52 protein-coding genes and 1 pseudogene (2 of these 53 only partly in view) are annotated in these 57,192 nt (G+C 65.2%); 29 read left to right on the forward strand and 24 right to left on the reverse strand.

Translation table 11 applies throughout. The features are described from left to right. Positions 1-2,534, reverse strand: the 5' portion of a protein-coding gene (locus OIE68_RS39180; RefSeq protein ID WP_327095937.1) for an FAD-binding and (Fe-S)-binding domain-containing protein. 316 nt of this gene lie to the left of the window's left edge; the window shows 2,534 of its 2,850 coding nt (coding positions 1-2,534); it begins with the start codon at positions 2,532-2,534; its stop codon lies off the left edge, out of view. Between the two features lie 127 nt (positions 2,535-2,661). On the opposite strand from OIE68_RS39180, the gene OIE68_RS39185 reads away from it, so the two are divergent. From OIE68_RS39185 to OIE68_RS39225, 9 genes are read left to right on the forward strand one after another with little or no spacing between them, the layout of a single operon-like run. After that, positions 2,662-4,461: a thiamine pyrophosphate-requiring protein gene (locus OIE68_RS39185; RefSeq protein WP_327095938.1), complete on the forward strand. Its 1,800-nt coding sequence runs from the start codon at positions 2,662-2,664 to the stop codon at positions 4,459-4,461. Further along, entirely contained in the window at positions 4,458-5,024 is a 567-nt protein-coding gene (locus OIE68_RS39190) for a hemerythrin domain-containing protein (protein ID WP_327095939.1), read from the forward strand. Before OIE68_RS39185 ends, OIE68_RS39190 begins: the two co-directional genes overlap by 4 nt. Then, positions 5,021-5,491 (forward strand): Na+/H+ antiporter subunit E, encoded by a 471-nt coding sequence (locus tag OIE68_RS39195; RefSeq protein ID WP_327095940.1) that lies wholly within the window; start codon positions 5,021-5,023, stop codon positions 5,489-5,491. Before OIE68_RS39190 ends, OIE68_RS39195 begins: the two co-directional genes overlap by 4 nt. A gap of 5 nt (positions 5,492-5,496) precedes the next feature. Then, positions 5,497-5,760 (forward strand): monovalent cation/H+ antiporter complex subunit F, encoded by a 264-nt coding sequence (locus OIE68_RS39200; RefSeq protein WP_327095941.1) that lies wholly within the window; start codon positions 5,497-5,499, stop codon positions 5,758-5,760. Beyond that, positions 5,753-6,049, forward strand: coding sequence for a monovalent cation/H(+) antiporter subunit G (locus tag OIE68_RS39205; protein ID WP_327095942.1), 297 nt, complete (start codon positions 5,753-5,755; stop codon positions 6,047-6,049). Before OIE68_RS39200 ends, OIE68_RS39205 begins: the two co-directional genes overlap by 8 nt. Next, positions 6,046-6,288, forward strand: coding sequence for a Na(+)/H(+) antiporter subunit B (locus OIE68_RS39210; protein ID WP_327095943.1), 243 nt, complete (start codon positions 6,046-6,048; stop codon positions 6,286-6,288). The genes OIE68_RS39205 and OIE68_RS39210 overlap by 4 nt, the downstream gene beginning before the upstream one ends. Next, positions 6,285-7,025 (forward strand): MnhB domain-containing protein, encoded by a 741-nt coding sequence (locus OIE68_RS39215; RefSeq protein WP_327095944.1) that lies wholly within the window; start codon positions 6,285-6,287, stop codon positions 7,023-7,025. Before OIE68_RS39210 ends, OIE68_RS39215 begins: the two co-directional genes overlap by 4 nt. Then, positions 7,022-7,369: a cation:proton antiporter subunit C gene (locus OIE68_RS39220; protein ID WP_327095945.1), complete on the forward strand. Its 348-nt coding sequence runs from the start codon at positions 7,022-7,024 to the stop codon at positions 7,367-7,369. Before OIE68_RS39215 ends, OIE68_RS39220 begins: the two co-directional genes overlap by 4 nt. Beyond that, a complete protein-coding gene (locus tag OIE68_RS39225) occupies positions 7,369-9,195 on the forward strand; it encodes a complex I subunit 5 family protein (protein WP_327095946.1) in 1,827 nt (608 codons plus the stop codon). Before OIE68_RS39220 ends, OIE68_RS39225 begins: the two co-directional genes overlap by 1 nt. 94 nt (positions 9,196-9,289) lie before the next feature. On the opposite strand, the gene OIE68_RS39230 is transcribed toward OIE68_RS39225, so the two are convergent. Beyond that, positions 9,290-14,128 (reverse strand): cation-translocating P-type ATPase, encoded by a 4,839-nt coding sequence (locus tag OIE68_RS39230; protein ID WP_327095947.1) that lies wholly within the window; start codon positions 14,126-14,128, stop codon positions 9,290-9,292. A gap of 268 nt (positions 14,129-14,396) precedes the next feature. On the opposite strand from OIE68_RS39230, the gene OIE68_RS39235 reads away from it, so the two are divergent. From OIE68_RS39235 to OIE68_RS39250, 4 genes are all read left to right on the forward strand, one after another. Beyond that, positions 14,397-16,232, forward strand: coding sequence for a hypothetical protein (locus OIE68_RS39235; protein WP_327095948.1), 1,836 nt, complete (start codon positions 14,397-14,399; stop codon positions 16,230-16,232). A gap of 55 nt (positions 16,233-16,287) precedes the next feature. Further along, positions 16,288-16,563, forward strand: coding sequence for a DUF2277 domain-containing protein (locus OIE68_RS39240; protein WP_063043074.1), 276 nt, complete (start codon positions 16,288-16,290; stop codon positions 16,561-16,563). Between the two features lie 72 nt (positions 16,564-16,635). Then, a complete protein-coding gene (locus tag OIE68_RS39245; RefSeq protein ID WP_040687344.1) occupies positions 16,636-17,241 on the forward strand; it encodes a ClpP family protease in 606 nt (201 codons plus the stop codon). Continuing rightward, a complete protein-coding gene (locus tag OIE68_RS39250; RefSeq protein ID WP_062987811.1) occupies positions 17,238-17,831 on the forward strand; it encodes a ClpP family protease in 594 nt (197 codons plus the stop codon). Before OIE68_RS39245 ends, OIE68_RS39250 begins: the two co-directional genes overlap by 4 nt. A 75-nt stretch (positions 17,832-17,906) precedes the next feature. Here OIE68_RS39250 and OIE68_RS39255 read toward each other — a convergent pair whose 3' ends face one another. Together OIE68_RS39255 and OIE68_RS39260 are read right to left on the reverse strand one after the other, a co-directional pair. After that, positions 17,907-18,269, reverse strand: coding sequence for a helix-turn-helix transcriptional regulator (locus tag OIE68_RS39255; RefSeq protein WP_327095949.1), 363 nt, complete (start codon positions 18,267-18,269; stop codon positions 17,907-17,909). A 113-nt stretch (positions 18,270-18,382) separates the two neighbouring features. Next, positions 18,383-18,625, reverse strand: a complete 243-nt coding sequence (locus OIE68_RS39260; RefSeq protein ID WP_327095950.1) for a hypothetical protein — start codon at positions 18,623-18,625, stop codon at positions 18,383-18,385. A gap of 451 nt (positions 18,626-19,076) precedes the next feature. On the opposite strand from OIE68_RS39260, the gene OIE68_RS39265 reads away from it, so the two are divergent. Beyond that, on the forward strand, positions 19,077-19,925 hold the full coding sequence (locus tag OIE68_RS39265) for a 3-hydroxyacyl-CoA dehydrogenase (protein WP_327095951.1): 849 nt from the start codon (positions 19,077-19,079) through the stop codon (positions 19,923-19,925). Positions 19,926-20,064: 139 nt separating this feature from the next. Here the strand turns inward: OIE68_RS39265 and OIE68_RS39270 are convergent, their stop codons facing one another. From OIE68_RS39270 to OIE68_RS39300, 7 genes are all read right to left on the reverse strand, one after another. Next, entirely contained in the window at positions 20,065-21,246 is a 1,182-nt protein-coding gene (locus tag OIE68_RS39270) for an AI-2E family transporter (protein WP_419150627.1), read from the reverse strand. After that, positions 21,212-22,588, reverse strand: a complete 1,377-nt coding sequence (locus OIE68_RS39275) for a phosphatase PAP2 family protein (RefSeq protein ID WP_327095953.1) — start codon at positions 22,586-22,588, stop codon at positions 21,212-21,214. Before OIE68_RS39275 ends, OIE68_RS39270 begins: the two co-directional genes overlap by 35 nt. 127 nt (positions 22,589-22,715) lie before the next feature. After that, a complete protein-coding gene (locus OIE68_RS39280) occupies positions 22,716-23,585 on the reverse strand; it encodes a universal stress protein (protein WP_327095954.1) in 870 nt (289 codons plus the stop codon). A 30-nt stretch (positions 23,586-23,615) separates the two neighbouring features. Then, complete coding sequence (locus tag OIE68_RS39285) at positions 23,616-24,569, reverse strand: universal stress protein (protein WP_327095955.1); 954 nt, start codon at positions 24,567-24,569, stop codon at positions 23,616-23,618. A gap of 125 nt (positions 24,570-24,694) precedes the next feature. Next, positions 24,695-26,428 (reverse strand): GAF domain-containing protein, encoded by a 1,734-nt coding sequence (locus tag OIE68_RS39290; protein WP_327095956.1) that lies wholly within the window; start codon positions 26,426-26,428, stop codon positions 24,695-24,697. 46 nt (positions 26,429-26,474) lie between these two features. Continuing rightward, positions 26,475-27,122: a response regulator transcription factor gene (locus OIE68_RS39295; protein ID WP_327095957.1), complete on the reverse strand. Its 648-nt coding sequence runs from the start codon at positions 27,120-27,122 to the stop codon at positions 26,475-26,477. A 121-nt stretch (positions 27,123-27,243) separates the two neighbouring features. Further along, a complete protein-coding gene (locus OIE68_RS39300; protein ID WP_327095958.1) occupies positions 27,244-28,242 on the reverse strand; it encodes an Acg family FMN-binding oxidoreductase in 999 nt (332 codons plus the stop codon). A gap of 208 nt (positions 28,243-28,450) precedes the next feature. Here OIE68_RS39300 and OIE68_RS39305 point away from each other — a divergent pair, with 208 nt between their 5' ends. Then, positions 28,451-29,188, forward strand: coding sequence for a sigma 54 modulation/S30EA ribosomal C-terminal domain-containing protein (locus tag OIE68_RS39305; protein ID WP_327095959.1), 738 nt, complete (start codon positions 28,451-28,453; stop codon positions 29,186-29,188). Between the two features lie 304 nt (positions 29,189-29,492). Here the strand turns inward: OIE68_RS39305 and OIE68_RS39310 are convergent, their stop codons facing one another. Beyond that, entirely contained in the window at positions 29,493-30,320 is an 828-nt protein-coding gene (locus OIE68_RS39310) for a DUF1460 domain-containing protein (RefSeq protein ID WP_327095960.1), read from the reverse strand. A gap of 696 nt (positions 30,321-31,016) precedes the next feature. Here OIE68_RS39310 and OIE68_RS39315 point away from each other — a divergent pair. Continuing rightward, entirely contained in the window at positions 31,017-31,646 is a 630-nt protein-coding gene (locus tag OIE68_RS39315) for a hypothetical protein (RefSeq protein WP_327095961.1), read from the forward strand. A gap of 239 nt (positions 31,647-31,885) precedes the next feature. Here the strand turns inward: OIE68_RS39315 and OIE68_RS39320 are convergent, their stop codons facing one another. The 4 genes from OIE68_RS39320 to OIE68_RS39335 are packed head-to-tail and all read right to left on the reverse strand — an operon-like array spanning position 31,886 to position 36,000. Then, the gene (locus OIE68_RS39320; RefSeq protein WP_327095962.1) at positions 31,886-32,977 is read right to left on the reverse strand and encodes an ABC transporter ATP-binding protein; all 1,092 of its coding nucleotides are present in this window, start codon (positions 32,975-32,977) and stop codon (positions 31,886-31,888) included. A 16-nt stretch (positions 32,978-32,993) separates the two neighbouring features. Further along, positions 32,994-33,848 (reverse strand): carbohydrate ABC transporter permease, encoded by an 855-nt coding sequence (locus OIE68_RS39325; protein ID WP_327095963.1) that lies wholly within the window; start codon positions 33,846-33,848, stop codon positions 32,994-32,996. Beyond that, the gene (locus OIE68_RS39330; RefSeq protein ID WP_327095964.1) at positions 33,845-34,690 is read right to left on the reverse strand and encodes a sugar ABC transporter permease; all 846 of its coding nucleotides are present in this window, start codon (positions 34,688-34,690) and stop codon (positions 33,845-33,847) included. The genes OIE68_RS39325 and OIE68_RS39330 overlap by 4 nt, the downstream gene beginning before the upstream one ends. Before the next feature lie 2 nt (positions 34,691-34,692). Further along, positions 34,693-36,000 carry an ABC transporter substrate-binding protein gene (locus OIE68_RS39335; RefSeq protein WP_327095965.1) on the reverse strand — a complete coding sequence of 436 codons (1,308 nt, stop codon included), beginning with the start codon at positions 35,998-36,000 and terminating at the stop codon, positions 34,693-34,695. Positions 36,001-36,289: 289 nt separating this feature from the next. On the opposite strand from OIE68_RS39335, the gene OIE68_RS39340 reads away from it, so the two are divergent. The 4 genes from OIE68_RS39340 to OIE68_RS39355 all read left to right on the forward strand — a co-directional run bounded on the left by OIE68_RS39340 (position 36,290) and on the right by OIE68_RS39355 (position 39,968). Next, on the forward strand, positions 36,290-36,511 hold the full coding sequence (locus tag OIE68_RS39340; protein WP_327095966.1) for a hypothetical protein: 222 nt from the start codon (positions 36,290-36,292) through the stop codon (positions 36,509-36,511). Further along, positions 36,511-37,797: a hypothetical protein gene (locus tag OIE68_RS39345; RefSeq protein WP_327095967.1), complete on the forward strand. Its 1,287-nt coding sequence runs from the start codon at positions 36,511-36,513 to the stop codon at positions 37,795-37,797. The genes OIE68_RS39340 and OIE68_RS39345 overlap by 1 nt, the downstream gene beginning before the upstream one ends. Before the next feature lie 195 nt (positions 37,798-37,992). Continuing rightward, entirely contained in the window at positions 37,993-38,871 is an 879-nt protein-coding gene (locus OIE68_RS39350) for an alpha/beta hydrolase (protein ID WP_327095968.1), read from the forward strand. 53 nt (positions 38,872-38,924) lie between these two features. Next, entirely contained in the window at positions 38,925-39,968 is a 1,044-nt protein-coding gene (locus OIE68_RS39355; protein ID WP_327095969.1) for a GlxA family transcriptional regulator, read from the forward strand. Here the strand turns inward: OIE68_RS39355 and OIE68_RS39360 are convergent. Further along, positions 39,922-41,199: a lipase family protein gene (locus tag OIE68_RS39360; protein ID WP_327101979.1), complete on the reverse strand. Its 1,278-nt coding sequence runs from the start codon at positions 41,197-41,199 to the stop codon at positions 39,922-39,924. The genes OIE68_RS39355 and OIE68_RS39360 overlap by 47 nt on opposite strands. A 338-nt stretch (positions 41,200-41,537) precedes the next feature. On the opposite strand from OIE68_RS39360, the gene OIE68_RS39365 reads away from it, so the two are divergent. Further along, on the forward strand, positions 41,538-43,094 hold the full coding sequence (locus tag OIE68_RS39365) for an amino acid permease (protein ID WP_327095970.1): 1,557 nt from the start codon (positions 41,538-41,540) through the stop codon (positions 43,092-43,094). Between the two features lie 508 nt (positions 43,095-43,602). After that, positions 43,603-46,044: a hypothetical protein gene (locus tag OIE68_RS39370; protein WP_327095971.1), complete on the forward strand. Its 2,442-nt coding sequence runs from the start codon at positions 43,603-43,605 to the stop codon at positions 46,042-46,044. 9 nt (positions 46,045-46,053) lie between these two features. Here the strand turns inward: OIE68_RS39370 and OIE68_RS39375 are convergent, their stop codons facing one another. Next, positions 46,054-47,064: an alpha/beta hydrolase gene (locus tag OIE68_RS39375; protein WP_419150841.1), complete on the reverse strand. Its 1,011-nt coding sequence runs from the start codon at positions 47,062-47,064 to the stop codon at positions 46,054-46,056. Between the two features lie 219 nt (positions 47,065-47,283). Here OIE68_RS39375 and OIE68_RS39380 point away from each other — a divergent pair, with 219 nt between their 5' ends. The 6 genes and pseudogenes from OIE68_RS39380 to OIE68_RS39400 all read left to right on the forward strand — a co-directional run bounded on the left by OIE68_RS39380 (position 47,284) and on the right by OIE68_RS39400 (position 53,593). After that, positions 47,284-48,705 carry a condensation domain-containing protein gene (locus tag OIE68_RS39380; RefSeq protein ID WP_327095973.1) on the forward strand — a complete coding sequence of 474 codons (1,422 nt, stop codon included), beginning with the start codon at positions 47,284-47,286 and terminating at the stop codon, positions 48,703-48,705. Beyond that, a pseudogene (locus tag OIE68_RS47265) lies at positions 48,702-49,412 on the forward strand (glycosyltransferase family 39 protein); the annotation flags it as partial. The gene OIE68_RS39380 and the pseudogene OIE68_RS47265, both read left to right, overlap by 4 nt. Positions 49,413-49,732: 320 nt before the next feature. After that, the gene (locus OIE68_RS39385) at positions 49,733-50,170 is read left to right on the forward strand and encodes a hypothetical protein (protein ID WP_327095974.1); all 438 of its coding nucleotides are present in this window, start codon (positions 49,733-49,735) and stop codon (positions 50,168-50,170) included. A 33-nt stretch (positions 50,171-50,203) separates the two neighbouring features. Continuing rightward, the gene (locus OIE68_RS39390; protein WP_327095975.1) at positions 50,204-51,169 is read left to right on the forward strand and encodes a glucosyl-3-phosphoglycerate synthase; all 966 of its coding nucleotides are present in this window, start codon (positions 50,204-50,206) and stop codon (positions 51,167-51,169) included. Positions 51,170-51,252: 83 nt separating this feature from the next. Beyond that, positions 51,253-52,227: an alpha/beta hydrolase gene (locus OIE68_RS39395; RefSeq protein WP_419150842.1), complete on the forward strand. Its 975-nt coding sequence runs from the start codon at positions 51,253-51,255 to the stop codon at positions 52,225-52,227. 136 nt (positions 52,228-52,363) lie between these two features. Continuing rightward, entirely contained in the window at positions 52,364-53,593 is a 1,230-nt protein-coding gene (locus OIE68_RS39400; RefSeq protein ID WP_327095977.1) for a helix-turn-helix domain-containing protein, read from the forward strand. On the opposite strand, the gene OIE68_RS39405 is transcribed toward OIE68_RS39400, so the two are convergent. Together OIE68_RS39405 and OIE68_RS39410 are read right to left on the reverse strand one after the other, a co-directional pair. After that, a complete protein-coding gene (locus OIE68_RS39405) occupies positions 53,573-54,007 on the reverse strand; it encodes a helix-turn-helix domain-containing protein (RefSeq protein WP_327095978.1) in 435 nt (144 codons plus the stop codon). The genes OIE68_RS39400 and OIE68_RS39405 overlap by 21 nt on opposite strands. A 435-nt stretch (positions 54,008-54,442) precedes the next feature. Continuing rightward, positions 54,443-55,099 carry a SanA/YdcF family protein gene (locus OIE68_RS39410; protein ID WP_327095979.1) on the reverse strand — a complete coding sequence of 219 codons (657 nt, stop codon included), beginning with the start codon at positions 55,097-55,099 and terminating at the stop codon, positions 54,443-54,445. 158 nt (positions 55,100-55,257) lie between these two features. Here OIE68_RS39410 and OIE68_RS39415 point away from each other — a divergent pair, with 158 nt between their 5' ends. Then, positions 55,258-55,587, forward strand: a complete 330-nt coding sequence (locus tag OIE68_RS39415) for a cupin domain-containing protein (protein WP_327095980.1) — start codon at positions 55,258-55,260, stop codon at positions 55,585-55,587. A gap of 18 nt (positions 55,588-55,605) precedes the next feature. Here the strand turns inward: OIE68_RS39415 and OIE68_RS39420 are convergent, their stop codons facing one another. The 4 genes in view from OIE68_RS39420 to OIE68_RS39435 are tightly spaced (each overlapping or abutting the next) and all read right to left on the reverse strand, a layout consistent with a single transcriptional unit that may run on beyond the window. Next, positions 55,606-55,935 carry a ScnB gene (locus OIE68_RS39420; RefSeq protein ID WP_327095981.1) on the reverse strand — a complete coding sequence of 110 codons (330 nt, stop codon included), beginning with the start codon at positions 55,933-55,935 and terminating at the stop codon, positions 55,606-55,608. Further along, positions 55,932-56,639, reverse strand: a complete 708-nt coding sequence (scnC, locus tag OIE68_RS39425; protein WP_327095982.1) for a thiocyanate hydrolase subunit gamma — start codon at positions 56,637-56,639, stop codon at positions 55,932-55,934. Before scnC ends, OIE68_RS39420 begins: the two co-directional genes overlap by 4 nt. Further along, positions 56,636-56,935, reverse strand: a complete 300-nt coding sequence (locus OIE68_RS39430; RefSeq protein ID WP_327095983.1) for an SH3-like domain-containing protein — start codon at positions 56,933-56,935, stop codon at positions 56,636-56,638. The genes scnC and OIE68_RS39430 overlap by 4 nt, the downstream gene beginning before the upstream one ends. Next, a protein-coding gene (locus OIE68_RS39435; RefSeq protein WP_327095984.1) for a hypothetical protein crosses the window boundary here: on the reverse strand, positions 56,932-57,192 show its 3' portion. Its footprint extends 165 nt past the window's final position; 261 of the gene's 426 nt are visible here — the last part of the coding sequence; the start codon falls outside the window, past its right edge; the stop codon is at positions 56,932-56,934. The genes OIE68_RS39430 and OIE68_RS39435 overlap by 4 nt, the downstream gene beginning before the upstream one ends.

Here is a 57,192-nt window from a genome sequence, read left to right on the forward strand (position 1 = left end):
TGGACCATGGCGTGCGCGTCGATGCGCGGGGGTTCCCAGTCGTCGGCTTGTTCGGTGAGGATTTCGCCGAGGGTGCGTACCTGATTTGCCAGGCGGTGGGCGTCTTCGTCGCCGGGGAGTAATTCGGTGAGATCGGAGCGGAAGACGGCGGCGCAGCTCGGTTCGAGCACGACGATGGGGGTGCTCGAGCGCAATTGGGGTTCGAGCTGACGCAAAGTGCGGCGCAATACTCGTTTCGCGGTGTGGAGTTGGCCGGTGGAAATCCAAGTCAATCCGCAACAGACTGTGCGCCCTGGTATTTCGATCTCGAATCCGGCGGCCTCCAGTACGGCCACCGCGGCTTCGGCTATTTCGGGGGCGAAGTTATTGGTGAAGGTGTCGGGCCACAGCAGCACTCGGCCGCGGTGGCCGCGCTCGTCCGGTGCGCGGCGGGCGAACATCTCGGTGAAGCGCTCGCGGGCGAATCGCGGTAATTCGCGGCGCGGGTCGATACCGCCTAGCCGTTTGAGCAGCCCGCCCGTGCCCCGGCTCTGCGCCAGTGCATTGGCCGGTGCGGACACGGCGGTGGCGAGTCGGGCCCACAGCGGGATCCAGCCCATCGAGTAGTGCGCCATCGGCCGGACGCGGTGTTCGTAGTGGTGGGAGAGGAATTCGGCCTTGTAGGTGGCCATATCGACATCGACCGGGCAGTCGCTGCGGCAGCCTTTGCAGGCCAGGCACAGATCGAGGGCATCGCGGACCTCGGTGGAGCGCCAGCCATCGGTGATCACCTCGCCCTGGAGCATTTCGAACAGAAGTCGGGCGCGGCCACGGGTGGAGTGTTCCTCCTCCCTGGTCGCCCGGTAGCTCGGGCACATCACACCGCCCTCGTGACCGCGGCACTTGCCGACGCCGACACAGCGCGCGGCGGCGACGCTGAACCGATGGTCGTCCTCCGGGAAAGCGAAGTGGGTCACCGGCTCCCACGGTCGATAGTCCGCACCTTGGCGCAGGTCCTGATCCAGTGGTCGCGGGTGCACGACCTTGCCGGGATTCATCCGATTGCGCGGATCGAAGAGATGTTTGACCGCTCCGAATGCCTCGACGATCCGCTCGCCGAACATGATCGGCAGCAGTTCGCCGCGCGACTGACCGTCACCGTGTTCACCGGACAGCGATCCGCCGTACCGTGCAACCAACTGCGCGCTCTGCTCGGCGAAGCCGCGGTACTTCGAAATGCCCTCCGCGCTACGGAGATCGAACGGGATGCGGGTGTGGACGCAGCCGTGGCCGAAGTGGCCGTACAGCGAGGACGACTGGTAGTCGAAATCGTCCAGCAGACTTTCGAAGTCGCGAAGATAGTCGCCGAGCCGGTTCGGCGGCACCGCGGCATCCTCCCAACCCTCATGGGTTTCCGGACTGTCCGGTGGATAGGCGGTGGCACCGAGGCCCGCTTCCCTTGCCATCCAGATCTCCGCCTCGCGCGCGGGATCGTCGATCATTGTCGAGGTAGCACCGGTTTTCATGGTTACTTCCTCGACCATCGTCTGGGCCCTGCGGTCGGCTTCGTCCTGGTCGGCACCCTCGAATTGCGCCATCAGCCAACCGTTTCCGTCCGGCAGCTGCGCGATAGCGCCCCCGGCCAGATGTTCGAGATGCTCCAGGTCGACCAGCCGGTGGTCCACCCCTTCCAGCGCTATCGGGTTGTGCTGCAACACGATCGGCACCGCATCGGCGGCATCGTAGATATCGGGATAGCCGAGTACGGTCAGCGCCACCGCTTTCGGGCGTTGTACGAGCTCGATTTCGGCGCGCAACACCGTCACCAGCGTGGACTCGCTGCCGACGAGCAGTTTCGCGAGATCGAAGCCGTGCTCCGGCAGCAGGGAATCGAGATTGTAGCCCGACACCCGGCGCGGAATATCGGGATAGTGCTGACGGATGTCCGTCGCGTACTCATCACGGATCTGCCGCAGGCCGTCCCGCAGTTCCGCAAACCCGTCCTGGGAATCCGCGCCGACCCAACCCCGCAACCCGTCGTAGGTCAGGATTTCCAGCCGCCGTACCGAATCGACCATTTTCCCGTAAGCCTGTGCCGTAGATCCGCAGGAATTGTTGCCGATCATTCCGCCGATCGTGCAGCTGACATGTGTCGCCGGTTTCGGGCCGACCATCAGGTCGTACCGCGCCAACTGCGCATTCAGCGGGTCAAGCGCGATGCCCGGTTCCACGATCGCGGTGCGGGCCGCCGTATCGACCGAGATCAGCCGATCACAGTACTTGCTCCAGTCCAGCACCACGGCCGCATTGCAGCATTGACCGGCCAGACTGGTGCCGCCACCGCGCGAGAGCACCGGCATATCGTGCTCGCGGCACACCGCGATGGCGGCGGCCGCGTCCTCAGGTGTGCGCGGCAGCACCACACCGAGCGGCACCGCGCGGTAGTTCGAGGCATCGGTGGAGTATGTGGCCCGGGATCCGGGATCGAAACGCACTTCACCGGCTACCTTTCCGGTGAGTTCGGCCGCGAGTCGCGTCAGCGGGAAGTCAATCATTCGGCAACCCCTTCTGTCTCGGCACAGTGCGGCTACCCACTCCGGTGCGCGGCACACCCGCTGATTGCCTGCCCATTCGCTGGGTATCACCGGTCTGACCAACCCGGATTACCAACAGGAGATCCTCATGAAGCAACAGGTTGGTGACTACGTCCTGCAACGACTACGCGAGTGGGGCGTTAACCAAGTCTTCGGATACCCCGGCGACGGCATCAACGGTCTGGTCGCCGCTTTCGGTCGCGCGAATAACAAACCACAGTTCGTGCAGGCCAGGCACGAGGAAATGGCGGCCTTCCAAGCCACCGGATTCGCCAAGTTCAGTGGAAAGGTCGGCGTCTGTACCGCCACCTCGGGACCCGGTGCGATCCATCTGCTCAACGGACTCTACGACGCCAAACTCGACCATGTCCCGGTCGTGGCGATCGTCGGTCAGACCGCGCGCAGCGCCATGGGCGGCAGCTATCAGCAGGAAGTCGACCTGCAGAGCCTGTTCAAGGATGTTGCCAGTGATTATCTGGTCGAGGTCAACGTCTCGAGCCAATTGCCGAACGCGCTGGACCGGGCGTTCCGAACGGCGATGACCCGGCATGCGCCCACCGCGGTGATCATCCCCGCCGATCTGCAGGAAGAGCCCTACGAACCGCCCGAACACGAGTTCAAGCAGGTGCCGTCCAGCCCACCGCATGCGGTGACCACGACGGTGATCGCGCCGTATACCGAGATCGAGCGCGCCGCCGAGATCATCGACGCGGGATCGAAGGTCGCGGTGCTCGTCGGTCAGGGCGCACGCTCTGCCGCACGTGAGGTGGTCGAACTCGCCGAACTTACCGGGGCGGGCGTGGCGAAGGCGCTGCTCGGCAAGGATGTGCTGCCCGATGACCTGCCGTTCGTCACCGGGTCGATCGGGTTGCTCGGCACCAGGCCGAGCTATGAGATGATGCGCGACTGCGACACCCTGGTCATCGTCGGGTCGAATTTCCCGTACACCCAGTTCATGCCGGAGTTCGGTCAGGCGCGCGCCGTGCAGATCGATATCGACGGCACCATGATCGGCATGCGCTATCCGACCGAGGTGAATCTGGTCGGTGACGCGAAAGCCACACTGGCCGAACTCATTCCGTTACTGCGCCGCAAGGAGGATCGATCCTGGCGGGAGAAGATCGAGCAGGATGTGGTCCGCTGGTGGGAGACGGTCGAGCGGCAGGCGATGTTGCAGGCCAAGCCGGTCAACCCGATGCGCGTGGTTTGGGAACTGTCGAAACAGCTCCCGGATAATGCGATCGTCACCGCGGATTCCGGCTCGTCCACCAACTGGTACGCCCGCTGCCTGCGATTCCGCATCGGTACGCGCGGCTCGCTCTCGGGCACCCTGGCGACCATGGGACCCGGCGTGCCCTATGCCATCGGGGCCAAGTTCGCACATCCGGAACGACCGGCCATCGCATTGGTCGGCGACGGCGCCATGCAGATGAACGGAATGGCCGAACTGCTCACCATCGCGCGCTATTACCGGCAGTGGAGTGATCCGCGGCTGGTCGTGTGTGTCTTCCACAACAACGATCTGAATCAGGTCACCTGGGAGTTGCGCGCCATGGGCGGAGCACCGAAATTCGAAGAGTCGCAGATACTTCCGGAGACCTCCTATGCGGATCTCGCGCGCTGTATGGGTCTGCCGTCGGTCGCGATCGACGATCCGGACCAGCTCGCCGACGCATGGAGCCAGGCGCTGAGCGCGGATCGTCCGGTGCTGCTCGATGTGCGCTGCGATCCCGAGGTGCCGCCGATTCCGCCGCATGCGACCTATGAGCAGATGAAGGACACCGCGGAGGCGGTTATGCGCGGCGATCCGGACGGCTGGCATCTGATGTGGCAGGGCGCCAAGATCAAAGCGCAGGAATTCGTGCCGCATCGGAGTTCGTCGTCATGACCTTGCCATCGACCGAGGACGTCGTCGATCTGCTGACGGCACAGCACAAGCAGATCAAAGAGCTTTTCGCCCAACTGAAATCCGGGCAGGGCGATAAGTCGGAGCTGTTCAAAGAACTGGTCCGGTTGCTCGCGGTGCACGAGAGCGCCGAAGAGGAGGCCGTGCATCCCGTCGCCGCCCGTGCCCGTTTCGGGGCGGACAAGATGGTCGGACAGCGCAGGGACGAGGAGAACCACGCCAAGTGTGCGCTCGCCAACCTCTACGACCTCGGTGTCGACCATCCGGATTTCGATGCCGAGCTGGTCGAATTCGCCGATGCGGTGATCGCCCATGCCAACCGCGAGGAGAACGAGGAATTCGCCCTGTTGCGCCAACAGTTTTCGGTGCATCAGTTGGAGCGGATGGCGGGTTCGGTGCGCGCCGCCGAAGCGATCGCGCCGACCCGGCCGCATCCGAAGACCGGGGCATCCGCGCTCGCGAATCTGCTGGCCGGTCCGCCGCTGGCGGTATTCGACCGGGCGCGTGATGCGGTGCGGGACTGGCGTCGAGAAGACGACGGATGAGCGGGCGGGCCCGCATCATCGCCGCGGGGGAAGTTGTCGGCTGGTGGGCGGCACTGGTGTTGCTGTGGCTGGCTACGCTGACCACGTTCAGTCTTCAGGAGTTGAGCGCGGCGGCGCTGCTCGCTGTACCCGCCGCGTGCGCGGCGCGGGTCGGACGTATTGCGGTGCAAGGTAATTGGCGACTGCCGGACAGGGCTCCGCAGTTGTTGGGCGCGCTGCCCGGCGCTGTCGTGCGCGACAGCTGGGCTGCCCTGTCGATCGCCGCGCGCGGCAGGCCGGTCGGGCGGTTCGAGGAGGACGAACTCGACGCGGAGGCCGATGCGCAGCGGCGAGCGGGGCGGGCGGCACTGATCACCGGCGTGCTCTCGGCGACGCCCGGTTCGCTGGTCATCGATGCCGACGAGGACCTGCTACTGCATGTACTCGCGATGCCCGCCACCCGGCTGCGACGGATGTTCGGGGGCTGATCGAAATGTCCACCGCACCTTGGCTGCTCGCATCGGGTGTGCTGCTGGTCGGTGGGATCGGACCGGCGCTGCTGCTGTCCAGTCGCGGCACTGCGGCGCATCGACTCGTGGGGCTGCAACTGGTCAGCTCGCTGTTGATCGTCGTCTTGATTTTGCTGAGTCTGGGGCTCGGCAGGCCGGATTATCTGATCGTGCCGCTGGTGCTCGTCCTGCTGTCCTTCGCGGGCACCCTGGTTTTCACGCGCCTGCTGGGGGTGCGCGATGATTAGCTTCATCGTCGACACGCTGCTCGCGATCGGCACCCTCGCCGCGGTGGCGGCTTCGGTGGCCGCGCTCCGGCCGCGTTCGGTCTATGCGCGACTGCACTATTCGTCGATTATCAGCTCGGTCACCGGACCGTTCATCGTGCTGGCGGTGCTGATCGCGGAGGGGCCGGGACTGACCACGGCCATCGTCGCGGTGACCCTCCTGCTGCTGGCGCTCACCGCGCCGGTACTGAGTGCCGCCATCGGCAGGCTCAATGCCCGCACCGACGGCAGGATCGAGGCTCCGCAATGAGCGCCCTGATCGTGATCACGCTCGGACTGGTCGCGGTGGCGGGCACGGTCGTCGTATTCACCACTCAGCCGCAGCGGCAGGCGGTATCGCTCGCGGTATTCGGTGCGCTGCTGGCACCCGCATTCCTTGTGCTCGGTGCACCGGATGTCGCGTTGTCGCAGGTCGCGGTGGGTACCGCGGTGGTGCCGCTGATGGTGTTGCTCGCTGTGCGTGCCGTGGAGCGGAGGCGAAAGTCGTGAAGCGCAGTGCTCGACTGGTCATCTTCCTCGTCGGCGGGGTCGGACTTGTCGTATTGCTCGGACTCGCGCTGTTCCGGATGCCCGGGTTCGGCGGTACCGACCATCCGTATCGGGACGCCGCGGTCCAAGCGTCGCTGGAGCAGCACAGCCCGAATGCGGTTTCCTCGGTCAATTTCGATCAGCGTGGGCTCGATACGTTCGGTGAGGAGGCCATTCTCGTGGCCGCGGTGCTCGGTGCGGCGACGCTATTGCGTCCGGAAGGGCATCGGCCGCAACGGCAGTCGGAGGATGTCGGTCGCATCGTGCAGGCGACCCGATTTCTGGGCTATGCCCTGTTGCCGGTGACACTGATGATCGGCGCGGATGTGGTCGTGCACGGACATCTGACGCCGGGCGGCGGCTTCCAGGGTGGTGTCGTGCTGGCAACCGGCCTGCATCTGCTGTATGTGGCGGGCAATTATCGCGCGCTGCGGCGGGTGCGGCCGCTGGCCTGGTACGAGTTCGGCGAGGCCGTGGGCATGGGCACGGTGGTGGCGCTCGGTCTGACCGGAATCCTCAGTGGCGCAGGATATCTGGCGAATATCCTGCCGCTCGGACAGTTCGGCCGCCTGCTGTCGGCCGGTACGCTGCCGCTGTTCAGCGTGGCGGTCGGTCTCGCGGTCGGCAGTGGTGTCGTCGTACTGCTCGCGCAGTTCCTCGACGAGTATCCGACTACGGAGAGGCGGGCGTCGCGATGACCATATTTCCCTATGTGATCGCCGTTTGGCTCATGCTGATCGGCATCTACGGCGTGGTGTGCAGTACGCATCTGGTGCACACCGTCGTGTGTGTATCCATCGGGCAATCGGGCACCTATGTGCTGCTATTGGCCATCGGCTACCAAAAGGGCGCGTCCGCGCCGATTTTCGGCTCCGCGAACCCGCCCGGCTCGCCGGTGGTCGATCCGGTGGTGCAGGCCATGGCACTGACCGACATCGTCGTCTCGGCGACGGTGACCGCATTGCTGCTTGCGCTGGTCGTGCAGATCGCCAAGCGGCACGGCACGGTCGAACCCGACGCACTACACGCGCTGCGTGGCTGATGGTTCCCTTCGATCAGGCACTCCCGGCACTCCTGATCGCGTTGCCGGTCGCCGGTTCCTGTGTGCTGCTCGCCTTCGGGCGCATATTGCCCAGGTTGCTGATCGATGCGATCGGTACCGGAACCGCGCTTGCCGGGACGATCCTGGCCGGATGGCTGCTGTATGAGACCGGCGCGGGCACGGTGGTGTCCTGGTCCGGTGGTTGGGAGCCGCGACCGGGCCTGACCGTGGGGATTGTGTTGGTCGCCGATCGAATCGGTGCCGCAATGGCTTTGCTGATCGCTTTGCTCACCACGACCGCACTTCTGTTCGGCTGGCGGTACTTCGACAATCTGCATGCGCACTATCCGGCGCTGGTTCTACTCTTCGCCACCGGTATGACCGGATTCGCGCTCACCGGTGACCTTTTCGACATGTTCGTCTTCTTCGAGTTGATGGGGGTGGCAGCCTATGCGTTGACCGGGCTGAAGATAGAGGAACCCGAATCCGTCCAGGCTGGACTGAATTTCGGGGTGATCAACTCGCTCGGCGCTTATCTCTGCCTGTTCGGAATCGGACTCCTGTACGCGCGGACCGGGCAACTCGGTCTGGCGCAGTTGGGAATTGCGGTCGAGGCGCGAGCGGGTGACGCCCTTGTCCTGGCCGCTTTCGTGCTGATCGCTACCGGGTGGCTGGTCAAGGCGGCGGCCGTGCCGTTCCATTTCTGGCTGGCCGATGCGCATGCCGTCGCACCGTCGCCGGTCTGCGTGCTGTTCTCCGGTGTGATGGCACCGCTGGGTGTTTATGGGCTGGCACGGGTGTATTGGACCGTGTTCGATGGTGTGCTTCCAGCCCCAGGGGTGCGTCGAATGCTGTTGGTGTTGGGCATCTTCACTGCCGTGCTCGGTGCGGTGATGTGTGTGCTGCAACGGCATATCAAACGGCTGCTGGCGTATTCGACGATCGCGCATATCGGGTTGTTCATTCTCGGACTCGCCGCGCTGTCACCGGTTGGTGTGGCCGCGTCGGCGCTATATCTCGGTGGTCACGCTGCGGTGAAAGGGGCGCTGTTCCTGCTGACCGGTGTGCTGCTGTCGCGGTATCGAAGTGTGGATGAGTTCAGTTTGTATGGGCGGGCGCGTGGTCAGCGGACCATTGGTGTGCTGTTTGTACTTTCGGCGTTGATATTGGCCGGGTTGCCGCCATTCGGTGCGGGGCTCGGCAAGGCATTGCTCGAGGAATCCGACGCGTCGATCTTCCTGGTGGCGCTGGTAAGCGTCGTGTCGGCGTTGACCGGCGGTGCGGCGTTGCGTGTGGGGCTGCGGGTGTGTTTCGGTGCGGGGGCGGTGCCCGAGCACAAGCTCGATCCCGAGGAGACCACCGGGGAATACGAGGTGCCCGATGTCGCCGCGCCTCGCAACCGGACGCCGATCACCATGGTGGGAGCGGTCCTGGCTTTGTTGCTTGTTGCGCTATTGCTGGGTCTGCCAACCGGATTCACCAGAGCCATCGGTCCCGCTGCCGCGACATTCGTCGATCCCGAGGCCTACCGGGCGGCGGCGCTGATCGGTAATACAACCGGCCACTCAGGCGCGGCCCCGCATGTCGAGTGGACGGGCGGAGGGCTGGCGCTCGGTCTGCTGTCGACCGTTCTGGCCGTGCTCACGGCACTTGGCGCGCTGTATTACGGCACGTTGCGCGCACGGGGAAAGCCTCAGATGCGTCCGATCAAGTTGGCGGTGACTGCTTTACACCGACTGCACAGCGGGCATGTGGGCGATTACGCCGCCTGGCTGGTCTTCGGCACGGCAGCCGTTGCCGGACTGGTTGCCAGTGGGTGGCTGTAGTGGGCTTGGTGGCCAGCGACTGGCCGTGAGATCAGCGCCCGCGGTCGGCGGCCCCGCCATCTTGTGTACTTCCGGCTGGGCTGTGCCGGCGCGGTCAGTCTTCGTGAGCGCCGGGCAGTAGGCGCGGGAGTACGGTCGAGCCCGCGGTAGCTGCTGCGGCGCAGGTTGTGGCGATGGTCCAGCCGACGGGGCCCAGTGGCGTGCAACCGAAATAAGCGGACAGCCCCGGGACCATGACGACCGCGCCGAGAACCACGCCGCTGGCTGCGGTGGTGACCCAGACGAGGGGACTGCGGTGGCCGGAGACGAGTGTCTGCCCGAGTTGGGTGCCGATGAGCGCGACCAGTCCGATGGTGGCCGCGCGGCGCTGAGTTCCGGTGTAGCGGCCGAGCGTCCACGCCGTGCACGCACCCGCCGCCGTGGCTACGCCGCGTACTGCGATCGTACGGGTGAGGTCGGGACCCAGCCGGGCGGGCGGAATTTCGGCCAGTTGCCGCGTGCGTTGCTCGGCGCCGTGCTCCGCGTCGTGCGGGCTCGGGCTGTCGCGATCCGGTGAAAGGGCGAGGGCCAGTGCGGGAAACATATCGGTAAGCATGTTCACCAGCAGAAATTGCCTGGTTCCCAGCGGTGCCTGCCCGCCGACCACGGTTCCGTAGATGGTGAATGCGATCTCCCCGGCATTGCCACCGACAAGAACGCCCACCGCGTCGGAAATGCGCTGCCACATGCCGCGTCCCTCCACCAGCGCGTGCAGCAGGGCGAGCGGATCCGGATCGGTGAGCACCAGATCCGCCGCATTACGGGCGGCCGCGGATCCCCGTGCGGCCAAACCGATTCCGATGTCCGCGCTGCGGATGGCGGCCGCGTCATTGCTGCCGTCGCCGGTCATGCCGACCACGTGTCCATTGCGACGCAGGGCGGCCACGATGCGTACCTTCTGCTCCGGATCGACCCTGGCGAAGACGGTGCTGCGTTCGATGAGCTTGGCCTGCTCGGTATCGTCGAGCCGATCCAGATCGGCACCGGTGGTGACGGTATCCACGGTAATGCCGAGTTGGCGGGCCACCGCCGCCGCCGTGACCGGATGATCGCCGGTGATCATGCGCACGCCGATATCGTTGTCCTGCAAGGCCGTTACCAGCGGCAGCGTCTGTGGACGTGGGGTGTCGGCGATGCCGATGAAGCCGAGCAGCGTGAGTTTGTCCACGGCGCGTTCGACATCATCGGGCTCGTTGGAGAGGTCGCGCCGGGCGACGACGAGTACGCGCAGGCCTTGTTCGGCGAGGTCGTCGACGACCGCCCGCGCACGCTTGTGCAGGTCTTCCGAGAACTGTTCTGCGGTAAGTGCTTTGGTGCAGCGGGGGAGTACAACTTCGGGTGCGCCCTTCACGATCAGGCGCAACTTGCTCGTCGTTTGGCCGAGCACCGCGGCGTAGCCGCGATTGGATTCGAATGGGATCTCGTCGATCGGATCCCACTGGTGCGCATCGTCGCCGAGGCTTTCGGCGGCATCCAGTACGGCGCGGTCGGTGGCGTGCAGCACCGGTCCGTCGTCCGGATCCGGGCAGGCGCGGGCGGCGGCGCGCAGCAGTCGGCGCGCATCGTCGGAATCGTCATCCGGTGACCACTGGTTGTCCAGGTCGGCCAGCATGGTGAGCCGCAGTCGTCCCTCGGTGAGGGTGCCGGTCTTGTCGAAGCAGAGGGTGTCGACGCGGCCGAGTGCCTCGACGGTGCGGCTGGCGCGGACCAGCACGCCGTAGCGCGACAGTCGACGCGCGGCCGCCAACTGCGCCACGGTGGCGACCAGGGGCAATCCCTCCGGCACCGCGGCCACCGCGACGGCGACGCCATCGGAGATCGCATCGCGCAGCATCCGTCCGCGCAGGGCGCCCAGCGCGGTGACCAGGGCCCCGCCCGAAAGGGTCAGCGGCAGGGCATGATTGGTGAGCTGCCGCAGTTGGGCCTGCACGCCGCCCTTGTCCGGCGGCACCGCGCCCGCGGCCGCGCGACCGGCCTGGGTGTCGGGGCCGACCGCGACCACGACGGCCAGACCCGTCCCGTTCACCACGGTGCTGCCCGCGAAGATCATGCAGGCGCGTTCGCCGAGTGCGGCACCGGGTGTGGCGGCGAGATGCTTTTCGACTGTCACCGATTCGCCGGTCAGGCCGGACTCGTCCATTTCGAGATCGTCCACGCGCAGTAATCGGGCATCGGCGGGCACCACATCGCCTGCGCTGATGGCCAGGATGTCGCCGATGGCGAGAGCGTCTGCGGGCACGGATTCGTCGGTCGGGGCGGACTCGTCGATCGCATCGCGGTCGATCAAGCGGCCGGTGAGTTGTTCGCCCTCGAGCAGGTCTTGCAATTCGCTCTCGGCACGCTGGCGCTGACCGGCCGATATCACCGCATTCACCGTCAGCACGGAGGCCAGAAGTATCGCATCGGACGGTTCGCCGAGTATGGCGGTGGCGACGGCACCGACGCTGAGGATCGGTGTCAGCGGATCATCCAACTCATGGCGCAGATGGCGGGCGAAGGATGTCATCGGAGCGAAAGTCTTTGTGATCAAGCTTTGTTCGGCTCGAGCCGGAATCGCGCGCTCGTCGAGCGCCGGGGGTTGTGGCAGGCGTCCGAGTACTTCATTGGATTCCAGTGCGTGCCAGGGTAATAGGGGCGCAATGGTGGTGGGCGGTGCGGACGCGGCAGCTCGAATGCCCTTGCGCGCCCCGGTCATCAGGGCGGTCAGCTGTGCGGCGACCATCGGTGTTGTCCGAGCGCTCCTGGTCGGGGTGACGGCGAGCAGCAACCCACCGAGCGCACACGCCGACAAGGCCAGGGTGCGGCCACGATCGCTGACCTCCCGCGCGGGCGCGACCGTCGCGAGCACACGCTGCACCTGCCCCAGATCCCGGCAGATAGCGTCCGCGGCCCACGGCGGTTCGCAGTGATCGGCAGTGAACAACCCGAGCGCCACATCAGCTCGGGCCAACGCCTTATGCGCGCGCGGGCTCAGTACCGCGACAACCTGCCCGTCCTGCTGCAGGCGCTCGACCAGCTTGCTCATCGATGTCGTCGCAGAGACGAATTCATCAGCAAGCGAACGCAATTCGATCGCATCCTCATGCGCGACGAGCACCACCCGCAAGCCAGCCCGCCGCGCCGCGGTCAACACATCATGCGCGCTCGAATCGAGCTCCCGACCGAGCAACACCCGCCCGACCGTGTGGTCCCCATCGCGCAATTCGCGCCAGACCGGCCGAATGGTGGCACCCCGATCACGAGCCCCAGAGTTCGGATGCACCAGTTGCAGTGACTTGTCCGCTGTTTTCTCTTCGTCCCCCTCAGTTACGGCCTGCTCGTCGCCTGCGGTTGCGGCCGCGCCGTTATCCACGGTTGCGGCTTTCGTCGAGGTCTTCTTATGGCCGTCGGTGGCGGCGCGCTTGTCGCCCTGGGGTCCGGTCGCCCCGTCAGTCCGGGCGGTGGCTTGTTCGTCGCTCTCGGTGGTGGCTCGCTCGTTGCCTCCGGTTGCGGCGTTCTTGTCGCCGGTGGCGGCCGCCTCGTTGCCATCGGCGGTGGCCTGTTGGTCTCCCCTGGTCGCGGTCTCCCCGTCACCCTCCGATGACCACAGCAATCGTTGGGCTGCGGTCCAGACCTTCCCCGTAGACCATTCGTCATCGGCCGACTCGACGTCGAGCACCAGGCGTCGTGAGGTGAGCAGTGCTTCGCCGTCGATTACCAGCGTGGTCAGCCGGTCCAGGCGTCGCCACGCACCTCGATGCAAGGTCAGTACCCCCGCCCGCGCGAGGACCATGTTGACGCTGGCGGCGTAGGCCTCGCGGGAGGCACGGGCGGCCTTCGGTGCGCCGAGGCCGAGGGCGTCGGCGGCGTCGCCTGTGCGGCCGAGGCCGACGAGTGCGGCGGTGCCGATCAGCGATCCGGCTGCTGTTTCGTCGCCGACGCGCTCGATCGGGCCCCGTGGCAGGTCGGTGGGGCGGGTGTAGGGCGGTAGGGGTTCGGTTACGTCGGGGTGTTCGCGGCACACCAGTTCGGACTCCCAGTTGCGCCACTCCAAACGCTGGGCGATGGCCTCGCCGAGGAGGAAGGTGCGCTGGGCCGTATCGGCCAGCAGATTCGTAAGGCCGTCGGCGGCGTTTTCGCCGAATGCGGTTCCGATCGCGGTGACGACGGTGAGGGCCATATCGGTGCGGGAGCGTCCGAATCGGGATTCGAGCATTGTGCGCAGTCGTGGTTGGGTGTCGACGAAGGTGGCCGCCGCCCGCACCGCGCGCGCCGGCCCACCGAACGGCAGCCGCGCGCCGAAAGTGGACACCGCGATGGCGAATACCTCGCTCGCCACCTGAATTCCCGCCGCCAGCAACGGTTCCCGGTCCTCCGGGTATTCGACGGTGCGACTCCAGTCCACTTCTGCGACATTGTTGTCGGCCTCGATCCCCTCGATGACCTCGAGCAGTTCCGGCAGTCCGGTCGCGCCTTCGCGCAGCGTGGCAACCACCCGACCGGTCACCGCATTGACATGCGACCACCGCACACCACGCAACTTGCCGAGCCGCTCGTCCAATGTCCGCGCCAGGGCAGCGCCGCGCTCGGAGCTCAGTCCGCGCACCTCGATCGTCGCCTTGTCCGCACGCAGGGCCACCCGACGGTTGGCTCGCCGCTCGTGCGGGTCGACCAGATCGAGCAGGTCATCGCCCAGCGGGCTCTCCGGTGTGGGAGCCAATTCGTCGACTCCGGCAGCGGCGGTATCGACTGCCGATGCGGCGGCGTCGGCCACGGCTTCCGCCGCATGAAACGGCGCTTCGACGAGTTGTACCCCTAGTCCGACGGCCGTCGATACCCCGCTGCGCACCACACCGGTAATCGCCGCCGTCGGTGCCTCGATCCACCACGGTGCCAAACCATCACGCCTACCCATATTCGGCAACTACCCGGCATCACCGGGTGCAAACGGGCACCGAAAGTGGTTGGTGGCTGGGATTTCAGGCACTGCGCCACGGCGCGTACCGGTGCCGGATTGGCCGTGTCGCCAGCGGGTATCCGCCATACATGCCGACCTTTCGAAAGTGAAGGTCCAAGGGATATGCGGGGCTGCCCGGCACCGTCAATGAGGACGAGGCCCACAATGGCGCGGACCGAGCACGGCCAGCCACGCGACGGTCGTCAACACCGGAAAGTGTCAGGTGATGCAGGTAGCGGCGGTGCTCACGCGCGGGTCCGAGGGCGGCGGAGCCGCACTCGACCAGGTCGCGGTGCTGACCGGCACCGCGATCGCCATCGCGGCCGTGCTGGTCGTGGTCGGGTATCTGCACCGCACCCGCCGCATCACGTGGCTGCAAACCGCCGCCGATCGACTCGCAGGGCTGAGTAACCGGCCCGGCTGGGTCGCGCTGCCGCTCGCGCTGTTCATCGCCACCATTCTCACCGCGCTGTTCGGCTTCATCTGGGATGTGAGCCTGCATATCGGGAAGGGCCGCGACGAGGGGCCGCTGGCTAATCCGGCGCACTACTTCATCATGATCGGCCTGTTCTTCCTGTTCATGGCCGGAATGCTGGCCATCATCCTGCCGCTGGACGAGAAACCGGGTCCGGCCGCGATTCGGATCACCCGCGACTGGTACGCCCCGGTCGGGGGAGTGCTGATGGCGGGTGCCGGCCTGTACGCCCTCATCGGCTTCCCACTCGACGACATCTGGCACCGACTGTTCGGCCAGGACGTCACCCTGTGGGGGCCGACGCATCTCATGCTGATCGGCGGCGCGGGGTTGTCGCTGGTCGCGGTGCTGCTGCTGGAATTCGAAGGGCGCCTGGACCGCCCCGATCCGGATCGCACCGACGGTCCGCTGCTGTGGCTGGTCCGCACCTTCGCCTTCGGTGGTCTGCTGATCGGCCTCTCGGTTTATCAGGTCGAATTCGACTTCGGCGTCGAACAGTTCCGCCTCGTCTTCCAGCCGCTGCTGATCGCGGCCGCGAGTACGATCGCGCTGATTTCAGCGCGCTACACGCTCGGCCGCGGCGGCGCGTTGGCCGCGGTGGTGTTCGCGATCTTCGTCCGCACCGTCTTGGCGGTCCTGGTAGGCCCGCTGCTCGATGCGCCACACAATATATTTCCGCTGTATCTCGGTATCGCGCTGATCGTGGAACTGATGGCGCTGCTGCCCATGTCCAGATCCATATGGTGGGGCGCGTTGACCGGACTGGTCGCGGCCACTCTCGGACTCTGGCTCGAATCACTCTGGGTGGCAAGGATGTTCGTGGATTCCTGGCCGACCGGTATGTGGCCGGAGCTATTGGTCATGGCGGTGCCGGTGGGGGTCGCGGGCGGTGCGGTCGGCGTGCTGCTCGGCATGGTCCTGCGGGGCGAAGAGCTCCCGCATGTCGCGATTCGCCGTGGCATCGTCATCGCAGCGGTGCTGATCACCGCAGCCGCCACCGCGAACGGCTTGCGCGTCGATGTTCCCGAAAATGCCTCCGCGACAGTTCAGTTGCGTAATGCGGCACCGTCAAGCGGCGGCCGGATGGTCAACGCGGATATCACACTGGCTCCTGAGGATTTGGTGGGCGCTGATCCCGAGTGGGTGCAGATTCTGGCCTGGCAAGGCGGCACCGGTTCCTCGAACCCCGGGCGCGGACTGGTGATCGATCAGCTGCGCCGGGTCGGCGAGGGCCACTATGTGAGCACAAAATCTGTTCCGGCATACGGTAATTGGAAGACAATCCTGCGACTGTATGACGGCCGAATGCTCACCGCTCTGCCCATCTACATGCCTCATGACCCCGGCATCGACGCCGCCGAAGTTCCGGCACTGGACCAGTTCACGCGCCCCTTCGTCCCCGAAATCACTGTGCTCCAACGTGAACGCTCATTCGACCGACCCTCCTGGCTGATCGATGCGGCATCGCTGGTCGTACTCATCTGCTCGTTGGTTCTCATCTGGTCGCTGTCCTGGGGTGCGGTTCGAATCAACCTCGCGTATCGACGCGATCTGCGCGCGGAATCCTCAGTCGCGCCGGGACGCTGAACTAGTCGCGGGAAGGCCCCTTAAAACCCAGGCCAACGCGAGCTAGCCTCGAATCATGTGCCGAAATATCACTGCCCTGCGTGGGCTGGAGCCCGCCGCCACCCCGGAAGAAGTGCATGCTGCGGCATTGCAGTACGTCCGCAAGGTTGGCGGGCTGTCCAGCATTTCCGCAGCTACGCGCCCTGCGGTCGATGCCGCGGTCGCCGATATCGCGGCCGCGACCATGCGGCTGCTCGAACAACTGCCCGAGCGGAAGGTTCCGCCCAAGAACGTGCCGCCGCTGCGGCGGCCCGAGGTGCAGGCGCGCATCCACGCGCATTCGCACGACTGACGCTGCTGTGAGCAGATCTGCTGTGGGCAGCGTGGCGAGATTTTTCGCATAGGCGCGCGGCACGGTGGAGTCATGGCTCACGATGACAAGACACCGTTGTTCAGTTGGCGCGCCAGGGAGCAGCTGCTCAGCAGGCGGATTCTGGTGCTGGACGGCCCGCTCGACGACGATAACGGGACGCTGCTGATGACGCAGCTGCTCACCTTGGCGGCCGAGGACGCCGATTCGGGGATCTCATTGTGGATCCATTCCCCGGGCGGTTCGGTTCCGGCAATGCTCGCCATTCGCGATGTGATGCGGCTGGTGCCGTGCGAGGTCTCTACCCTTGCACTCGGATTGGCCTGCAGCGCAGGGCAATTCCTTTTATCCGCCGGTACCCCGGGGCGACGGTTCGCTCTGCCGCACGCCAGGGTGCTGATGCATCAGGGCTCGGCCGGAATCGGTGGTAGTGCCGTCGACGTCGAGGTGCAGGCCGATGACCTGCGCTACACCGTGGAGACGGTGCTCGGCATTATCGCGGGGGACACCGGCCAGCCGTACGACCGCATCTACGAGGATTCGCTGCACGACCGCTGGTTCAGCGCGGCACAGGCCAAGGAGTACGGCTTCATCGACCACATCGTCGGCTCGTTCGGGGAAATCGTGCCCCAGCGCCAGCGGATCGGAATTTCGGCATGACCTACACCATTCCCAATGTGATCGCCCAGCATCCGCGCGGTGGCGAGCGGATCACCGATATCTACTCCCACCTGCTCGCCGAGCGGATCGTCTACCTCGGCACCCCGATCGACTCCGGCGTCGCCAACGCGCTCATCGCACAGCTGCTGCACCTGGAGTCGGAGAGTCCGGAGCAGGAGATCAATCTGTACATCAACTGCGAGGGCGGCGATCTGTCCGCAATGCTCGCGGTGTACGACACCATGCAATTCATCAAGGCCCCGGTGGCGACCACCTGCGTCGGCCAGGCCATCGCGGTCGGCGCGGTACTGCTGGCCGGTGGCGAACCCGGTCGCCGCTCCTTGCTGCCGCACGCCCGGGTCGTCCTGCATCAGCCCGCTGCCCGCGGTCAGGGCGCGATTCCCGATCTGATCCTGCAGGCCGACGAGCTGGTGCGGATGCGCGCGGAAATCGAGTCGATCCTGTCGCGGCACACCGGTCAACCAGCCGAGCGGCTACGTCACGACACCGACCGCGACCGCGTCTTCACCGCACAGGCGGCCGTCGACTACGGCCTGGTCGACAACGTGCTGGGTGCCCGCGCCGCCTGACCGCCGCGCCAGCGCGTAGTCGAATGGTGGTCGTCGGAGTTTCGAGCCACCATTCGACAGCGCTCGGCGCGCTGGTCAGGCGGCGAGTGCCATGAGGTTGGGGACAGCGCTTGCTTGCGGCGCGGCCTGCCGGGCGAAGGCGAGCCGACGTTGAGCGCGCAATTCGTCGGCCACCTGCTCGGTGAGGCCGAACAGGGTGGTGCCGAGCGCACCGGCCAGCGCCGCGATCATCTCGCTCGACGGTTCTTTACGGCCGCGCTCCACCTCGGACAGATACTGCGGCGATATGCCCGCGCGACCGGCGGTTTCGACGAGGGTCTCGCGTTGCTCCTGCCGCAGCGTGCGCAGCCGTTCGCCGAGTACCTCGCGCCACAGCGGTTCCTCGGTGTGTCGAGGTCGGTCGTCGCGTCCGCCCTGGATCGAGTGCAGCTCGGTCATAGGGAGAGCCTACGACCGCGGCCGCTGATCCGGTCGGGCATTACGCTGTGGGCGGACAAACCGACGAAGGCCCCATGTCCAACGGACACAGGGCCTTTCGCATCGAGTCGAGATCAGGGCAGCGGAATCCACTGGCCGAAGAACCAGAAGCCGTGGCCCTGGGGCTGCTGATCATGCCGCTGCTGGTCCTGACGCTGATCCCCGCGCTGCTGATCGTGGCCCTGCTGTTGCTGCTCGATACCCGGACGCTGATCCTGCCCCGGAGCGGCGCTCGCCACACCCGCGCCAACGCCCAGCAGGCCGACCAGCACACCGCCCGCGATCGCACCCTTCGCCAGCTTCGACTTGATCTTCATCCACGTTCCTCCTGTTGTCGGGTCTCCATCCGAGACCGTCGACCCGTTCGATCCGGACCGACAAGACAATCTTGGAATCGCAAGATTTGCGCACCCTAGCCCGTGGCTGTGAGTTAGCTGGGACCCATCCGCACTTACTGCGCGAGCTGTTCGCAGACGCGATAGGTGGTCATGATGTTGAGGCGATGCAGGTTTGTTTAACCTGAGCCAATGACCGTGACCCCGCCACGTCGCGTCGGCCGCCCGCGCAAGGACGAGGCAGGCGACACCCGTGCGTTGCTGACGATTGGTCTACCTGCACGGCCGGCGCCGCCCGCGCCGAAGGCCGTCGCCGCGCCCACGATCACCTGGTCTTCTTCCTCGGCGCAGTGCTGCGCGACTAACGATGACCTCCCTCGACGACACCCATGACATCCGGGGCGGACTGTGCCCCGAAGGAAGGAGATAGCAAATGGCCATCCGCAAGGTGACCGTCCTCGGAACTGGGGTACTGGGATCGCAGATCGCATTCCAGACCGCATTCCACGGATTCGATGTCACCGCCTACGACATCAGCGACGAGGCCATCGCCGGTGCTCGCGACCGTTTCGCCAAGCTCGCGGCGACCTATCGCATCGAAGTGCCGGGCGGTGATAGCAAGGCCGAGAAGACCGAGGCGGGCATTGTCCTGACCACGGATCTGGCCGCGGCGGTGCAGGATGCCGACCTCGTGATCGAGGCGGTGCCGGAGGTGCTCACCATCAAGGAGCAGACCTACCGGCAGCTGGGCGAACTCGCGCCGGCGAAGACGATCTTCGCCACCAATTCGTCCACCCTGCTGCCCAGCGATATCAAGGACTACACCGGCCGCCCCGACAAATTCCTCGCACTGCACTTCGCGAATCTGGTGTGGCGGTACAACACCGCCGAGGTGATGGGCACGCCCGAGACCGATCCGCAGGTCTTTCGGGCGGTCGTCGAGTTCGCCGTCGGGATCGGCATGGAGCCGATCGAATTGCACAAGGAGAAGGCGGGTTACGTCCTCAATTCACTGCTCGTGCCGCTGCTCAACGCGGCCATGGCGCTCGGCGCGGGCGGATTCGCCGAACCGGAGGCGGTCGACAAAACCTGGCGGATCGGCACCGGCGCACCGGTCGGCCCATTCCAGATGCTCGACGTCATCGGCCTGACCACCCCCTACAACATCCTGGTCAACAGTGCGGAGGGGCAGGAACTCGCGACCTGGCTCAAGACCAACTACATCGATAAGGGCAAGCTCGGCATCGCCACCGGGGAGGGTTTCTACAAGTACTCCGAATAGCTCACGGCACGACCACTGGATACTTTTCGAGGTCGATGCACCCGATCACAAGCCGCTCAGCCGTATCGCTGACGCAGAGCCGATGAGGACCCCGCATAGCCAAATACCCTATGCGCGATAGTCATTCGCTCTGCGACAGCTATTCCGGCGCGGGCTCGGGTTCGGGGGATTCGTCGGGTGGTGCGGTGACGACGTCGATCTGCTCGCCGAGGTAGCGAGCCACCACCGCGATGACGGCCGCTACCGGTACCGCGAGGAAGGCGCCGACGACGCCGTAGAGCGAGGCGCCCGCGGTGATCGAGACCAGGACCACCACGGCATGCAATTTCATGGTGCGGCCCTGCAAAACCGGTTGCAGCACATTGCCTTCCAATTGCTGGACGGCGATGATGATACCGAGCACGATCAGCGCGGTGGTGACGCCATTGCCGACCAGTGCCACGAGCACCGCCAGCGCCCCGGCGACGAATGCGCCGACCATCGGCACGAAACCGCCTATGAAGGTGATCACCGCGAGTACGAGTGCCAATGGGACATGCAGGATCACCAGTCCGGCGCCGATGAACACCGCGTCGATCAGACTCACCAGCGCCTGGACGCGGATGAACCCGCCGAGGGTGGACCAGATCCGATTCAGCAGCTCCTCGAGGTGCCTGCCGCCGCGACTGCCGAGTACGGCATGCAGCCACGGCAGCAGCCGTGGACCGTCCTTGATGAAGAAAAACGCCAGTACCAGCACCAGGAACAGCGTCACCAGCGTGGAGGTCGCGGTGGTCACGCCGGTGAAGACGCCCGAGGCGATCTGTTCCGAACTGGACTTCAGCCGCTGCGTGATCGCGTCCACCGCCGCTTGCAACTGCTCGTCGCGTATGCGCAGCGGCGGACCGTGCAGCCAATCCCGCACCTTGTTGACACCCGCGGTGGATTTGTCGGCCAGCTCCGGGGCCTGGTCCACGACCGACGGAACGATCAGGGCGATGACACCCGCGAGGACTCCGATGAATCCGAGCAGACTGACCGTTGCCGCAGCGCCCGGCCGAAAGCCGTGCGCGGTGAGCCAGCGGGTCGGCGGCCACAATACTGTCGCGATGATCAGCGCCAGCGCGATCGGCAGCACGACCACCCACAGGGCGGCGACGACGGTGCCGAGCACCCACGCGCCCGCAGCGATCGCCACAATGCACAGCGACCATTTGGCCAGCCAGATGAGTCCGGCGCCGATCGCGTCGCCGCGGTCGCGGGTCGGTGGTCGATTCTTCTCGGTGCCGTCCTGCTCACTCACGCCGTCAGTCTGGCACGGGAGACAGCCGGGCGGTGCCATCATCGGCACGCTGCGCAGGACTCAGCGGGTCAACCTTTACCGAGTCTTTTGCGGCGAACCAAGTCCGGTAGAAGGTGAACGCCAGTGCGGCGAAGACACCAAGAATCGCGACGCCGAACGGGAGCGGGTAGTTCGCCATCGGCAGTGCGAAGAAGCGCACGCACAGCAGCACCCCTGCGAAGGTTGCGATACCGAAGGCCACCATCTGGGCGCGACCGCGGTCCCAACCCCGGTCCGGATCGCGCAGGACGGATTCGACGGTCAAGCACAGCGCCGCGCCCGCGACGAGGTCGACGCCGTAATGCGCCCCGAGGCCCAGCGTCGCGACGAGGGTGCAGACCAGCCAGAACGCACCACCCCAGCGCAACCAGAGCGGCCCGCGCCGAGAGTGGATGAACAGCGACAGCGCCCACGCCGTATGCAGTGACGGCATGCAGTTACGCGGTGTGATGCCGTCGAAGGGCATCGAATCGACCGAGGACGGCAGTGCCGGAACGATATTCGGCCAGACATCGGCGAGTTCGAAACCCTGCCCCTCCGGGCCGAACGCGAGCACCGGCCCGACCACCGGGAAGACCACATAGAACAGCGGGCCGACCACACCGAGGGTCAAGAATGTGCGCACCAGATAGTGCCGCGGCCATATACCCGCGGTGACGCCGCGCAGTTGCCACGCCGCGACCACAATGGCCGCGACCGGCAGTTCGAAATACACCCAACGCACCACACCCAGCGGTACCGGTCCCGCTGCGTCGAGTGCCTGTCCGACGAGCCACGACGGATTGCCGAGCGCGTGATCGGCCAGTTCCGCATAGGGATCCAGCACGGTCGGGCAGGCCCATGCGGTGATGTCGAGCCAGATCTCGCCGACCTTCGTCGCCAGAATCAGCAGCGCACCGAGAGCGATTGTGCGCAGCGCGGTTTCGCGCCGCGCACCGGTCCAGCGCACGGCGGCGATCACCGCCAGCGCGGTGAGCACAATGGTCGGACCGTTGCCGACCGTGAACAATCGCCCCTCGATCGCGCGAATGATCACGAAGACCACATCGATGCCGACCGCGGCCGCCAGCGCGCGCACCCGCACATTCCAGGAGACACCGATCAACGCCAGCAGAAACCCGGCCCACGGCGTGGTCGCCGATTTGGGCCGCCCGACATAATCCCAAGAAAGACTGGTCAGCGGCCCGAGCGCATTGATATGCACGGCCATCAACTGCCCTGCGATCAACACCACCACCGCGACCGCGATACTGCCCCAGATCAACCGAGTTCGCCACGGACGCGCAGTCCCCACTTCCCCCGCAGGTGCAACCGATCTCTCCTGCGCGCCCTGAATCAACATTCCGACATCGTAAACAGGATGTGAACACCACCGTGCGACCCGATTAACGCAACCTGTGAACTCGCTGCGCGCTTGCGGACCGGTCAGTGCCGGAGCCTACTGAAGCGCCACCCGGGCGGGCCGGATATCAGGGTCGCGCGATGATGAGGGGGCAGTCGGTGGCGTGTAGGACGGCCTGGCTGACCGAGCCGAGGGTCATGCCCGCGAAACCGCCACGGCCGCGGCTGCCCAGGACGATCAGTTGGGCGTATTCTGCCTCGGCGAGTAGGCATCTGGCCGGTCGATCCTCGACGACCACGCGCTCGACCTCCAAGTCCGGATACTTTTCCGCATAGCCGGCCAGGCTCTCGGAGAGCAACGCCTCGGCCTCTTGCTGCATCTCCTCGCGGGAGATGTAGCGGTTGAATTCGGACCAGGTGAGTACCGCGCGCAGTCCGACCGTGCGATGGGCGGCCTGGTCGAAGGCGACCTCGATGGCGTGGGCGGAGCCGGGGGAGCCGTCGACACCGACGAGCACCGGTCCGAGCAGCCGATCGGCTTCGTAGTCTTGGGGTTCGGGAATGACGGCGACCGGACAGTGCGCGTGCCTTGCGACGGCGGTGCTCACCGAGCCGAGCAGGCCACGGCGGAAGGCGCCCAGACCGCGGGTGCCGACGACGAGCATGCGCGCATCCTTGGAGCGGTCGAGTAGAACCGGAATCGGCGGTGCGTCGACCACGAAGGTCGTGATTTCCAGTTCGCCGATGGGTTCGGCCGCCGCGGTCGCGTAGGCGTGGGCAGTGGTGACGGCGGCGGCACCGGCCGCTCGATAGGCGTCGTAATCGATTTGGTCGAAGGCTATTCCGGGGCCGAAGTCCATCGGGGCGCCGATGCCGTACACGATATGCAGGCGCGCGCGGTGGTGGACGGCGTCGACCGCGGCCCAGCGCACCGCCTCGGCGGCGGCGTCGGAGCCGTCGAAGCCGACGAGTACAGGGGGATTCATATTGGTGGACATGGGATTTCGTAGCCCCTCAGCGTGACCGCGCTACTGCGGGCGGACGACCATGACCGGACAGTGCGCGGTCTGGACCAGCGCGTCGCTGGTGGAGCCGAGCAGCAGTCCGCGGAATCCGCCGCGCCCCCGGCTACCGACCACGAGCAGCTGCGCCGACCGCGACCATTCGCGCAGTGCCTGCCGCGGACCCGACAGGTACACCTTGCGGATGACCTGCACGTCCGGATACTTCTCCTGCCAGCCGGCGAGCTGCTCGGCCAGGATCGCCTGTCCGGCGGTCTCGGCGTCGTGATCGCAGACGGCGTAGGGGAGGCCGGCGATGCGGTCGAAATACAGGTCGCTCCAAGCGTGGACGGCGACGAGTCGGGTTCTGCGTTCGCTGGCTTCGGCGAACGCGGCGCCGACGGCGGCCGTGCTGACCGGTCCGCCGTCGATACCGAGCACAACCGGGCCGACACGTCGGGTCTGCTGTTCGGTGCCGGTGCCGGTGCCGGTGCCGGTGCCGGTGCCGGTGCCGGTGTCACGCACGACCACGATCGCACCGCGGCCATGGCTTGCGACCGCGAGCAGCGTCGATCCGAGATAGCTCAGGGTGCCGCCGGAACCCGCTGTGCCGATCGCGACCAGATGCGCCGCCTCGGACAGCTCGATCAACAGATGTGCGGGATTGGCTTCGGAGAGTTCGGTTTCCACGGTCAGGGCCGGATCGACCTGATGGGCGAGTCGGCGTGCCGTGCGCAGCACGTCCGCGCCTTCGCGGCGGATCGCATCGATCACCGGCGGCATGATCACGTCGTACATCCCGTAGACCGACCCCGCCGCCGCGAGGTCGAGACCGTGCACGATGCGCAGGCGCCGGCGCCGCTGGGAGGCGGTCTCGGCGGCCCAACGGACGGCGAGATCGGCCGCCTCGGAGCCGTCGGTTCCGACGACTACTTCGGCCGACGCCAGCCGGTGTGGTTCATCGCGGTGCTGGGCGGTCATGGATGTCCCTTCGGGTTCCGAGATATCAGCTACCCGTAGGTTAGGAATCCGAGGTGGTCGCGCACGCCTGGCATTGGTCACGAACCGCAGGGCCTAAAGACCGCTCATGCCACAGGCAGGACAGTTCAGGGCAGCGGTGCCGACCAGCGCAGCACCGTCCCGCCGTTCGCGCCCTTCGAGATGCTGAAACTGCCGCCCGCCTGCTCGGCGCGCGTCGCCAGATTCGCCAGTCCGCTCATGCGCTCGAAGTCTTCGGGGACGCCGACACCGTCGTCGGTCACCTCGATGGTGACATCGTCGCGCACTCGGAGCTGGACCGATACCGTCGTCGCTGACGCGTGCCGCACCGCGTTGCTCACCGCTTCGCGCAGCACTGCCTCGACATCCTCCGACAGCGGCGGCGTCAGCACCGAGACCGGGCCGGCCAGCCGCACCGTGGTGCGCAGCCCGCTTTCGCCGATCATGTCGGCGATGATGCCGTGCAATCGCTTGCGCAGCGTCGGGGCATCCGTGGTGGGGCTGTGCAGATCGAAGATCGAGTGCCGGATGTCTTGGACGATCGACTGGATGTCCTGAATGGTCTCGGTGAGCCGGGATTTCACCTCGGGTACGCGGGCCCGCTGGGCGGTACTCTGTAGCGAGAGACCGACCGCGAACAGCCGCTGGATGACGTGGTCGTGCAGGTCGCGCGCGATCCGGTCGCGGTCGGAGAGCACATCGAGTTCGCGCACCCGCCGCTGGGTGGTCGCCTGCTGCAAGGCCAGCGCGGCCTGATCGGAGAAGGCGGCCATCATCGATTGCCCGGCCTCGTCCAGTGGTTGCGCCCCCGCCGGTTGTACGGTGACGAGCACGCCGATGACCGAATCCTTGGCCCGCAGCGGCAGGATAAGTGCGGGTCCGAATTTCGACGGCTCATAGAAGACCGGCCGGAAGCGCAGTTCGTCGACCGCGACGACCTGGCCGGATCGGAACGCTTCGCCCGAATTCGATTCGCCCATCGGGATGCGCTCGCCGATGAGCTCCTCGGCGCCGACACCCGCGGCGGCGACCACCACCAGTTCGGTGACATCCTCGGTGGGGATATCGGAGTCCTCAGGGAGCGCGAGGAAGGTGCAGGCCGAGTGGGTGAGCGTCAAGGCCCGGTCGGCGACCAGTTCCAGTGCGGTGCCCGGTTCGCCGCCCGCGAGCAGTTCGGTGGCCACATCGCGGTTGGCTTCCAGCCATTGCTGGCGGATCCGGGACTCCTCGTAGAGGCGGGCGTTGGCGATGGCGATACCCGCCGCGGCGGCCAGCGCCCGCACCACGACCTCGTCGTCGTCGGTGAACTCCTGGCCACCGGCCTTCTCGGTCAGGTAAAGGTTGCCGAAGATCTCGTCGCGAACCTTCACCGGTACGCCGAGGAAAGTGTGCATCGGCGGGTGGTGGGCGGGAAAGCCGACCGATGATGGATGCTTCGAAAGATTCGGCAGCCGAATGGGTTTCGGTTGTTCGAAGAGCAGACCGAGGACACCGTGACCACGCGGCAGATCGCCGATCAGGATCCGGGTGCGGTCGTCGATGCCCTCGTAGACGAATTCGGCGAGCTGGGTGCTGGTCTTATCGGTTTCGCGCACGCCGAGCGCGCCGTATCCCGCGTCGACCAACTCGATGGCAGTGTGCACGATCGAGCGCAGCGTGTTGTCCAGGTCCAGTCCGGCGGTGACGACCAGCATCGCCTCGATCAGGCGGTCCATCTGATCGCGGACGCCGACGATTTGGGCGATCCGGTCCTGGACTTCGCCGAGTAGTTCCCGCAGTCGAAGTTGAGGCAATGTTTCCGTCACCGGCGTCGGATCGGGTCCGGCGGACTCGCCTTCCATAACCCGTATCTTCGCACGGTTGCGGCTCGCTGTTTCGTGCTGCGGCCTACTCTTTGTTGGTGGATGCGTTGAGTTTCGACGCCAGCACTGCGGCTTGCGTGCGACGCTCGACCCCGAGTTTGGTCAGCAGCCGGGAGACGTAGTTCTTCACGGTCTTTTCCGCAAGGAACATCCGGCTCGCGATCTGCCGATTCGTCAGCCCCTCACCGAGCAGACCGAGCAGCGTCCGCTCCTGCTCGCTGAGGCCGGCCAGCGGCCCGGTCTTGGCCTCGGCCTCCTCGCGCAATTTCGACATGAGTGCCGCGGCCGCCCGATTGTCGAGCAGCGACTTACCAGCGCCGATCTCGCGAATGGCCTCGACCAGCTCCATCGTGTCGATGTCCTTGACCACATACCCGCTGGCCCCGGCCAGAATGGCATCGAGCATGGCCTGCTCGTCGGTGAACGAGGTGAGTATCAGACACCGCAGCTCGGGATGCTGATTCAGCAGTTCCCGGCATAATTCGATGCCATTGCCATCGGGCAGGCGCACGTCCAGGACCACGACCTCCGGGCGCAGCGCGGGAATGCGCGCCAACGCCTGCGACACCGTGCCTGCCTCCCCGACCACCTCGAGATCGGGCTCGGTCTCGATCAGATCCTTCACACCGCGACGCACGATCTGATGGTCATCGACCAGGAACACACTCGTCATCGCAGCACCTCCAGCAGGGTCCCTCCAGCGTAGCCCGCGTATATGCGCAACTGGACGGTCGATCACCCTGCGTAGGTGGAGGCAAATGTCGACTAGATCCCACCGCCGGCGCATTCTCGACTTACTGCATTGTGAGGATGTCGGAGAGGGGGCGGCGGGGGGTTGATGGGGGCTCGGGGGTGTTTTCGGGGGTGGTGCCGATTCGGATCAGGACCTGGGGGATGGTGGTGTGGGGGAGCATGGTTGCGATGGCTGTTCGGGCCGATGGCAATTCGGTGATGTGGGTCATCGGGCAAGTTGCCAGGCCGGACGTGGTGCATTCCAGGAGTACGGCGGAGAGGGCTTCGCCGGTGTGTAGCCACGTTGTGACGGATTCGCGGGGTGAGCTGAGTACCAGTAGGCGAGCGTGGTCCTCGAGGGTGTCGCGGCGGGCCGAATGCGGCGTGGATGGGTAGGTACGGCCCACACCGACGCGGGCGAATTCGGCATCGGAGACCAGGGATTCGCGCGGAACGCCTTCCGCGTCGCCGGAATGTCCGGTCCACCAATGCAATTCGGTCTGGTACTCCATGTCGTAGCGGCGGACCGCGGTGGCGTGCTCAGAGGCCACCGTGAGCTTCGCGCGGGCGCTCTCGTCGAGGAGATCGAGTTCGATGTCGTGGGGTGTCACCAGCATTCGACCGGCGTGCAGGAGCGGCGATAAGTCGGTCGGCGCGTACAGCGGCAGTCGGTCGGTGCGTCGCTTTTCGATGGCGCGGGCGCGGGCCAGCACGCCGATCGGCGGCTCGGGCCACGGCCGGAACTCGATTACCGCCAGATAGTCGGGGTGGCCGGCATCGGGGAGCCGGGTGGTATCGGTGTGCCAGCCCTTGGCGGCGAATGCGGTGCGCACGTGGTGCAGCATCGCGCCACAGCTGATCACCAGTTGCCGACCCAGCGGGTCCGCCGAGGTCAGCAGGCGGTCGTCGTCGCGATACAGATGCAGTCGGGTCCCGTCGAAGACCCAGCGCCACGGTTGGGTGTTGTGCAATGACGGCGCGCGGCCGGCCGAACGCATGGCCGCCAGCAACGTCGAATGGTCCGGCACGGAATGTACGGAGGAGAGGCGGGTGTCGGTCATACTCCCGAGCCTCGTCTGGCGATGTGCCGGTCGATACGGGCCTTTTGCCTGTTCTCGAAGGTCGATGGTCACCCGTCGGGTCGGGCCGTGCACTGGGTGCCGAAGGTCAGGTGTAGCAGTGACTTTCGGCCCTCCCGTCGTGGACGTCGTGGATGCTGCGATCGAGTCCCGAGGGTCGGAAATCGAACAATCCAATAGCGAGGCCGTCATGAGCGTGTCAGGGAAGTGGTCCACCCCGGACTTCCCCGACATTGTCGTATTTCCGCGTGGACCGATCGCGGAGTTGGAACTCGAACGCGTGGCTGGGGCGGTCGGGCGATTGCTTACTCGAAACGGGGTCGACGGTGGTGCCCGGGTGCGGGTCGTGGTCGCGAATTGTCCGAGTGGGCCGCAGTTGGTGCAGGTGAATCTGTGCGTGCGCGGTACTCCGGCGCGCGTGCAGACGATCACTCCGGGGGCGGGCATGGTGCTGCCGGTCGTGCTGCGGCTGGAGCGGCTGATCGAGCGGTTGACGACAAAGCAACGGGTGGCGCCGGAGCGGGAGCCGGTACGGCGACTACTCGCGGCATCCGGATATGGCACGATCACCCGCCGCAAGAAATGTTCGCTGCTGGTCGGTCCACCGGATGCGGCGGCCGCGGTGCTCGACGCGATGGACTACGACGCGCACCTGTTCGTCGACGCCGAAACCGGCGCTGACGCGATCGTCTACCGTGGCGATCCCGCGGGCATCAGGTTGATCCGTTGGCCGTGCGACCCAGCGGCGGCCGATCCGAAGATTCCGGAGTTGTCCGAGACCGCGGCCGCCGACTGCCTGTGCACCATCGGCCTGCCATTCCTGTTCTTCATCGATCCCGTCAGCCGCCGCGGGCATCTGCTGTACCGCCGCTACGACGCCGACCTCGGGCTGATCACACCCCGGATCAGTACACGGCTTGCCTGCTGACCCGGTGTTCGGCAGGACCAATGTCCCTGGATCCAGGGCATCCCGGCTCTGTCGACGACCGTGTCACCCCGGGCATAGTTGGAATGGGAGCCGGCCACCGGCGGTCGGGCAGAAGCGAGGCGGTACGAACGGCCTACCGCGAGAAGGATCATGGGGCGGGCGATTCGACTCGGCGGTGCCATGCGGGGCAACGCACGAGTCGTGTGTGGCGATCGACGACCACGCCGTGATCCGACCGACGGATTCGCGCCGTCGCCGCCGAAACCCGCTCGCCCACCTGTCGTGTTGGCCGGTTCCATTTCGATTACTGCGCGCGGAGCACCATGATGCCCGGCGTCGTGCGCACATAGTCGGCGAACGGGGAGTCGACCACCTTGTTGTTCGCCGCGAGTGAGGATGCGTTGCGGAAGACCGGGCCGCTCGGTGTCATGACGAAGATGCCGACGTGAGTCACATCGAGTCCTGGCTGGTCGGCGTACGCGCCGATATAGTCACCGGTGCGTAGTCCACCGATGACGCTCTCGTCTACAGCAGCGCCGGGGATATAAGTGATACCGCGATCGACCACCGGCAGCCCCGGAAGATATGTTCCGCCATCGGCTTTCGCGTTGAGGTGCTTGGTAACGGTCACCGCGGCCGGGCTCAATGTGCCGGTGATATCGGTGGCCGCGATACGCGCGGTATGTGACCAATCGCTGAAGAAGTGCTTGCGCTGCTGGAACTCGACGCGGCTATCGGCATAGCGGGTCGCGATCAGATTCGCGACGAACTGGTCGCGATCGGTAGACCTGCTGAGCGCCTCGACATAGTCGAGGTAGGTGAAGCAATCCACCCGGCGCAGATCGATGACCAACTGTTCGGGCTGGTCCGCCGAGCCGATGAGCATATCCGCGCCATACGGCGTCCCGAGCAGGCGTCCCGACAACCGCTCGATCAGCTCACCCTTGCTCGCACCCGGCGAGGCAGCCCGCAGCGCCAGCAGCTCATCGATCTTCCCGGCAGTGACGTCATCGCTGATCGGTGCGCCGAATGCGGCTGGAACGGTCGGCATGACCATGCCGACGAGTGCCGAGATGATGAGCAGTACGCGAGCGATGCTGCGCAAAGGGCCTCCAGCAGGTTGAACGGTCATTGCTGCCACGGTAGTCCGAGCCCGGCGGTCCTCGGTCGCCGAACACGAAAACGGCCCCGTGGCTGCAGGATCCGCTGGGGATTCCGTCATGAGCCCTACATTCCGAGTCGAACAGTTTGGACACGGGATGATCACGATGTTGTCGTTTCGTTATCTCGGAGGGGCTTTGGTCGTCGGAACTTGCCTGGTCGACCGCGATTCGACCGGACTTACAGATGCAAGCGCGTGGCGGCCTCCCGCAGGCGCCGGGCTCGGCGCGACGATTCCCGGCAAGTGTGGCAGGCTCGGTAATCGAGGCCGGGGTGCAGAGATTTCGACTCGCACAACGGTCGGCGTGACCACGGGAGACCCCAGCTACGGCTGGGGTCTTCGTGTGTCTGCGGCATGTTTCCCTCGAAACGGCTCTCATTAATGTCGATTCCGCACCGATGTGAGCTCAGTAACCATATCCTGTTAAGCATCAGTTACCGACGTAAAAGTTCGTTACGGCCGACCTGCTGCGTTTGTGACGCCGGAACCTCCGTGTAACGATAGTTTCAATCGCGAACGAACAAATCATCCCGAAGTGTTCACCCACTGCAGATACGGTCCCCATCGTCGCACCGGATTTGTTTCCTTCGGTGTGTTCGCATGCGGGTCGAATCGCCGGTTGTGGCTGTCTTGCGCAGGTATGCGCGAAAACGAGGAATGGTGCACGTGAGTGAGTTCTGGAGTCTGAGCACGTCGGTAGCTTTGGTCAGCGTCGGCATCTCACTGTATGGTGTCGTCGCATATCTGGTCGGAATTCTGGATGGTCGCACGCGGCCGCGCATGGCGTCTTGGGTGGCCTGGTGTACTGCCAATACCGTATTCGCGGTGGTCGCATATCTGGAGGGCGCAAATCTCGCCGCGGGTATCAATGCCGCGTCGGCAAGTATGAATGCCGCCGTTATCGCCCTCGGTCTGCGGCGTGGGGTCAGTCTGCGGCCCGGGGACAATATCGATTGGGCATGTCTGCTCTCCTCCGTCGCATGTGTGCTGGTCACAGTGGATATCTCGGAGAAGGCGTTCGGTGCGCTGGTGGCCATCTGTGCCAATCTCATCGCCACCATCCCAACGCTGCGGCACGCCTGGTCGAAGCCTGAGGAAGAAACCTGGCAAATGTTCGCCGCGAATGCCTTCGCTGGGGCTCTCGGTGTGCTGGGAGTGCTTCTGGCGAGTGGATATCAATTCGCCACTGTCGCGGGTCCGCTGATTACCACGATCGGAAATATTGCCTTGGTTTCGCTAACCGTCGGCCGTGGTCGGATTTTCGAAGAAACTGCTGTGCCCGTGAGAGTTGGTTAGCCGAAATGCCTTCGATAATCTCCAATATCGGTGACTGTTTCACCGATCCCGGCGAATTGACTCCGGGACAAGCGCGGCGTGCGATGGCCATCCACAATATTTGTTCACCGAGCTGCCGCATCTTGCGGCAGGCGAAACTGACTCTCGATGGCTCGTTGGTATCCACGGAAAGTTTCGGCGAGGCTCCAAAATATTCCGCCGTTGAATTGATCGGATACGGCGAAGTCTCCACTGGATATCTACACTGAATCCTCCAGCAATAACCCGGTTTCCGGGTCGTACCAGCGGCAGGCCTGCGGTGGCACATGCAGGTTCAGCGCGACGCCCTGGTCGGCCCGGAAGCTGGGCTGCGTCTGAATCTTGACGGTCTGTCCGCTGACATCGGTGGTCAACAGGGTCGACGAGCCGAGCGGCTCCAGCACCTGGAGTTGGGCGCGTACCGAATCGGTGCCCGCCTCGTCGCCGATGGCGATGGCCTCGGGCCGGATGCCGAGGTTGAGCTTCTTACCGCTGAACGATGCGAGCGCGGCGGGGACCGGCAGCGACTGCCCACCGAGATCGATATGCGGTCCGGCCTCGCCGATGTCGACGATCCCGGTGAGGAAGTTCATCGGCGGGCTGCCGAGGAATCCGCCGACGAATTCGGTCGCTGGACCGTCGTATACCGCTGTCGGCGAACCGCATTGAACGATAACCCCGTCGCGCATGACCGCGACGCGATCGCCGAGCGACAGCGCCTCGACCTGGTCATGGGTGACATAGATCGTGGTGGTGCCGAGCTCGCCGACCAGCTTCTTCAACTCCGCGCGGAACGAAAGCCGCAGCAGCGCATCCAGATTGGACAGCGGCTCGTCCATGAGCAGCACGTCGGCATCCATGACTATCGCGCGCGCCACCGCGACGCGCTGGCGTTGGCCGCCGGACAGCTTCGCCGGATACCGATCCAGGTACGGCGTGAGCTGCAGCAGATCCGCGGCCCATGCGACCTTGCGCCGGATCTCCTCGGCGGGCACACCGTGCACTCGCAGGCCGAAGCCGATATTGTCGGCGACCTTCTTATTGGGGAAGACGGCATAGGACTGGAACACCATCGACAGGTTGCGCCGCCGCGGCTCGAGATAGGTGACATCCTTGCCGCCGATCACGATCTGCCCCGCATCGGGCAGTTCCAGCCCGGCGATCATGCGCAGCAGCGTCGTCTTACCGCAGCCGGACGGCCCGAGCAGCACCATGAATTCACCGTCGGTGACCTCGAGCGAGACCTGGTCGGTGGCGCGCGTGGTGCCGCCAGGGTAGGTCTTCACCAGATCCCGCAGAATCACTTCGGCCATATGCCCTACACCTCTGTCATCTCAGCGTCGTCCCCCACATATTCACGAGATAGCGCCGCATCACGAAGATGAAGACCAGCGCCGGAATGATCAGCGCGAACCCGCCCGCGAACCGGTACGGCGTCGACGCCTCACCGAGCGTGGTGAGCACCTGGGCGGGCAACGTGCGATGTCCGAGCGTCACTATGGTCGCGCCGAGGATCTCGTTCCACGACAGCACGAACGTGAAGATCGACGATGCCGCCAGACCGGGAAGTGCCAGCGGCACAACGACTTTGCGAGCCGCCTGCCAGCGCGTGCAGCCGAAGACGCGCGCCGCCTCCTCGAGGTCGGCCGGTACCGCGACGAAAATGCTCGCCGTGATGAGCACGGTGGTGGGCAGCGCGAGCGTGGTGTGCACAAGCGTCACGGCGAAGACGGTGTCGTACACGTCCAGCCGCAGGAACATCGTGGCCAGCGGCACCGAGAGCACCACGATCGGCAGCGCGCGCACGAACAGGATGAATACCTGATAGGTGTCCTTACCTCGGAAGACATTGCGGGCCAAGGCATATCCAGCGGGCGCACCGATGGCCAGCGACCAGAACACGGTATAGAGCCCGACGAGCACCGAGTTGCCCAGTGCCGGAACCGTCCCGGTTGCGCGGAAGAACGACTGCAGCGTCTCGATGGAGAATTCGCTGGGCAGCAATGGCTTCGGGAACTCGTTCAAGGCCTCACGCGAGGACACCGCGGCGAGTCCGATCAGCACGATCGGCAGCGCCATGAACAGCGTCACCGCGATACACGCCACCTGCACTCCGATGGCCCGCCGCCGACGTCGGCGCAGCGGTGCGCGATCGATCGGCGGCAGTGCCGTGGCCTCACTCATCGCGACCCCTCCGGCGCCCTGACCGTCCGCAGATAGAACATCGCGGTACCGAGCGAGATGGCCAGCACCACAAGCGAAACCGCGCTCGCGACAGCGGGATTCTGCAGATTGGAGTACCACTCGTAGGTCTCGCCGACCAGCAGCGGAAAGTCCCGCCCGGTGAGTGCCTGCGCGACGGCGAAGGCCTGCAGCGCGAGGATGGTGCGCAGAATCAGCGCGACCTGCAGGCTCGGCCCGAGTTGCGGCAGCGTCACATGCCGGAGCCGCTGCCAGAAGTTCGCCCCGAACACCTGCGCGGCCTCGTCGTAATCCCGTGGAATCAGCTGCATGCCCGCCACCACGATGACGAAGACCAGTGAGGTCGCCCGCCAGATCTCGGCGATCACCACCGCGAGCAGCATGGTGCCGGTGTGCTGATAGTTCAACCACTGCACACCGTCCTCGGACAATCCGAGCCAGACCAGCAGTGAGTTCAGGTATCCGCGATTGCCGAAGATCGACAGCCACACCAGTCCGGCGGCCAGTTCGGAGATCGCCAACGGCACGCACCACAGGTAGAAGTGGCCACTCGCGAACCGCGGCCGCGCCTGCATCAGCAGCGCCATACCGACCGCGAGCACCAATTGGATCGGCACCACGATCACGATCAACAACAGCGTATTGCGCAGCGAGGTAAGGAAATACGGGTCGTCGAACAAGCGCCGCCAGTGCGCGAGCGTGAAGCCGCGATCGTCGCTGAACGCATCGAAGATCGCCCGCACCAATGGCCAACCGAACAGCGCGACCAGCAGCACGATCGAGGGCAGCAGCAGAATCCACGGTGAACCGAGTCGCGCGCGCATAGCTACCCCACCCCGCAGATGTCGGCGACGGGATCGGGTGCCCAGCACGGCACCTTCAGCTCGTCGAGAATGCCCTGCAGCACCCGGGCCTGTTGATCGAGTGTGGTCCGAATATCGGCTCGGTCCAACACAATCGAGCGGAAGCTGTCCTTGAACACCTTGCTCACCTCACCCTCGCGCTGACCGAGGCCGACCGGCGGCAGCGACAGGATCGCGCCCTGCGCCTGCTGCTGTCGGTCCACGGCATCGGCCTCGAGCCTGACCGCCGGTGGCAGATCGTCCGGGATGGCGGTGTCGACCGACGGGAAGAAGCCATTGGAGCGCAGCAGTTCGATCTGGGTTTCCGGCTTGGTCAACGCGCTGATCGTGCGCTGGGCGAGCTCGGCATCGGTGCTGCCCTTGGGAATTGCGAGCCCGGCGACCACGGCCATATAGCCGAGGCCGTGCTTGCCGCGCGGCGCGGGCAGCATGCGCCAGTCCTGCGGGTCGTGCTCGGGCGCGTGCACCAGGCGGACAACGTGATCCCAGGCCATGCGCACCTCGCCGCTGGCAAGGGGCTCTTGCATGAAGTCGAAATTCGTACTCGACTGTGCGCAGTTGGCCCACAGTTCGCGGAAGTATTGCCAGGCCGTCACGGCCTCGGCCGAGCGGAAGGTGGTGATCTGCCCGCCTGTGAACGACGGCAGCAGATACCCCTGGGTGAAGCGATGCAGCAGGCCTTTCGGGCCGGCGGGCAGTCCGAGCATCGGTCGGTTGCCATTGGCGCGGCGCGCGGCGATCGCCCAGTCGAGGAACTGCTCGTAGGTCAGTGCCGTGGCGTCCACCCCGGATGGCAGGTGCTGCAGCGCGTCGGCGTGTGCGGCGAGCACGTAACTCGCTGTGGCCCAGGGGATATACCACGTCCGATCGGTACCGGCCCGCGCCAGTTGCAGGTAGGCGGCGGGCCAGCCGCGGTTGCCGAGGTCGGCGAGCAGGCCGGTGAGATCCTCGAGATAGCCGTCGGCCAGCGGTGCGATATCGCCGTGCAGCCCGCCGAGCAGCCCGACCTGCGTCGAGCCCGCCTCGAACTGGCTGCGCACCTGACTCGCGAACGGGCTCTCCTCGATGGTCACATAGCTGACGCCCGGCGCTGTCTTGCCGAGCAGGTTGCGGAAACGATCGGCCTCGTCGGCGGGGCGGAATTGGGTGGAGAGAAAGAGCATGCCGCCACTTCCCGTGGTGGCGAATCCGGTGCACGCGGCGGTGAGCGCGAGGGTTCCGATGCCCGCCGCGCCGAGGAACGACCGGCGCGTCAGGCCGCGTGTCGCCATGTGTGGCTCCCGAGGCAGGAATGGACCCGGGTGCGCCGACACCAATCCATCATGCCCAGATACAAACAGATGTGGGCGCACAGCCGAACGCGCAACTTCCCGTGACTGAGAACAAAACCCGAGTTGTCTTGCGGCACAAATAAAAAGGAAGTCACCCCTCTGAAAAAAGTTATGAAGATCTTTGGATAACGAATTCTTTACGCACTGCCCCGCCGGGTCGTCGAGACACCTATGCTCGGGGCTTTCACGAGTGATCGACGTTGCGATAGATGAAGAAACGGGTAGCCGTATGACCGCCAGGACCGACCTAGAACACGAACTACGCGGGCCGCTGGCGGCAACCGGGCTGATCACCGAACAGGAGGCCACCGAACTGCTCGAGATGTTCCGCGCGGCCAAACAACTCGAAACGGCGGCGCTCATCGAAGCCATCGATGAGATGGTCGGCGCGCTGCCCCGGCCGTTTCGGGCGGTGACGAAGAAGATCATGTTCGGGAGCCGGCTCGGCTGATGAGTGATCTGGTAACCGGTGCCCAGATCGTCCTGCTGTCACGGACTTTGCATGCCCCCGTGGAGCGACTGGCGCATCTGGAGCGGTTGGGCAGCGAGAATCTGCACGAACTCCAGGAACGGCTGGCGGGCCTGATCTTCGACCAGCACAACGAGACGTTCGAGCGGATCAGCAAACTGGTGCCGATCATTCCGCTGCGCATCTCGATGCCGCTGGTGCAGCGCCTCGTGCCGCCGATGATGACGGGCCGGGCCGCGGGCGCGGTCGGTGTCGATCACCCGAAGAAGGCGGCCGAGACGGTTGCCATGCTCGCGCCCGCGTATGTAGCCGACTGTGCGCCGTATATGGATCCGCGCACCGTCGGACAACTCGCCGCGGTGGCGCCGCCGGAACCCATCGTCCGGATTCTCAACGAAATGTTGGCGCGCAAGGACTACATCACTGCCGGGCCGTTCCTCGACGCCTTTGCCACACCGACATTGGTCGCGGCCTTCGAACAGGGCGTGCTCGATGACGAGGGTCTGATCTTCTCCGCCGCCTATGCCTATTCCGTCGCGGGCGTGAGCGCCATTTTTCGTCAACTGCTGGCCGGGCCGCGGCAGCGGATCCCGCGCATGCTGCATACCATGCTCATCGGGTCTACGGGGCTGCAGTTGGCCGCGCTGTCGACGTTCGCGCGCTGTGAGACCGAGCTGACCGCGTCGATCGGCGATGTCCTGTTCAGCATCGGCTCCACCGAAATGATCGGCAATCTCATCGCGAGCTATCTCCGGGCCGGTGCGGCACCGGAGCTGTTGACCTTCATCGGAAGGCTGAGTAAGTGGGCACTGGGGGCCCTGGCCGGGAATCCGATCATCGCGAACGACGCGGTGTTGGCCGGACTCGTCGGCAGCCTGGAGGGCCGCATCGAATCCGACCTGTGGCGTGGACTTTTCAGCCTGATGGCACACGCCGACGCCGGGATCCAGCGCCGGATGATAGCCCTGCTCGCGCAGATGAACGATGCGATGGTGTCCGCATTGCCCGGCATCGCCACCGAGGCCCACGACTGGCCGCTGCTGCTGGACCTGATCGCCCGCGCCGACACCCCGGTCCGCGGCCGCTTCGAAACGATGTGGTCCAACCTGCCGCCGGAGCGCCGCATCGATCTGGAGCACCGCATCCGGGAACTCGGCCTGAACATCCGCCTGGCACCGGTGACCACTACGACGCTATCGGTGGACGAGGTGTTCTACCGTCGCCGCCAGATGCGCCGCCGCTACGACGCAGTGCAGAGTTGGGACTGACTGCCCTAGCCGCAGGGTAGCTCGCGCCGAGGCGGCCTGACAGCCGGTTGGGGCTGGTTGGATCAGGGACTGACGAAATCTGCTGTCTATCTGACCGATCCGGTCGGGGCTACCGACAACCGTGCGATTCCGGCGTTCAATTCGAGCACATCGCGCGCCACGCGACGTTTCGAAAACGCTTGGAAGGTAAGACGAATGACCGAGTTCGTGACATTCGAGGAGGGGCGGATCGCCTGCGATGTCGTCGGAGACGGACCGCTGGTTGTGCTTTCGCACGGTATCGGAACTTCCCGGCACGACTATCGCCATCTCGTACCGCGACTGACCGCCGCGGGCTATCGGGTGGTGAATGCCGACCTGCGTGGGCACGGCGAATCCAGCCCCGGCTGGCCGTCGGTGACCGGGAAGCCGGCCATCAGCCGAACCGATGTCGCAGGCGATCTGCTCAGTGTGATCCGGCATTTCGGCGGCCCCGCGGTGCTCGTCGGCCACTGTATTTCCGGCGGTGCCGCGACCATTGCCGCAGCCGAGGCGCCCGAACTCGTCAGCGCCATCGTCGAGATCAACCCGTTCACCAGGAGGCAGCGACTGGATTTCGGTGCTCTGTGGACGGTGCCGCGGTACCGGCGCGGGCTGGTGCGGTTGATGGGCACGCTGCTGCTGGGGTCGCCTCGGTTATGGCGCAGGTACCTCGATATCGCCTATCCGACCAAGCCCGAGGACTTTCCGAACTATCTCGACGGCGTGTTCACGACCCTGCGGGAACCCGGCCGGTGGCGCGAGTTCAGGAAGACGAGTAAGACCAGTCCGGTCGATGCCGAGGCGGCGCTGTCGGAGGTGCACCGGCCCGCACTGGTGATCATGGGCGCCGAGGATCCCGATTTTCCGGACCCGAAGGGCGAAGCCATGGCGATCGTCGCGGCGATGCCCATGGGCATCGGCAAGGTGGCTGTCATCGAGAACGGCGGGCACTATCCGCATGCGCAGTTCGGTGACCGCGTCGCCGAATTGATCATTCCCTTTCTCGGACGGCATGCCGCCGGTGTGGTCGCACCGGTCCGGCACGCGGGGTGATCGGACTGCACATTGCCGTGACAGTCCTGGGGGAATGCGGTGATGATAGGAACGTGTCGACGCCTCGCACGGTTGTCCTCGTGGTCTACGACGGCATCCAGCTGATCGAATTGGCCGGTCCCATGGACATTTTCGGTGCGGCGAACGCCATCGTCGGCGCGCCGGCCTACCGGTTGGTGACGGCATCGCCGCGCGCGGGCACCGTCGCGGTGGACGGCGGTCTGACGATGAATGTCGAACATTCCCTGCCGGAGATCGCCGCCGGTGACGATGAGATCGACACCATGATCGTGATCGGGGGCAACGGAGCCTTCGTCTCATCGGTATCCGCCGACGTGGTGCGCGAGCTCCCGGCCATTGCCCGGCGATCGCGGCGGGTGGCGTCGGTATGCGCCGGTTCGCTCCTGTTGGCCGGTGCCGGGTTGCTCGACGGTTATCGTGCGACAACGCATTGGGGAGCATGTGCGGTGATGGCCGAGCGCTTCCCGCGGGTGCTGGTCGAACCGGACCGGATCTACGTCAACGACGGCAACCGGTGGACCTCGGCGGGGGTAACCGCGAGTATCGATCTAGCGCTCGCCTTGGTCGAGGCCGATCACGGCACCGAAGTGGCCCAGCTGATCGCTCGATGGTTCGTCGTTTTCACCCGGAGGCCAGGTGGCCAAGCACAATTCAGCGCCCAACTACGTGCGCAACCGGCGCGTACCCCGGCGATTCGGGCCGTACAACAGTGGCTACCCGACCACTTGGACGAAGACTTGAGCGTGGCCGCATTGGCAGCTCGGGCGGGACTGAGCGAGCGCGCCTTCGCCCGCGCCTTCCGTGCCGAAACCGGCAGTACGCCTGCGGCTTTCGTAGAAAATCTGCGTGTCGAGGCGGCTCGTCGACTGCTCGAGACCACAGATCTGACGGTGGTCGCGATCGCCAAAGCGGTCGGCTACAAGCACGGTGAGACGCTGCACCGGGTCTTCTCCCGGCAACTGGCCACCACACCCGACCGCTACCGGCAGCATTTCGCGATCACCGGTTCCGGTTCGGACACAGACGATTTCAGCTACCGGGAAAGCCGGGCGGCAGCGGCTGGAAATCCGCCTTGAACTTCGGACCCGGCGGGAGACCGCGCAGCACCGCGCTGGTCCAGGCGACCGCGGGCGGCCAGCCGGTGACAGCATTGACGATGTGCTCGGGGACGGGAACGGTGTAGAAGCGCAGATCCGCGCCACGCTCCCAATAGCTTTGGACGGTAGGCAGCACCACCGACGGCGGAATCAGTTCATCCCACAGTCCGTGCCACCACAGGATCGGCGTATCCGGAAGGTATTTGCCCAAGCTGTTGCCCTGCAGGACCCGAAGGATCTCCGGGGACGACTCCAGCGACTTGCCGGGCTGATAGTAGGCGCTGATGGGCCGGTAGACACCGGTGAGCGCAATGCTCGCGTAGCACCGACTTCGGACATCCTCGATGATCTGCTGCCCCTCGGTGGTCAGCAGATCGGCGGGATCGAAGACGTCCGGGTATTCCCGGGCCAGACTCGCGGAGCCGAGCCACATGGTGAAGTTGCTGGTGCCGGTGAGCCCGGGTTCCGCGTGGGTCGCATACCTGGCCTCCGCCACCAGGTCACCGGGCGTGCCGCCGATGGTGGTGCCGAGCAGCCGCACATCGGGTGCGTAGCTTGCGCGCAGCTCGGCCGCGCGAATGGAACCCGAACCGCCGCCGGAATATCCGTACAGCGCGATGCCGGAATCGGTGAGGTCGAGGGCGGGATCGTTCTTCATCGCGCGCAGGCTGTCGAGGACCATCTTGCCCTCGGCATAGGTGTTGAAGGTATTGAACTTTCCGTCGAAGTCCGGCACGTTGATCGCGAAACCCTGTGCCAGCCAATAGATCACCAGCGCCGACTCCTTCATGGTGCCGGTCTGCATGGTGTGCGAGGGATTGCAGGCCGAATCGGTGGAGTCGATCGCCTCTTGGAAGGACAACACCGGCCGGGGGCTGCCCTGCCACGGAATGCCGGGCACCACAACGGTTGTCGCGGTGACGATCGGATTGTCGTGCACGTCGTTCGAGCGGAACAGCAGCTGCTTGGTATAAACCGGGAAGGGAATGCCGAGCACCCGCGTCTGTACTTCGCGGCTGCGCACGATCTGCCCCGGCTGATACGACGCGAGATCCGCGGGATCGTCGTACCACGGGTCCTGATCCGGCGACGGGATCGGCAGCAGATCATAGATTTGCGGCTCGGTCGGCAACTGCGGCAGCTGGTTCTGATCCGGTGGGAAATTCGGCGGGAAGCCCGGATCGGCGAGCGCCACCCCGGCACTGCCCATTGCCAGACCTGCCGCCACCGCCAGCACCGCGAGCCGCCGCCGAGATCGCTTCACCGCATCCTCCGAATGTTCATTGATCCGCCAGCCGATCATGGGTTCGGCTTGCTGGATTCAGCTCACCGCAATTGACGGCGCAGGTCTATTGGCATGATGCAGAGCCTGGACCTCGGGTCTTGTGCATCTGCACGAACCCGCTCGGCCGAGAGTGTCCCGGACCGGATATCACCTTCGGGACCGCCAGGGTACCCATTGAAGCTTCAAATAAAACGCATTGAATGTACCGCTAAATAACGGTACATTCTTCCGCGACATGACTTCCCTTACTGGAAGGCCTGGTCGTGATCGCAGTTCGGGGACCAGTTGAGTTATCGGCGCTCGCAGATGCGCTGCATGCCGAGGATGTCGGTTATCGCAGATCGCTGCGCGCGCGCCAAGTGCAGATGATCGCAATCGGCGGGGTGATCGGCACCGGGTTGTTTCTCGGCGCCGGTGGGCGACTCGCCAGCGCCGGACCGGGATTGTTCCTGGTGTATGCGGTGTGCGGCGTATTCGTCTTCTTCATCCTGCGCGCGCTCGGCGAACTGGTGCTGCATCGTCCCTCCGCCGGATCCTTCGTCTCCTATGCGCGCGAGTTCTACGGGGAGAAGATGGCTTTCGCGGTTGGGTGGACCTACTTCTTCCACTGGTGTATGACCGGGATCGTCGATATCACCGCCATTGCCACCTATGTGCACTACTGGGGCGCGTTCGAGGTCGTCCCGCACTGGGTGATCGCGCTCATCGCCCTGATCGCGGTGGTGAGTACCAACCTGATCTCGGTGCGCTGGTTCGGCGAACTGGAGTTCTGGGTCGCGCTGATCAAAGTCGTTGCCCTGGTGGGCTTTCTGATCGTCGGCACGATCTTCCTCGCCGGTCGCTTCCCGATTCAGGGTGCGCAGACCGGGGTCGGGGTGATGACTCAGCACGGTGGATTGTTCCCGACCGGTGTGCTGCCGCTGGTCACGGTCATTACCGGTGTCGTATTCGCCTATGCCGCAGTCGAACTGGTCGGCATTGCGGCCGGTGAGGCGGAACATCCGGAGACAATCATGCCGCGGTCGATCAACTCCGTCATCGCCCGCATCGGACTGTTCTATGTCGGTTCGCTGGTGCTGCTCGGACTGCTGTTGCCATATACGGTCTTTCGGGCCGGTGAGAGTCCGTTCGTCACGTTCTTCGCGAAAATCGGTGTGCCGGCGGCCGGTTCGATCATGAACCTGGTCGTGCTCACCGCCGCGTTCTCCAGCCTCAATGCCGGGTTGTACTCGACCGGCCGGATTCTGCGTTCGATGTCGATGAACGGCAGCGCACCCGGTGTGGCGGCGCGTATGTCGCGGGCGGGCGTACCGTACGTCGGCATTCTCGCCACCGGCGCAATCGCGCTGGTCGGCGTCGGACTCGATGCGGTGGTGCCGGACAAGGCATTCGAGATCGTGCTGAACGCGTCCGCACTCGGCACCATTGTGTCGTGGACTGCGGTTGTGCTCTGTCACCTCCGACTCTGGCGCGAATGGCGCCGCGGTTTGGCCTGGCGCCCGGCCTCCCGCCTACCCGGCACCCCCTACACCGATGTGGCGACCCTGCTCTTCCTGGCCACCGTGGTCGTCCTGATGGTCTGCACCGGCGATATGGTCCAGCGCATTGCCGTACTCGTGATGCTCGTCGTCCTGGGGCCGGCTTTGGTCGGCGGCTGGTTCCTCGCGCGCCGAAAAGTGTTGCGAATAGCCCGCATCCGCCAACATCACACCGGCCAGTTCGAGGTAGTTGCCGAGCGTCCGCCTCTCGGGCCTTCGGCCGAACCGGAAGTGATCATCGAGCCTCTGAAGTCCCGCTACGCCAACCCGGATCCGCGCTAGGGGCCGGTATACATCGGGAGATCCGATGATTTTCGCGTTGGCGCGTACTCGCGGTCGCAGCGATGGGCGGGCAATCGTCGCGCTTCCTCGATCGGGCTAGCGGTCCGCGCGGGGACAGCCCGGTAGGTTTGCTCGCTATTTCTGGAAAATGCCGGGCTACAGCCACTTTCGTGGTAAGTCGGCGCTCGATCGAGCGTGACCACAGGCAGCGTTGTGGCGACATCCGCGCCCGATTATGCGTCGGGTAGCGCGAATGTTCCGCGACCGCGCAGGGCGAACAAACGGTGAACAGCCGCGGTCGCGGTGGAGACGAAAAGTCAACGGGCTCCGCTGTTTTCGCAGTACTCCGTTCACTGATCGGAGGGTGGTCGTTCACGGCGCGTGGTTAGCGTTTGAAGCTGTCGTTTCCGGAGACTGTTGAGCAGCTCCGAGGTTTGTCCGCTTCGATGCCCGTCTTGCCATGCCGTGCCTGCGTTCGGGGTGCGCGGAAACGAATCAGGTAGTGGTAGTGAACAACTGGAGATCGGACTGCTGGGATCCGGATCGCTGGCAGTTGCCCGCGGTGCTGCGGCGGTGTCGGACGTGGATACGCGCGACGCGGCGGCGGTGCTGGACGGTTGGGATCCTGCTCACAGTCTTCGTTCTGGTCGTCTTCCCGGGTCTACTCGGCGCCACTGCCTCGGCCACGGCCGAAGGCGGCACCCGCACCGCCGGATCGTCGGTGGGCAGCGCGCTCGGCTGGACCCACGTCGCCGATTCCTCGGGTGTCGAAGCCGCCAGTTATGTGTTCGCCACCGACCACGGCGGTGTGCTCAATCCGGGCGATACCGCGATTTCCCTGGTGATCGGCCTGGAATTCGCGGGCTGGAAAATCATTGTGATCACAGCGATCTGGCTGATCGGCTACGCCCTGAGTTTCGAGTGGCTGAACCTCTTCTCGAAAGCACTGCTCGGTGTGGCGCACAGCTTGACCGGACAGATCGCGACGCCGATCATGCTGGTGACCGCCGCGACGATCGGCGCATTCTTCGTCGCGTGGTTCGTGGTGCGCGGCCTCTACTCCAAAGCCAGCCTGCAAGTGGTGACCATGATCATGGTCGGATTGCTGGGACCGATATTCCTTGCCGAGCCCCTGGCCGATGTGCTGTCGTCGGACGGCCTGCTCGCGAAGGGCCGCGATCTCGGCATTTCGGTGGCTGCCGGGCTGAACGGCGATAACAATATCGATCCGCACCACATGGTGGCGACCATGCAGGGCACGCTGACCGACAACTTCGTTCGTCGTCCGCTGCAGGTCTGGAACTTCGGGCATGTAGTCGACGAGCAGGCCTCATGCCGTGCCGCGTGGTCGGCCGGTGTCACAGCGCGCAGCGAAGACCGGGTGAAAAAGGGGATCGGCGCCTGCGGGGACAGCGCGGCCAAGGAATCGATGGAGAATCCGAATTTCGAACAGATCGGCACCGGCCTATTGCTGCTGCTGGCCGGGGCGATCCTGCTCGCTTTCGGGGCCGTGCTCGCGATCAAGGTGATCCGGGCGGCACTCGACACGATCTACCACGGATTGATGTCGATCTTCGGTTTCGCCGCAGGCGGATTCGTGTACGGACCTACGCAGACGTTCCTGATCCGCAATGTCGTCGACAGCTTCGTCGCCGCGGCACGCATGACTGCCTACACCATCTTTCTCGGCGTTTATGTGCTGATCCTGGGGGACCTGTTCAAGCTCGCCGGTGATCAGGTCATGGTGGTGTTCATCATCGGCGCGATCTTCGAGATCGTGGCGATCCTTCAGCTCAAACGCCTCAGTAAAAGTCTGGACCGCGGCAATGAATGGATTGCGAATCGGTTCGCATTGGCCGTGCAGGGCAGCGGTGGTGGCGCACGCGGTTCGGGTGGCAGCGCGACCGCCCTCGGCATGGGAGTGACCGGCGCGGGCCATTCCATGCGTATGGGGATGCTGCCTGCTCTCGCCGCGTTCAGCACGGTCAGCAATTCGCCTGCGACCGAATGGCTCTGGGGACGGACCCGTTCACCGCTGCGGCCGTTCTCCCGGATGGAGCGTGAGGCGCAATTGGGGCAATGGGGATTCTGGGGCGCGCCAGGTGTGGGTGGCCCCGACGGCTCCTATGCCCAGGCATACGTGCACCGGCCCGTGTTCGCGCGGGCGGCCCGGGAGGCCGCGCTTGCCACGCCGAATGGCGGCATCAATACCGTTCGCGGCGCGGCCGCGGCGATACAGGGTCTGGTGGATATCGGCGGGAAGATCACCGATGCACCGGCGGCATTGCTCGCCGCCGGATTCACCGACGAGGACATCATGTTCAACGCCATTCGTTCGTCGTCGATCGTCGATGACAACGCCAAGGGCTGGACGCTCGGCAATAACCATCTCGGCCGCGTGGTAGCCGCAGTCCAACGTGTCCAGGACTCGTCGCTTCGACTCCTCGAGGGTGGCAGCTCTACCGGCGAAGTCGCGGCGGATCTCGCTACCTTGCAGGCCGCCGCATTCCGGTATCGGCGCTCGGCCCCCGCGGGCGTCACTCTTACCACGGACGAGGAGCAATTCGTCACCGCATACCTGGGCACACCCACAGAGGACGTGGCCCGGGCTCTCCAAACCGTCGCCGGTGGCGGCACCGTCACGTCGGGCCCATTGTTCGGTACTCCATTCGCAAACGACGCCCTCGCCGCCAGGCGCATGTTGGGGCAGATCGGAAGCAGGCAGGCAGACCTCGTCTTGACCAGCGTCAACGATGTATTGAGCAATCCGGCGGACCAAGAGTTGCTCCGCGTTGCTCGTGGCCACATCTCCGATACGGTTCTCACCGACCAAGCGTTGAGCGGGGCCAAACGAACAGCGACGAACACGCCGACGCCGCCGAGGCAAGGCAGTCCACGGCGGCCTGGCTGGGCCCCGCCGATGGCTGGGGTCGGCGCCCGGCTGAATTGAGGTGGTGCGCTATCCGTTCAGCGCGTCGCGGATCATCGGCCACGACCTGTGCAGGTCTTCCTGCCAATAGCCCCACGAGTGGGTGCCGGTGGGGCGCAGGTCGAAGGTGGCGGGGATGCTCAGTTGTTGGAGGCGATCGCGCAGTGCGTGCGCGCACTGGTTGGTGATGGCCTCCAGCACACCGCCATTGACGAGTTGGCCGACGAGTTTGCCTCCGTTGCCGCGGATGCCGTGACCGTCGAGGGTATCGAGCGCTCCGGGGACGCCCGTTCCGGTCGAGACGTAAACGGCTGTGCCGCGCAGCATTTCGGCATGCACATAGGGGTCGTTGGCGGCCCACGCCGGATCACTGGGCGGCCCCCACATATTGATCGGATTGCCCCGCCACCGCAGGACGACGGCATCGATCATGGCTTGGCCCAGCGGGTCACTGGTCTGGACGCAACCGCTGTAGGAGCCGATGGCCCGGTAGCGTCCGGGTGCCGCGAGTGCGAGCTGAAATACCGATGTGGCGGCCATGGAGATCCCCGCGACCGCGTCGGCGCCGCTGCCGTTGAAGGCCGAGTCGATGATCGGCGGTAGTTCCTGGGTCAGGAAGGTGGTCCAGCGTTGGCGGCCGAGGATCGGATCGTCGTTGCGCCAATCGGTGAAGTAACTGCCATTGCCACCCATCGGGGTGACGACCGTGACCTGTTTGTCGCGGAAGAAATCGACGATATCCGTCTGCTCGGGCCAACTGCTTGCATCCGCGCCACCGCTCGCGCCGTTGAGTAGGTACAGGGTCGGTGTCGGTAGCGAACTATCCGGTGCCCGAAGCACTTTGACGAGGATATCGGTGTCCATTGCGGCCGAGTACAGCCGCAGGTCGAGCATGCCGTCCGGATTCTCGACCATGCCGACGAGATGTGAGCCGTCGGCGGCGGGGCGAGCGGCGGCGGTAGCCGTGGTGACCGTGATCGGGCCACTTGGGTCCGAGCGTGCGGGCACGGCGGCCAGACTCACCGCGGAGATGAGCGCCATCAGCCCTGTCGCAGTTCGCACTCGACTCTTCCTTCCCGCTATCCGATGCCGTCGCCACGATAGTCGGCAATTACCAGGGCAGATAAGGCTATTTGGACGATCTTTCGGCGAAATGCATTGCTGCTGGGGGACATCACAAAGTTCGAGCCCGGCCATGGTCGACAGGCAATGCGTGCCGTTGACTGAGATTCTCCTGGATTAGCGAATTGAGGGCATCCTTTGGTCAATTTCGGTTTCTTCGATGAATGGCATCCCGAGGGCGGTCGGCTCACCGCATGGACAGCGTCGCCGAGCTCGCGGGCGGCGGTGCGGACCGCCCCGATACACGCAACAGGTCCCTCTTACCAGCAGGAGGCGTATCTGCGGACCGCGTATCGCAATGCCGATGCGGGCGTTCGAGCTTCGCGATTGTGCATGATTGCCTTCGATATTCCGGGTGCTCCGGTCCGCGATGCGCTGACCCGCGCATGCAACGCATTCCTGCGACGGCACGACACGTTTTGGAGCTGGTTTTCGTTTACCGCAGATGGCCGGATCGTGCGGCATGTGGCGCGGCCGGAGGATATCGAATTCGTCGCTACCGACCACGGTGAATTCACCGACAGCGTCGCGATTCGCGAGCGGGTACAGGCCGAAACGCCGGGTCCGTTCGAATGGGATTGCTTCAGCTTCGGCGTGATCGATCACGGCGATTCGTTTACGGTGTATGGCGCAGTGGATCATCTGCACACCGACGGGGTTGCGCAGGCGCTGTCGTGTGTGGATCTGCTGACGCTGTACGGCAACGAATTATCCGGCGGCCGAGTGCCTTCCGCGCCCGTCGACGGTCACCTCGCCTATTGTGCGCGCGAACGCGGGCTCAATGAACAACTCACGCTCGCATCACCGCAGATCCGGCAGTGGGTCGAGCTGCTGCACCTCAATGATGGTGATATGCCGTCGTTTCCACTGGATCTCGGACTGACCGACGGGGACCATATACGGGGTGCGCAGGTGACGCTGCCGCTGATGAGCGAGGCCGAAGCATTGCGATTCGAGCAGGTCTGCCAGGACCACGGCGGCCGATTCATCGGCGGGCTATTCACCGTGCTCGCCATGACGGAGCTCGAATTGACCGGTCGGGATCGGTATTTCGGACTCACCCCGGCCAATACCCGCGCCACACCCGGCGAGGCGACCTCGGTGGGCTGGTACACCAACCTCATTCCGGTCACCGCGGCGATCCGGCCGGATGACACCTTCACCTCCCTCGTTGCCTCGGTCCAGGACGCAACCGGGCGGGCCAAGGAGCTGACCGATATTTCGCCGCACCGAGTGCTCGAGCTGGTCACGCCGGATCTGGGCATCCGGACGAAGCCGGGCTGGGCGGCGCCGATGCTGTCGTATGTCGACGTCCGCAGGATGGCGGGCGCGGAAATGTTCGATCGGATCAACGGCGGTCTGTACGGCAATCGGGCCAGTGCGACCGAGGTCTACCTCTGGATAAACCGGTTCAACGAGGTGACCACGCTGAGCCTGATGTTTCCGGATACCCCGCAGGCGCACGCGTCGATCGACCGGTATGCGAAGGCGCTGACCGCGGTTATTACCGCGGTGGTCGCGGACGGTGACTATGCCGTGCGGGTCGACGTCTTGTCATGATTGTCCGGCTTTTCCGCGTCGCCCCTTGCTTTGCCGACGAGGCGCTGGTGACCAGCGCGACCCGGGCACATGACGCTGATCTGCGAAATACACTGCCGCCGTTTGCATTACGTCCTGTGGCCGCAATCACCGGGCTCGTCGGGGTCGTACTGCTGGCGCGAGCGGACCGGTACGGCTACTTCGGTGACGAACTGTACTTCTTATCGGCCGGTCATCGGCTCTCCTTCGGCTACGTCGACCAGGGCCCATTGCTACCACTCATCGCTCGATGCGTGGACTGGATTGATACGGGTTCACTTGTCGCACTGCGTATTCCGTCGATCATGGCGGCTCTGCTCGCGATCGTCACGGCCGCCGCGTCGGCCCGCGAATTCGGCGGCGGGCGTTTCGCGCAGGTACTGGCGGCACTGGCCTACGCCTGCTGCCCGTTCGCGATCACCCAGTCGGCCACGCTGTCGACCTTCGCCCTCGATGCCACATTGGTTTCGGCGCTGATCTGGTTGACCGTGTACTGGATTCGGATTCGTGACGATCGGCTCCTGATCGTGGCCGCCGCGGTGGTCGCGCTGGATCTACAGGTGAAACTATTGGCTCCGGTGCTGATCGCCGGTATCGGTCTCGGCGTCATTGTTTTCGGTCCGAGAGATCTGCTTCGGCCGCCTGCCGTGTGGTTCGGTGCCGCGTTTTCGGTGGTGTCGGTCCTACCAGGACTGGTGTGGCAGGCGCGGCATGGGTGGCCACAACTGGCCATGGGTGCGACGATACGAGCCGAACAGCAGGCCGCGAGCGGTGGCGTCGCCGGATTGCCGATGCAGTTCGCCATGCTGACCGGCATCGGCGGATTCCTTGCCCTGGTTGGCATTTGGGCCTTGACGAGGCATTCCGCGCTGCGGCCGTATCTGTTCGGTGGGCGAAGGCTACGGGAATCGCCCTGTCCGCGCTCGCCGCGACAATCGCTGTGGCCGTGGTGTTTCTGTTGCCGGTATCGTCGGCTGCCCGAGATCGGCCGACGAATACACAGAGCGAGTTGTCCACCCGAATGCGCGTATTCGGCACCAGCGGTTGGTACGAACTGGCCGCAGCCGTCGATATCGCTTACCGCACAGTCTATCTCGATGAGCGCGCCAACACAGTCGTTGTTACGCAAACCTATTGGCAAGCGAGCGCGCTGGACCGACTCGGCCGCACCGACCGGCCCGCGATCTACAGCCCCAACCGCGGATTCGCCTACTTCGGTCAGCCGTCGGAGACCCACTCCACGGTGCTGTACGTCGCTCCTGAAACAGCGGAACCGATTTTGCGACATACATTTTCGGATGTCACGTCGGTGGCGCGCATTGATGATCGACGCGGATTTCCCGGTATCAACCGCGAGATCGTCATCTGGCGCTGCGACCACATCATCCGCCCCTGGGCCGAAACCTGGCCGCAACTGATCACCAACGTGCTCGACCCGGGTATCTGACATCCCCGTGGTTTTCGAGGAAAGGGACTCTCAATGACATATACGAGCACCGGCATTGCCTGGTTCCAGCGAACCTGGTCGCTGCCAGAGCTTGTCGATCGCAAAGGCGAGCGCATCGTGTCCGTCGTCATCCCGGCGCTCAACGAGCAGGACACCATCACCGATGTGATCGCCTCGATCCGCGAGCTCGTCGGCACGCTCGTCGACGAACTGATCGTCATCGACTCCGGCTCGACCGACGACACCATGGTGCGAGCCCGAGCGGCCGGTGCGACCGCGGTCTACACCCGCGAGCAGGCCCTCGGGGGACTGTCGCCACGCCCGGGCAAAGGCGAGGTGCTATGGCGCTCGCTGGCGGTGGCAAACGGTGATGTCATCGTTTTCCACGACTCCGACCTAGTGGCGCCGGACCCCCGATTCGTACCGGCCTTGGTGGCGCCGCTGCTATTCGACGAGCAACTGAAGCTGGTCAAGGGCTTCTATCGGCGGCCACTGGCCACCGATCCATTCGGCGACGCCGACGCCGGCGGGCGCGTCACCCAACTGGTGGCGCGTCCATTGCTCGCCGCGCTGGCCCCCGAACTCGCGGAGGTGCTGCAGCCGCTCGGCGGGGAATACGCGGCGACGCGAGACCTGTTGACCAGCATCCCGTTCGCGCCCGGCTACGGCGTCGAGATCGGCATCCTCATCGATACCTGGCAGCGCCACGGCGCACCGGCTATCGGCCAGGTGGACCTCGGCACCCGGATCCACCGCAACCGGCCCACCCACGAGTTGGCCGCCATGAGCCGCCAGATTGTCGCAACCATGCTCGACCGGTTCGGTATTCGCGACTCGGGCCGCGGGTTGATCCAATACCGCCCCGACGGCACGACTTGGCGACGCACAACGAGCACGGTCTCCCTGGCCGACCGCCCCGCTATGTCGGCGCTGCCCCCGCCACCGGTAACCGACGAAATCGTCTCCGCCGCAGTCGAACACACACTTTTTGCCTGGTAGAAACTTTGTATCGCTCAGGAGTATTCGTGATCGGTTCCATCGACAGCACCGGGCCTGCTCGAGTCCGCTTGTTGTGTGTCGCAATGGTTCTCGTGATCTGCGGCGCACCTGCCGCTATGGTGCACGCCCAGCCACCGCAGGAACCGATAGCGGTGTCCGCCGACGGGTCGCGCCTGGACCGCATCCAGCAACGGAACGACCGCCTGATCGACATATCCGTGTATTCGGCCGCGATGAACACCGTCTTCCCCGCACAGGTGTTGCGCGCCCGGGACGAGGACGCGTCCGCACCCACGCTGTACCTGCTCAACGGGGCCAATGGCGGTGTCGGCGGCAGTTGGTACGACGAAACCGATGTGGCGGACTTCTTCCGCGATAAACAGGTCAATGTCGTCATCCCCATCGGCGGCGCGGGCAGCTATTTCACCGATTGGAAGTCCGATGATCCGCTGCTCGGGCGGCAGCGCTGGACGACCTTCCTGACCGAAGAACTGCCGCCGATCATCGACCGGGCATTCAACGGCAACGGCGCCAATGCCATTGCCGGGCTTTCGATGTCCGCGACCTCGGTGTTCCAACTCGCACTGTCGGCGCCAGGCCGGTACCGGGCGATCGGTTCGTACAGCGGTTGCGTCCGCACCAGTGATCCGCAGGGACAGGCGTTCGTCACCGGCGTCGTCGCGCGGTGGCGCGGCAATGCCCTGAATATGTGGGGCCCGCCCGCGGATCCGGCGTGGGCCGCCAATGATCCCTACCTGCACGCCGATCGGTTGCGCGGCACCGCCATCTATGTTTCCGCGGGCACCGGTGCACTCGGCCCGTTGGACACCCCTGAAGGCACGCGGGGCGACCTGATCCAGCTCGTGTGGCAGGTGATGTTCGGTGTGCCGCTGGAAGCGGTCATGAACATGTGCACCCACCAACTGCATGACCGGCTCGAATCCCTCGGCATTCCCGCCACCTTCGATTTCCGATCGAACGGCACGCATTCCTGGGGCTATTGGCAGGAGGACCTGCACAAGTCCTGGCCGATACTCGAAGCCGCGCTGACCGAGTGAGTGTCGGCTCGGTGCGCGTCATCGAAATCCGCCGAAGGTTTTGTGTCGCTTCACCATCGACCGCCAGGTGCGTATCACACACCGAAAATCTGTCGTAGCGTGACCGACCCACGCCGCAGTCGAACGGGGAAATGCCATGACGGTCACGAATGAATCGATCGAGCCGAATTTCGCGGCATTATCGCGCAAGATCGTGAACCGCCTCGAAAGCGTACCGGTCGACGGGCTCGATGGCGCCGTCCGGAGCAACCTGATCACGATCGCACGCTGTGGCCTGGAAGGGGTCACCGCCGCGATTCGTACGGGCCGGCCGGTGCCGGAGCGGACCGTCGCCCGGCTCGAGGCCATCGCGGCCAGAATGGCGGATCGGGAGTTGCCGATCGCGCTGATCCAGCACGTCATGCACGCCGGTATCAAAGCTGGTTTCGAACTCGTCGCATCCGAGAGGCCGCGCTCGGTTCGGCAGGGGTTCTTCACCGACGGCGCCCGGCTCATCCAAGCGACACAGACGCTTTCGACCGCGGTATTGCGCGGGTACGTCGGCGAAGTGCGTTCCATGACCGGTGATCGCAGAATCGCCGCGCAGACGCTGGTATCGGCACTGCTGGCCGGAAAAGCGGATCCGACGATGGCGCACCGATGCGGTGCCGAACTTTCGCCGTCCTATTTCGTGGTCGCGGTCGCACTGGGGCCGCATCCCGACGAGAACGATCGTCGACTCGATTCCCGGGTGGTCGCGCGCCGCAAGCTGCGGCGCGTTCAAGCCGAGCTGGCGACCATTCGTGAATGCCGGGTGCTATCGATACTCAGCGTCGACGGCGGAACCATCCTGATCCCAACGGAATTCGCGGCCGATGTCGAAGAACGGCTGGACGATCTGATCGCTCGGCTGACGCGCGCCGCTGCCGCGCCGATGACCGCGACATTCACGGCGTCGCCGCGCAGCCGGATTCCCCCCGCCGCCGACCGCGTGCACAAACTGCTCGACCTCGCCCTGCGCCTGGATCGCGGACCCGGATTGCACCGGTTCGAAGATCTGGCACATGAGTACCAACTGATCCAGCCGGGTCCCGGCTACCAGCACCTGCGCGCGATCCTCGATCCACTGCGGGCCGAGCCCGGACTCCTCGATACCCTTCGCACCTACTTCGCCGCGCAAGGCAAACGCGCGCCGACCGCCCGCCGACTCGGCGTCTCGACCAGCGCCGTGCGCCGCCGCCTCATCAGAATCGCCGAATTGACCGGACTCGATCCCGAAAACGCCACCGACGCCTGGTATCTGAGATCGAGTCTCGTCGCCCGCACTTTCGCAGACTTTCCATCGAGGCAATCACCGGGCACGACGTTATGCCTGGTCGGGTCCTGAGTCGTCGGTGTCCGGCGGCGCAGCCGGTAATCCTTCGCTCGCCCGTAGCTTCTCCGCCATGGTGGCCAGCAGATTCTGCGACTCCTCGGAAAGGTCGAATGCCCGGCTCGATAGTCGCCGCAGGTGGTAGCCCTGGAGCTGAGACAGCAGTTCCAGGTCGTGGTCGATTTTGGCGGCGTAGACGTCGTTGAAGAAGTAGTCCGGTTTGACCTTGAAGAACTTGGCGAGGGCGGCCATGGTCTCGTTGGACGGGTTGGCGCGCTGTCCCGACCGCAACTGGGACAGATAGGGTTTCGAGATCGGGTGCCCGGAGTTCGTCAACGCGTCGGCGACTTCCGCATTGGTATGCGAGCGGCGGCCCGGGGGATGCACGGTTTCGAACAGCTTGTTCAACCGCTCGGCGAAATCAGCCATCTGAGGTGCCCATCTTCTTCGCTGTCCCTGGTGAACCGATCATCGGTTCGATTGTGCTGTCGACGAAAACCGCTCCAGCCCAGCGGGTCCGAAGTCGAATCGCAAATGTGTTCGGTTGATCACCCGTGACTGCCCGGTAGGAAACGGATCGAAACATCGGCCTCGCAGGTTACCGTGCCCGCTCGCGGACCACTCGGGCGACGTCGATGCGTTGCACGAGCCGGCTCGCCGGCAGCTGCGACAGCGCCGCGGCGGCGACGACCGCGGCGACCGCCAGCACTGGCGGTATCGCGAGTCGAACATCCGCTGTCAACGATGCCGAGCCGGCAGTTCGCCGACTATCCGTCGTTCGCACGACACCCACATCGGAGCTTTGTTCGACGGCGAAACTGTTGCGCTGCTATCGAATCCGGTGCACTCGCTCGCGCGAGGATGTCAATGTGGAGTCGCGTTGATGGCGTCGCGGACCGTGGTTTCCTGGTTGCCGAGGAATTTCGGGTCCGGATGTACAGCCATATCGAAAACGGCCTTGGTAGCGGCGATTTGGTCGCGTAGCCAACATTTGTTGTAAACGAGGTTGTGGGGCTGGGTATCGTCGCCGATGCCGGTGGCATCGATGCCCGCGTCGCGGCATAAGGCGATGGTGCGGGGCAGGCTGAAATCCTGTGTGACGACAATGGCTTTGCGCACCCCGAAGATTTCGTGTGCGCGGACGCAGGATTCGTAGGTGCTGAATCCAGCGTAGTCGAGGGCGATCTTATTCTCGGGCACGCCCTTGCGCACGAGATAACTCCGCATGGCGGTGGGTTCGTCATAGCTCGGGCGGCCGTTGTCGCCGGTGACCAGCAGCGCCTTGACCTTCCCGGTTTCCAGCAGCCTGCGACCGAGCTCGAGACGGGCCACAAGATACGGCGACGGCTGACCACTCTGGTAGACCTGCGCACCGGGAATCAGCGCCACCTCGGCGGCGGGAACGGTATCGACCGAGTATTTGTAATCGCCTGCCTGGTATCGAATCCAGACGATCGAGCTCACGCCGACGATGACGGCGCATATAGCCGTGCCCGCCACGATCCGGAGCAGTGTGCGCACGCGAAGCCAGGACCTCAACCTCCCCCGACTCCGTGCCATGAGGTCACGAAATCCCATTCCAAGAGTCTGCCAGATCGCACCACACAGCTCTGCCCACCAATCCGGGGTCCGGGTCCGCTCAGCGGAATAGTGCGGCGGCGATCAGCAGTTGTAGAGATATGGAGATCACCGAGTTTCCCGGATACGAGTGGACAACCGTCGCGGATTCGCCTGTGCGAGAGTTGTTTCCGGGCATTCGCTCGCGGGCGCTGTGGCGCGGGGCGAACGGCGCGAAAGCGTATGTGCTGGAAATGGATCCGGGCACCGCATGGGACGGTATCGATCTGCACGAGCCCGGACCGGAGGAGGTTTTCGTAGTATCCGGCACATTCAACGACGGATTCCGCGACTACCCGGCCGGATCGTTCATCCACGCTCCGGCCGGATCGTCACACATCCCACAGTCGATCACCGGCTGCACGCTATTCGTCTTCTACCCGGAGGGCTGAAAGCCGTCGGGTGGTGAGCTAGTCCCGGTTGAACCGCTCCCGGACCGCGTCCATTCGCGCGCGCAACTCGTCCGGGACGATCAATCCATGATCCATCAGTGTGTGGGCCGTCACGACGACCGATCGGGTGTGTACGGGAAAGTCGTGGTAGATCGTCTCACCGAGCGCATCCTCGGCATGGCGGCGTGCCAAGTTGTCCAATGCGCCACGCCAGGACAGGCATTCGCATGTCGCCTGCATGCTCGATTCCCAGGGGTCGGGCTTGCGGTCGAGTTCGGGCAGCGCGTTCTCCCGCCGCGACTCTGGATCCAGCGTGCGCAGGAGAACGTCGTAAGGGCTGCTTGTCACCGACCGCTCCTTCCCGAGGCGGCCTCGACCTGGTCCGGCGGTGCCTGCGCGGTCCAGTCGATCTGCGGCACGGCCACGCCGATCATCGTGTCCCGGGTGACGATGGCCGCCAGCTGTTCCTCCGTCCAGCCCTCGGTGCCCGCCGGGCGCATCGGCATCACCATGAACCGGGACTTCTGGTTCGAATCGTGCACCCGGACCTCGACCTCGGGCGGAATGTGCAGGCCGAATTCGGCGAGTACCTCACGGGGCCAACGCACCAGGCGCCGACGGTAATTGGGGGTGCGGTACCAGTCCGGCGACATACCGAGAACCGGCCGCGGGTAGCACGAACACAGCGTACAGACGATCACGTTGTGCACCTCGGGCGTGTTCTCCAGCACGTAGAAGTAGGTGTAGTCGCTCGGCGTTCCGGATCCGGTCGGGTCGCGCCAGTCGATGCCGACCTCCTTGCAGGTCTCGGTGCCGTCGGCGAGCAGGCGTGCCTTGAACTCGGGATCCGTCCACGCCCTCGCGACCAGTCTCGATCCGCCGTGCGGACCGACAGATTCCGCCCATTCGGAGAACCGTCGGTGGTCTTCTTGCGAAAAGAGGCCCTTCTCGATGGCGAGCTCGCGAACCGCGGTCTCCAGGATCTCGAACTCGCTGATCTGCGAGCTCGTCTGGATCGGCGCGTGCGCCCCGTGATCGTGGGTCTGACTCACTTGGCATCCTCCTCTGCGGGCTCGAGCCAGCGCTCGGAGACCTCCGTCTCCAGGGTGTCGACGTCGAAGCCGGTGTATTTGGGCCAAAGATCTGTCTGGCGGAATCGCACGACGTAGAACGGTTCGAAGCGACCGTCCTCACGTCCCCACGCCTCGTCTTCCGGAATCACCCATTCGGGCCGGTATTCGACGACGACACCCGTTCGACCACGGGTGTAGGCCTGGGTGCGAGTGTGGAACATCGACGTCGCGTTTCGAACCCGGACGCGATCGCCGATTTCGTATTTCCTGGTCATTGCCGCGCCTCCAGCCGTGCGCGTACCGCGTCCAATTTCGCGGACAGTTCGTCCGGGGTGATCAAACCCTTGTTGATCAAAACCTTCGCTGCGACGGTCGCCCAGCGCGCGTAATAGGGCAGGCCGAAATACAGCGTCGCGCCGAGGTCGTTCTCGGCTCGTCGGCGCTCTTCGGAATTCCACACGCCACGCCAGCCGAGGCATTCGCAGGTGACGTAGGTGTTCATCTCCCACGGTTCTTCATCTTTTTCGCGGTA

This window comes from Nocardia vinacea, from assembly GCF_035920345.1.
GTDB lineage: Bacteria > Actinomycetota > Actinomycetes > Mycobacteriales > Mycobacteriaceae > Nocardia > Nocardia vinacea_A.

What these genes read in the sequence shown, in the direction of transcription:
- OIE68_RS39185 (WP_327095938.1), top strand. Translation starts at nt 2,662, where the DNA reads ATGAAGCAACAGGTTGGTGACTACGTCCTGCAACGACTACGCGAGTGG.
- OIE68_RS39190 (WP_327095939.1), top strand. Translation starts at nt 4,458, where the DNA reads ATGACCTTGCCATCGACCGAGGACGTCGTCGATCTGCTGACGGCACAG.
- OIE68_RS39195 (WP_327095940.1), top strand. Translation starts at nt 5,021, where the DNA reads ATGAGCGGGCGGGCCCGCATCATCGCCGCGGGGGAAGTTGTCGGCTGG.
- OIE68_RS39200 (WP_327095941.1), top strand. Translation starts at nt 5,497, where the DNA reads ATGTCCACCGCACCTTGGCTGCTCGCATCGGGTGTGCTGCTGGTCGGT.
- OIE68_RS39205 (WP_327095942.1), top strand. Translation starts at nt 5,753, where the DNA reads ATGATTAGCTTCATCGTCGACACGCTGCTCGCGATCGGCACCCTCGCC.
- OIE68_RS39210 (WP_327095943.1), top strand. Translation starts at nt 6,046, where the DNA reads ATGAGCGCCCTGATCGTGATCACGCTCGGACTGGTCGCGGTGGCGGGC.
- OIE68_RS39220 (WP_327095945.1), top strand. Translation starts at nt 7,022, where the DNA reads ATGACCATATTTCCCTATGTGATCGCCGTTTGGCTCATGCTGATCGGC.
- OIE68_RS39225 (WP_327095946.1), top strand. Translation starts at nt 7,369, where the DNA reads ATGGTTCCCTTCGATCAGGCACTCCCGGCACTCCTGATCGCGTTGCCG.
- OIE68_RS39230 (WP_327095947.1), bottom strand. Translation starts at nt 14,128, where the DNA reads ATGGGTAGGCGTGATGGTTTGGCACCGTGGTGGATCGAGGCACCGACG.
- OIE68_RS39235 (WP_327095948.1), top strand. Translation starts at nt 14,397, where the DNA reads ATGCAGGTAGCGGCGGTGCTCACGCGCGGGTCCGAGGGCGGCGGAGCC.
- OIE68_RS39240 (WP_063043074.1), top strand. Translation starts at nt 16,288, where the DNA reads ATGTGCCGAAATATCACTGCCCTGCGTGGGCTGGAGCCCGCCGCCACC.
- OIE68_RS39245 (WP_040687344.1), top strand. Translation starts at nt 16,636, where the DNA reads ATGGCTCACGATGACAAGACACCGTTGTTCAGTTGGCGCGCCAGGGAG.
- OIE68_RS39250 (WP_062987811.1), top strand. Translation starts at nt 17,238, where the DNA reads ATGACCTACACCATTCCCAATGTGATCGCCCAGCATCCGCGCGGTGGC.
- OIE68_RS39255 (WP_327095949.1), bottom strand. Translation starts at nt 18,269, where the DNA reads ATGACCGAGCTGCACTCGATCCAGGGCGGACGCGACGACCGACCTCGA.
- OIE68_RS39260 (WP_327095950.1), bottom strand. Translation starts at nt 18,625, where the DNA reads ATGAAGATCAAGTCGAAGCTGGCGAAGGGTGCGATCGCGGGCGGTGTG.
- OIE68_RS39265 (WP_327095951.1), top strand. Translation starts at nt 19,077, where the DNA reads ATGGCCATCCGCAAGGTGACCGTCCTCGGAACTGGGGTACTGGGATCG.
- OIE68_RS39270 (WP_419150627.1), bottom strand. Translation starts at nt 21,246, where the DNA reads ATGGCACCGCCCGGCTGTCTCCCGTGCCAGACTGACGGCGTGAGTGAG.
- OIE68_RS39275 (WP_327095953.1), bottom strand. Translation starts at nt 22,588, where the DNA reads ATGTTGATTCAGGGCGCGCAGGAGAGATCGGTTGCACCTGCGGGGGAA.
- OIE68_RS39280 (WP_327095954.1), bottom strand. Translation starts at nt 23,585, where the DNA reads ATGTCCACCAATATGAATCCCCCTGTACTCGTCGGCTTCGACGGCTCC.
- OIE68_RS39285 (WP_327095955.1), bottom strand. Translation starts at nt 24,569, where the DNA reads ATGACCGCCCAGCACCGCGATGAACCACACCGGCTGGCGTCGGCCGAA.
- OIE68_RS39290 (WP_327095956.1), bottom strand. Translation starts at nt 26,428, where the DNA reads ATGGAAGGCGAGTCCGCCGGACCCGATCCGACGCCGGTGACGGAAACA.
- OIE68_RS39295 (WP_327095957.1), bottom strand. Translation starts at nt 27,122, where the DNA reads ATGACGAGTGTGTTCCTGGTCGATGACCATCAGATCGTGCGTCGCGGT.
- OIE68_RS39300 (WP_327095958.1), bottom strand. Translation starts at nt 28,242, where the DNA reads ATGACCGACACCCGCCTCTCCTCCGTACATTCCGTGCCGGACCATTCG.
- OIE68_RS39305 (WP_327095959.1), top strand. Translation starts at nt 28,451, where the DNA reads ATGAGCGTGTCAGGGAAGTGGTCCACCCCGGACTTCCCCGACATTGTC.
- OIE68_RS39310 (WP_327095960.1), bottom strand. Translation starts at nt 30,320, where the DNA reads ATGACCGTTCAACCTGCTGGAGGCCCTTTGCGCAGCATCGCTCGCGTA.
- OIE68_RS39320 (WP_327095962.1), bottom strand. Translation starts at nt 32,977, where the DNA reads ATGGCCGAAGTGATTCTGCGGGATCTGGTGAAGACCTACCCTGGCGGC.
- OIE68_RS39325 (WP_327095963.1), bottom strand. Translation starts at nt 33,848, where the DNA reads ATGAGTGAGGCCACGGCACTGCCGCCGATCGATCGCGCACCGCTGCGC.
- OIE68_RS39330 (WP_327095964.1), bottom strand. Translation starts at nt 34,690, where the DNA reads ATGCGCGCGCGACTCGGTTCACCGTGGATTCTGCTGCTGCCCTCGATC.
- OIE68_RS39335 (WP_327095965.1), bottom strand. Translation starts at nt 36,000, where the DNA reads ATGGCGACACGCGGCCTGACGCGCCGGTCGTTCCTCGGCGCGGCGGGC.
- OIE68_RS39340 (WP_327095966.1), top strand. Translation starts at nt 36,290, where the DNA reads ATGACCGCCAGGACCGACCTAGAACACGAACTACGCGGGCCGCTGGCG.
- OIE68_RS39345 (WP_327095967.1), top strand. Translation starts at nt 36,511, where the DNA reads ATGAGTGATCTGGTAACCGGTGCCCAGATCGTCCTGCTGTCACGGACT.
- OIE68_RS39350 (WP_327095968.1), top strand. Translation starts at nt 37,993, where the DNA reads ATGACCGAGTTCGTGACATTCGAGGAGGGGCGGATCGCCTGCGATGTC.
- OIE68_RS39360 (WP_327101979.1), bottom strand. Translation starts at nt 41,199, where the DNA reads ATGGGCAGTGCCGGGGTGGCGCTCGCCGATCCGGGCTTCCCGCCGAAT.
- OIE68_RS39375 (WP_419150841.1), bottom strand. Translation starts at nt 47,064, where the DNA reads ATGGCGCTCATCTCCGCGGTGAGTCTGGCCGCCGTGCCCGCACGCTCG.
- OIE68_RS39390 (WP_327095975.1), top strand. Translation starts at nt 50,204, where the DNA reads ATGACATATACGAGCACCGGCATTGCCTGGTTCCAGCGAACCTGGTCG.
- OIE68_RS39395 (WP_419150842.1), top strand. Translation starts at nt 51,253, where the DNA reads ATGGTTCTCGTGATCTGCGGCGCACCTGCCGCTATGGTGCACGCCCAG.
- OIE68_RS39400 (WP_327095977.1), top strand. Translation starts at nt 52,364, where the DNA reads ATGACGGTCACGAATGAATCGATCGAGCCGAATTTCGCGGCATTATCG.
- OIE68_RS39405 (WP_327095978.1), bottom strand. Translation starts at nt 54,007, where the DNA reads ATGGCTGATTTCGCCGAGCGGTTGAACAAGCTGTTCGAAACCGTGCAT.
- OIE68_RS39415 (WP_327095980.1), top strand. Translation starts at nt 55,258, where the DNA reads ATGGAGATCACCGAGTTTCCCGGATACGAGTGGACAACCGTCGCGGAT.
- OIE68_RS39430 (WP_327095983.1), bottom strand. Translation starts at nt 56,935, where the DNA reads ATGACCAGGAAATACGAAATCGGCGATCGCGTCCGGGTTCGAAACGCG.